Below are 54,613 nucleotides of genomic sequence, written 5' to 3'. Positions count from 1 at the left end.
GGGATTCATGGTCTGCGCCCACACCCCGTACATCATGTCGTAGTCGAAGCTGCGGATGCGATTGATGTATTGCGACGCGTCGACTATCCGGAGCCGGGCGTCGATGCCGATTTTCTTCAGACTCGTCACATAGGGCATCACGGTGCGTTCCTGCGACTGGCTGCTCAAGAGAATTTCGAAGCCCAGGGGTTGCCCGGTCTTGGCATTGACCATCCGGTTGCCCTTCAGCTCCCAGCCGGCCTCCTTCAGCAGGCTGATGGCCGTGCGCAGGTTATCCCGCACCTTGTTCGGGTCGCCGCCGACGGGATTGGTGTACGGAGTGGTGAACACCCTCGCCGGAACCTTATCCTTCAATCCGTTGAGGATCTCCAGCTCTTTTCCCTGCGGCAGGCCGGAGGACGCAAGCTCGGTGCCCCAGAAGAAGCTGTCGACCCGCTTCAGGCCGCCATAGGCAAGGTTCTTGTTGAGATCCTCGAAGTCGTAAGCATAGTTCAGCGCTTCGCGAACCCGCGCGTCCTTGAAGATGTCACGCCGCATGTTCGGCACGAAAGCCTGCATGACGCCGACGGCCTTGAAGGGATTGGTCAGCGCTTCCTTGGTTACCCGCCCGTCCTTCACCGCATCGAAATCATAACGCGTGACCCAGCGGCTTGAACTGTTTTCCTGGCGATAGTCGATCGTGCCTGCCCGGAACGCCTCGAATTCCACGTCGGCATCCGAAAAATAGGTATAGCTGATCGTCCGGAAGTTATGTTGGCCGAGATTGATCGGCAGGTTCTTACCCCAATAGTCGTCGCGCAGTTCGTAGCGGATGGTGGAGCCGGGCTGAACGGCGCCGATCTTGTAAGGACCGGACCCAATCGGCGGCTCCAGGGTGGTGCGGGAAATATCGCGCTGGTTGCCCTGCGCGTCCTTGCCTTCCCACCAGTGCTTCGGCAGGACCGGAAAATCGCCGACGATCGAGGGCAGTTCGCGGTTGTTCTTTTCGTCGAAGCGGAAGGTCACTTCGCGATCGCCGGTCTTTTCAGCAGCCGTGACGTGCCGATAGTAGCCGGAATAGAGGGCACTGTGCTCCTTCAGCTTCGCCAGGCTGAAGATCACGTCCTCCGGAGTGACCGGCTGGCCGTCCGCCCATTTCGCCTCCTGCCGCAACCGGAACGTCACCGAAGACACGTCGTCGGGATAGGACACGGCCTCTGCCAAAAGGCCGTAAGTACCGAAAACTTCGTCCTCCGACCGTTTCATGAGCGTGTCGTAGATCAGGCTGACACCCGAAGCCACGGCGCCCCGGTCGATCACCAGATTGAGATTGTCGAACGTGCCTTCGTCGCCGAGGCGCAGTTCGCCGGCCTTCGGCGCATTCAGATCGACATAGGGGAGTTGCTTGAAGTCTTCCGGCAGCTTGAGGTCACCGACAACGGCCATGCCATGCCGCCATTTCGGTTCCTGGGCTGTCGCCGCCGATGTCCCGAGAGACACCGCAGTGAGAGCGATCGCGAAAGCTACCTTCAGGCGGGCCAAGAGCATGCATTACCCCATGTAAGTTTCTTTGTTGCGGTGAAGCATAGGACAAAAGGCGGCGAAAAACAGGAGTGCCCTGCTCACATCCGTTTTATCCGGCGTTTATCTTTCGGAAATCGGCAGGGTTTCCACCATCTCCATTTCACCAAAATCCTGTTTCACGGTAGATTCGAGGCGATTAGGTGATTTGCGGCGGATGGGCATGAGATCGATTTCGGGTACAATTTTGCAGCTGGCGGTGACCGCTTTCCTTTGCGGCGCCTTCACAGGGCCGGTGGCGGCGCAGGAAGGCACGCCGGCGAAACAGCTTTTCGGTACAGTGAAGCTCCCCAGCAAGGCGGAGGCGGAACCGCTCGGTTTCTATGCGAAGGGCTGCATGTCCGGTGCCGTGGCGTTGCCGACCGACGGACCGACCTGGCAGGCGATGCGCCTCTCGCGCAACCGCCGCTGGGGCAATCCCGAAATGATCGCACTGCTCGAACGGTTCTCCGGCGATGCCGCAAGGCTCGGCTGGGGTTCCGGCATCCTGGTCGGCGACATTTCCCAGCCGCGCGGCGGCCCGATGATCACAGGCCATGCCTCGCACCAGATCGGCCTCGACGCCGATATCTGGTTCACGCCGAAGCCCGCCCAGCCTCTGAGTGCGCAGCAACGCGAAAGCCTGCCGTTCACCTCCATGCTCGACAAGAGCAAATTCCTGACCGTCGATCCCAGCCGCTGGACCAGCACCCACGCCAAGGTCGTCATGCAGGCGGCGAGCTATCCGCAGGTGGAGCGGGTCTTCGTAAACCCGGCCATCAAGAAGAAGCTTTGCGAGACCTGGACGGGTGATCGAAGCCTGCTTGGCAAGGTGCGGCCGATCTACGGCCATGACGAACATTTCCATATCCGCATCCACTGCCCCGCCGGCGCTGCGAGCTGTCAGAGCCAGGCGCCGGTCGCCAAGGGCGACGGCTGTGACAATTCCCTTGCCTGGTGGTTCAGCAAGGAGCCGTGGGCGCCGCCGCCCAAGCCGGACCCGAACAAGAAGCCGGTCAAGCCTCGCCAGGTCATGCTCTCTGACCTGCCGAAAGCCTGCGCAGCCGTGCTTGCCGCCCCCTCGCGCCCCGAAGACGACGCGACCTTCGGCGGCAGCGCCGTGGCTTACACGGCTCAGCCTGCCGCGTCGGCACCGGCAAAGACTATCGAGGCGATCGTCAACGATCCGCCGCCGGCTTCCGATGACATGCCGATCCCGACGCCACGTCCGCTGCAATAGTTCCGGATAAGGCCGGCAATCGAAACCGCCGGTCTTGCCGCCACCTTTCCAAGAACGAAAGGGCACGCTAGAACGCGTCACAAATCGATTGAATATCGTTCTGGCGAGGATACCCAATCATGTCGGCCAAGCCCTGCATCGCGCTGATCGCGCACGACCAGAAGAAGGACGACATGGCGGATTTTGCCCGCCATCACCAGGTGGCGCTTTCGCGATTCCGCATCGTCGCCACCGGCACGACTGGCGGCCGGGTTCAGGATGCCTGCCCCGGCCTCGAAGTGACGCGGCTGAAGAGCGGCCCGCTCGGCGGCGACCAACAGATCGGCGCGATGATCGCTACCGGTGAGGTCGACATGCTTATCTTCTTCATCGATCCCTTGAGCGCGCTTCCCCACGATGTCGACGTCAAGGCGCTGACCCGGCTTGCAACGGTCTATGACATACCGATGGCGCTCAACCGCGCTACAGCCGAGAAACTCATCGACTTTCAGAAGGACTAAGCTTCCCGATGGCCGATACCATGAAGACCGACAAGCTGCCCTTTCCGATCCTGATCGGCGATATCGGCGGCACCAACGCCCGCTTCTCCATCCTTCTCGACGCCTACGCGGAACCGAAGCCGTTCCCAAACGTGCGCACCGCCGACTATGCGACGATCGACGACGCTATCCAGAAGATCGTGCTCGACACGAGTTCGGTGCAGCCGCGATCGGCGATCCTTGCCATCGCCGGGCCGATCGATGGCGACGAGATCGATCTGACCAATTGCGACTGGGTGGTGCGGCCGAAAGGCATGATCGCCGATCTCGGCTTCGAGGACGTGCTGGTCGTCAACGATTTCGAAGCCCAGGCGCTTGCCGTCGCGGCCATGCCCGACGAATACCGCGAGACGCTTGGGCCCAACAACGAGCCGCATATGGCGTCGCGCGTGGTGCTCGGTCCTGGCACCGGGCTTGGCGTCGCCGGCCTCGTCTATGCCCGGCACATGTGGTTTCCGGTTCCCGGCGAAGGCGGACACGTGGATGTCGGCCCGCGCTCGGAACGGGATTTCGAGATCTTTCCGCACCTCAAGCGCATCGAGGGCCGCGTTTCTGCGGAAGAAATCCTGAGCGGACGCGGCGTCGTCAACATCTACCAGGCCGTCTGCGCGGCCGACGGTCTGCAGCCAGCGTTTTCCGATCCGGCGGATATCACGGCCCACGGCCTGAACCGTTCGAATTCCCAGGCCGTCGAAACGCTTTCGCTATTTGCCACCTATCTCGGCCGGGTCGCCGGCGACATGGCGCTGATATTCATGGCGCGCGGCGGCGTCTATCTCGCCGGCGGCATCTCGCAAAAGATCGTTCCGGCGCTGAAAGGCCCGGAATTTCGCGCCGCCTTCGAGGACAAGGCGCCGCATACGGAGCTGATGGGCACGATCCCCACTTTCGTGGTGACCCATCCGCAGGCGGCGCTCGCCGGGCTCGCAAGCTTTGCCCGCACGCCTTCCGCCTACGGCCTTTCGATGGATGGCCGCCGCTGGCAACGCTAGTGGGGACCGATATCCTCGTCGCGGGCAACGCCCGTTTTCCTGGAGACGGCATGCAAGAGATGCTTGCGCGGTGCGGAAGCGGCCTTTACGCTCGCCGCCACAAGCTGTAACCCGCTCAAAAAGATCGACCGACGAAGCAAGGACTGCACCGAGCATGACCGCAAATGACATGAAACTCGTGGTGGTTGGTGCTGCGGGCCGGATGGGCCAGGCCATGATCCGGGTCATCCATGAAACAGCAGGCGTGACGCTGCACGCGGCCGTTCAGCGCGAAGGTTCGCCGTTCGTCGGCAAGGACGCCGGCGAGCTTGCGGGTGTCGGGACTCTTGGCGTTCCGGTAACCTCCGATCCGCTGAAGGCTTTTCTCGATGCCGACGGTGTGCTCGATTTCACCACGCCCGCGGCCAGCGTCGCGTTCTCGGTCCTTGCCGCGCAGGCGCGCATCGTCCACGTGGTCGGTACGACCGGCTGCTCGGTCGATGACGAGGAAAAGTTCAAAGCGGCCGGCCGTCACGCGCGCGTCGTCAAGTCCGGAAATATGAGCCTCGGCGTCAACCTGCTCGGCGTGCTCGTCGCGCAGGCGGCAAAGGCTTTGCCCGCTGCCGGTTGGGATATCGAGATCCTCGAAATGCATCACAAGCACAAGGTCGATGCGCCATCCGGCACGGCGCTGCTGCTCGGTGAAGCCGCAGCGCAGGGCCGCGGCATCGATCTCGCAAGCCAGTCCGTTCGTGTGCGCGACGGCCATACGGGCGCCCGACCGGCCGGCACGATCGGGTTTGCGACGCTGCGCGGCGGCTCGGTCGTTGGCGACCATTCCGTCGTGCTTGCCGGCGAAGGCGAACTGGTGACGCTCTCGCACAGCGCCCGCGACCGCTCGATCTTCGCCCGCGGCGCAGTTGCCGCGGCGCTCTGGGCGCGCGACAAGAAGCCCGGCCACTATTCCATGCTCGACGTGCTCGGGCTTTCCTGAAAATCTCCCCGGAGGAAATCATCTCATGAGCGGAACTCTCGTCCTCGTTCGCCACGGCCAGAGCGACTGGAATCTCAAGAACCTCTTCACCGGCTGGCGCGACCCGGATCTGACGCCGCTCGGCATTCAGGAAGCCGAGGCTGGCGGCGAAGCGCTTGCCGCAACCGGCATAAAATTCGACATCGCCTTCACCTCGGTGTTGAAGCGCGCCCAGGACACGTTGAAGATCGTTCTCGACAAGGTGGGCCAGCCGGATCTCGAGACGATCCGCGACCAGGCCCTCAACGAGCGCGACTACGGCGATCTATCAGGCCTCAACAAGGATGATGCGCGCGCCAAATGGGGCGAGGAACAGGTGCATATCTGGCGCCGCTCCTATGACGTTCCGCCGCCTGGCGGCGAGAGCCTGCGCGATACCGGCGCCCGCGTCTGGCCCTATTACATGACGGAAATCCTGCCGCGCGTGCTGCGTGGCGAAAAGGTCCTCGTCGCCGCGCACGGCAATTCGCTTCGCTCGCTGGTGATGGTTCTCGACCGCCTGAGCAAGGAGGAAATCCTGAAGCTCAATCTCGCGACCGGCGTGCCGATGGTCTACACGCTGAAGGCGGACTCGACCGTGGCGTCGAAGGACGTTCTCGGCGACATGTCCGGCGCGCATTGAGCGCCGGACACAATCAGGTCCGCTTTTGGGATTTCAGCGAAGCCAGCATTTCCCGGCGGAGGATCGCATTCATGCGGGCCTGATACCCTTTGCCCTGCGACTTGAGCCAGTCCACCACATCGGCATCCACCCGGGCCGTGATCTGCTGTTTCAGGGGGCGATAGAATCGTCCCCTCCCCGCATTCTGCAGTTGTTCGTCGGTCCAGCCTGGAACGTCACGATAATCTATCTGCTCATCCGGAAGCTCCGACAGAGCCGCCAGCTCGGCTTTCTGCTTGTCGGTCAGAGGCGGCAGACTATTCTTGTCGACCTCGTACCGAACCATATCAGCGCTCTTCTTCATAACGTCGTCTTTCGGATCGGCTTTTCGGGCGGAAATGATCCGGATCACTTCGTAAGCTTGCCCGTCGTCCTCTTCGTCCTCGTAGATCGTGTGAGCAACGAGCAAAATTGCGAGACCGTCAACAGAACCCAACGCCTGCAACGCTGCTCACCACCTTCGATACGATCCTGCTCGATCAGGACGAAAGGGTCGGCGAAAACACGCGCAGCGATCTCGAAGCTGACGCCGTGTTTCTTGATATTCGCCGCCGCCTTTGCGCGATCCTATTCGAAACGCATCAGGTTCATTGCAAAAATATAATTATGATTTTGCAATTACGCAAGCGAAGCCCGCGAACTCAATTCTCGATCGTGAACTGCACCATGTCGGCCGGAAAGCGGCTAACGGCGTATTGCACCGGCACGCCGTCCGGATCTGTGTTCAGCGCGCGGGCAACGAGGATGATGGCTCCCGGCGATAGCTGCAGGTCGGCGAGATCCGCTCCGTCCGCGTGGGTTGCGGTCACCTCCGTCGAAACACGCAGATAGTCCGAAAGGCCGAGCATCCGGAATGCCACGGTGATCGAGCCGCTTTTGCTGTAGGCTTCCTCGATGCCGTCGAAACGGTCGGCCGGAAACCAGGTGGTCGAGCGGGAGACCGGGCGGTGATCCGCTTTCCGCAGCGTTTCCAGGCGGATCACCGTGGCGCCTTCAGGAATGCGCAGCCGCGCCGACAGGTCGGCAGACGCCGGTTCCTGCGCCGAATGAAGCAGCAGGCCTTCCTTTTCCCGCGCCTGATCGCCGATGCCCTCGCTGAACCGGGTCCGCCGCGTGATCGGGAAGTTCAGCCGTTCCTTGCGCTCGATCAGCGTGCCGCGCCCCTGGACCGAACGGACGATACCCTCCTGAGCGAGGGCGGCAAGCGCGCTCCTCACCGTATGTCGGTTGACGCCGAACTGTGCGGCGAGGGTGAATTCCGGCGGCACCTTGCCGGTCGCGTCATAATCGCCATTGGCGATCGAGGCGCGAATGCGGTCGGCGATCTGTCGCCATAGTGCCACGCCGTTTTGACGGTGAACGTTTGTCTGCCCCGTATCCATGTCACACGCTTGTTATATCCAGAAGTTAGTAGTACATATAACTTGTATGGTTGTCTATATCAATAGACATTTAGGAGCTTGGCAAATGGACCTGGCGAAACAAATCGAGCCGAATGCAGAAATCGCCGCGCGACGCCGCGCCGCTGGGCTGCTTGCGCGCGCGACGACGAACGACCTGCGTGCCGCCTGGGAGAAGCTTCCGACCAAACCGGAGGTCAGGCCGGTGCGTGGGCCCGAGACCGGACTGGTGATGGTGCGCGGCCGCATCGGCGGCGGTGGCGCACCCTTCAATCTCGGGGAGGCGACGGTGACGCGTGCGACGGTGCTCCTGGCATCCGGTACCGCCGGGCATGCGCAGGCGCTCGGCACCGCGAAGGACAATGTCCGGCTCGCAGCCGTCTTCGACGCACTCTGGCAGGAGGCGGGCACGCGCGATTTCGTGGAGGCCGCGTTGCTCGACCGGATCGAGCAGCGCATCGCAGCGGAAGATAAACAGAAGGCGGAGGAGACGGCCGCAACCCGCGTCGATTTCTTCACCATGGTACGGGGGGACGACTGATGAACATCAAGACGCAAGCGCTTTCCGGCGGGTTCAGAGAGCCGGTCTTCGAATCCCAGGACGTGTTCCGCATGCTCATGGACAGCATGGCCCGTCCCGGAACCATCCGTACCGTCGGACCGGATGTCGGCCAGCCGGAACCGCTTGGAGGAGCGGCCGGGGCGATCGCCGTGACCCTCTGCGACCATGAAACGCCCGTATGGCTGAGTGCGGGCCTTTTCAAATCGGCCGTCGGCGAATGGATCGGCTTCCACACCGGCGCGCCGATCACCCGCGAAAAGGCCGAGGCCCGCTTAGCTTTCGTGGAGGCCGGCGCAACGCTCGCGTCGTTCGGCCTGTTCTCGGCCGGTACTCAGGAATATCCCGACCGCTCGACGACGTTGGTGATCGAGGTCGCGGCACTTGGCGAAGGCCTGCCGCTGACGCTGACCGGTCCTGGCATTCCGCACGCGAGCGCCGTCATGGTGAAGGGCCTGCCGGAAGTCTTTCCGCGGCTCTGGGCCGACAACCGGGCGCTCTTCCCGCGCGGCGTCGATGTCATCCTGACGGCCGGCAAAAACCTGTTGTGCCTGCCGCGGACCGTACGCATCGCCACCCAATGAACAGTCGACCGACTTTTTAACCTTGGGGCCGAACGACCAAACCCTTCCCGCATCTTTAATGGGATGCCGGTAATGGCCAGGAGAATGAACCATGTATGTTGCCGTCAAGGGTGGCGAGGCCGCCATCAACAACGCTCACCGGCTGCTGGCCGACCGGCGTCGGGGTGATCGCTCGCTTCCTTCCGTCACCATCGAGCAGATCGTCGAGCAGCTTGGCCTCGCCGTCGACCGCGTGATGGCCGAGGCCTCGCTCTATGACCGGGCGCTCGCAGCACTCGCCGTCCGCCAGGCGCGCGGCGATATGATCGAGGCGATCTTCCTGCTGCGCGCCTATCGCACCACGCTGCCGCGCTTCGGCTCCTCCGTCCCGGTCGATACGGCGGGCATGAAGGTCGAGCGGCGCGTTTCAGCGACCTACAAGGACCTGCCGGGCGGCCAGCTTCTCGGGCCGACCTTCGACTATACCCACCGCCTGCTCGACCCTTCGCTGCTGACCGACCCACCGGTCGACGAACCGGAGCGCCGCAGCACGCCGGAAGAACACATCATGCGGGTTTCCGACATTCTTGCCCATGAGGGTCTGATCGAGGCGGATGGCGAATTTTCCGAAGACCATCAGGCCGGCGACCTTACCCGCGAGCCGTTGGAATTTCCGATGAGCCGGGATCTGCGCCTGCAGGCGCTCGCCCGCGGCGACGAGGGTTTCCTGCTGGCGCTCGGCTACTCCACCCAGCGCGGTTACGGCGGCAACCATCCCTTTGTCGGCGAAATCCGTATCGGGGAGGTGGAAGTCGAGATCGAAGTTGCAGAACTCGGCTTTGCCGTCTCGCTCGGCCGTATCCGCGTCACCGAATGCCAGATGGTCAACCAGTTCAAGGGTTCCTCCAAGGCGCCGCCGCAGTTCACCCGCGGTTACGGCCTGGTCTTCGGCCAGAGCGAGCGCAAGGCGATGTCGATGTCGCTGGTCGACCGGGCGCTGCGTGCCGAGGAACTCGGCGAGGACATTACCGCGCCGGCGCAGGACGAGGAATTCGTGATCTCGCATTCGGACAACGTGCAGGCGACCGGTTTCGTCGAGCACCTGAAGCTGCCGCATTACGTCGATTTCCAGGCGGAACTCGCATTGGTACGCAAGATGCGTCTGGACATCGAGGCTGCCCGCAAGGGTGACAGGGGCGAGCTTCAGGAGGCAGCAGAATGATTGCCGCCGAGGCGTCCTACGCCAAGGGACGCAGTTCAGTCACCGCCGCCCCCTCCGCCATCGCAGGCGCCGCCTGCGCTGGCGCTGCTGCAGCCATCAGCGGTGCCGCCGACATAACCGGCATCCCCGGTGCTGCCGCCAGCCGCGGCGCGTCTGCGTGGTTTGATGACATAGAAGGGCAAAATGATCCCGAAGGCGATGAAAGCCGCAAATACGGCAACGCCGAGCAATCCGTTCGAAGTGATGGCGTCCATGACAGCCTTTCCTTCTAGTTGGTTCATGCAGTCACAGGATACTCCAAGATGACGGACCTCGCCACTTACAACTTCGCCTATCTCGACGAGCAGACGAAGCGGATGATCCGCCGCGCGATCTTGAAAGCGATCGCCATCCCCGGTTACCAGGTACCCTTCGCGTCGCGCGAAATGCCGATGCCCTATGGCTGGGGAACCGGTGGCGTGCAGGTGACAGCTGCGATCATCGGCCCGCAGGACGTGCTGAAGGTGATCGACCAGGGCGCCGACGATACGACCAATGCGGTCTCGATCCGCGCCTTCTTCCAGAAGGTCGCCAATGTCGCCGTCACGACCCATACGAAGGACGCGACAATCATCCAGACCCGCCACCGGATTCCGGAACACAAGCTCGCCGAGGACCAGATCCTCGTCTACCAGGTGCCGATCCCGGAACCGTTGCGTTTCCTCGAGCCGCGCGAGACCGAGACCCGCAAGATGCATGCGCTGGAAGAATACGGCCTCATGCATGTGAAGCTTTACGAGGACATCGCCCGTAACGGCCGCATCTCGAAGACCTATGCCTATCCGGTCAAGGTCGCGGGCCGCTACGTGATGGACCCGTCGCCGACACCAAAGTTCGACAACCCGAAAATGCACCGGTCGGAAGCGCTGCAACTTTTCGGTGCGGGCCGCGAGAAGCGCATCTACGCAGTGCCGCCCCATACGGACGTCGTCAGCCTCGACTTCGAGGATTACCCCTTCGAGATCCAGACCTTCGACAAGCCCTGCGCGCTCTGCGGCGCCGAGAACGTCTATCTCGACGAGGTGGTGCTCGACGACAAGGGCAGCCGCATGTTCGTCTGTTCGGATACCGACAATTGCGAGGACCGCCGCGAACACGGCCATGTCGGCGCCATGCTGGCGCCTGCCAAGGAGGCGGCTGAGTGATGGTGGTTGCGGCTTACCCCCCTCTGTCCTGCCGGACATCTCCCCCTTCTCACCTTCCGTCATCCCCGGGCTTGACCCGGGGATCCACACTCTTTTGCCTCAGCGGCTTTCCAAATTTCGACGCATGGAGAGCGATGGCCTGGATCCTCGGGTCAAGCCCGAGGATGACGGCGAAGGCGGTGGTGTCCGGAAGGACGGAGAGCAATAGACCCCACGCACTGACCTCCAAGGACTACGCTCAATGACCGACACCCCTCTCCTCAAAGTCAGCGGCGTCTCAAAGTTCTACGGCAGCCGGATCGGCTGCAAGGACGTGTCCTTCGAGCTGTGGCCGGGCGAAGTGCTCGCCATCGTCGGCGAATCCGGTTCCGGCAAGACGACGCTGCTCAACTGCCTGTCGACCCGGCTGATGCCGACCACCGGCAGTGTCGAATACCGGATGCGCGACGGCAATTTCCGCGATCTCTACCATATGAGCGAGGCCGAGCGCCGCTTCCTGATGCGCACCGACTGGGGCTTCGTGCACCAGAACCCGGCCGATGGCCTGCGCATGACGGTTTCCGCCGGCGCCAATGTCGGCGAGCGGCTGATGGCGGTCGGTGACCGGCATTACGGCAAGATCCGCGAGACGGCGAGCGACTGGCTGACCCGCGTCGAGATCGGCACCGACCGCATCGACGACCAGCCCCGCGCCTTTTCCGGCGGCATGCGCCAGCGACTACAAATTGCCCGCAATCTGGTCACCGGCCCGCGCCTGGTGTTCATGGACGAGCCGACCGGCGGCCTCGACGTCTCGGTGCAGGCTCGCCTGCTCGATCTGGTGCGCGGCCTCGTCAACGATCTTGGCCTGTCGGCGATCGTCGTCACCCACGACCTCGCGGTCGCCCGCCTCCTGTCGCACCGGATGATGGTAATGAAGGACGGCCACGTGATCGAGCACGGGCTGACCGACCGCGTGCTCGACGACCCCCGCGAGCCCTATACGCAATTGCTCGTCTCATCGATCCTGCAGGTCTGAGGAGAATACCGATGGCCACCCCTCTCGTCGTTTCCGAAGTCTTCAAGAGCTTCACCATGCATCTGCGCGACGGCATCAAGCTGCCGGTCGTCAACGATGTGAGTTTTTCCGTCGCAAGCGGCGAATGCGTCGTGCTCGGCGGCCCGTCTGGCATCGGCAAGAGCTCGATCCTCAAGATGCTCTACGGCAATTACGCGGTCGATGCCGGGCAGATCCTCGTCGACCACAAGGACCGGCTCGTTGACATCGCACGCGCCGATCCGCGCACCGTGCTCGACGTGCGCCGGCATACGCTCGGTTACGTCAGCCAGTTCCTGCGCACCGTGCCGCGTGTCTCCGCGCTCGACGTGGTCGCCGAACCACTGGTCGCCCGCGGCATTGCCGCTGCGGAAGCCCGCGACAAGGCGGCCGAGCTTCTGGCCCAGCTCAACCTGCCGCAGGAGCTCTGGGCCCTGCCGCCCGCCACGTTTTCGGGGGGCGAACAGCAGCGCGTCAACATCGCCCGCGGCTTCATCACCAGCCATCGCATCCTGCTCCTCGACGAGCCGACCGCGTCGCTCGACGCGACCAACCGGCGCGTCGTGGTGGACATGATCGCTGACAAGAAGCGGGAAGGCGTCGCCCTTCTCGGCATCTTCCATGACGAGGAAGTGCGCGAGGCCGTGGCTGATCGCGTTCTCGACGTTTCCCAGTTTTCTCCCCGAAAGGCAGTCGCAGCATGAGCGTCAAGGTAGGCCTCGAGCCCGCAATCCACGAGACGGCGAACGTCAGCAATTCCACGCTCGGCCCGTATACGGAAGTTTCCGAGCGCTGCCGCATCAGCGAGGCCGAGATCGGCGCTTATTCCTACATCATGCAGGATGGTTCGATCTGGTGTGCGACGATCGGCAAGTTCGTCAACATGGCGGCCTCGGTACGCATCAACGCCACCAACCACCCGACCTGGCGGGCGACGCTGCACCACTTCACCTATCGCGCCGCCAGCTACTGGGACGATGCCGAGGACGAAAAGAGCTTTTTCGAATGGCGGCGCGAGCATCGTGTCACGATCGGCCATGACGTCTGGATCGGCCATGGCGCCACCGTGCTGCCGGGCGTCACCGTCGGCAACGGTGCGGTGATCGGCGCCGGCGCGGTCGTCTCCAAGGACGTTGCGCCCTATACGATCGTCGGTGGCGTGCCGGCAAAGCTCATCCGCGAGCGTTTTACGAAAGCGGTCGGCGAAGCGATGGACCGGCTTGCCTGGTGGGATTGGGACCACCTGAAACTGAGGGCTGCTCTCGATGATTTCCGGGTACTTTCGGCCGAAGAATTCGTGTCGCGTCACAGCAGGTAACGGAAGCGCGGCAGGCGTTTTCGGAATATAATAAAACCGACATAAATCCGACATTCAGACTTCATCAACCATCGCTATCGAGCTCTCAGAAAAAAAGCTGAATTGGCGAGAGAGCATGAAGTTCGAATTGAGGGACATCACCCGCCGTTTCGGCGATCGTATCGCGGTGAGCGCCGTGAACGTCGAGATTCCCCAGGGCCAGATGGTCGGCATCATCGGCCGTTCCGGCGCCGGCAAGTCGACCCTGCTGCGCATGATCAACCGCCTGCAGGAGCCGAGTTCCGGCTCCATCTATTTCAACGGCGCCGAAGTCTCCTCCCTCAAGGGCAAGGCGTTGCGCAACTGGCAGCGCGACTGCGCCATGATCTTCCAGCAGTTCAACTTGGTGCCGCGCCTCGACGTGATGACCAACGTGCTGCTCGGCCGCCTCAATCACCGCTCGACGACGATGAGCCTCTTGAAGATCTTCAGCCGCGACGAGCGCGTCATGGCGATGGCGGCCCTCGAACGGCTCGGCATCGAACAGACGGCGCTGCAGGCGGCCGGGACGCTCTCCGGCGGCCAGCAGCAGCGCGTCGCGATCGCCCGTGCCCTGGTGCAGGCACCTAAAATGATGCTCGCCGATGAGCCGATCGCCTCGCTCGATCCGTTGAACGCCAAGATCGTCATGGATGCGCTGCGCGACATCAACGAGCGCGAAGGCATTACGGTGATCACCAATCTGCATACGCTCGATACGGCCCGCAGCTATTGCGAGCGGATCATCGGCATGGCGGGCGGCCGCGTCGTTTTCGACGGCCCGCCGCAGGAACTCAATGCCAACGCCGTGCGCGAGATCTACGGCTCCGACAAGGATGGAGCTGGGATCGACGAGACCATGACGTCGACCAGCCTTGCTTCCACCCGCCGTGGCGGGGCTGCGGTCGCGATCGACACATCCGGCATGGCGACGGAAGCCGCCGCCATGCGCTGAGCCATTTCCGGCAGCCGCGACGCGGCCGGAAGACTGACGCCCTTTCCGGGTTGACCACCCCAATCACCAAAGGAGACTTCCATGTCTGCATTCCGCAAGATCCTGATGGCGACGATCGCCATTGCTGCCGTCGCCGGCCAGGCCCACGCCCAGAGCGCACCGGTTCTGCGCATCGGTCTCGACGGCGGCGAAAACGAAGCCGACCAGGTCCGCCGCACCGAATGCGTCAAGCCGGGCCTGATCGCCGCGACCGGCGCTTCGGACGTCAAGCTGTTCCCGTCGCCGAACTATAACGGCGTCATCCAGGGCCTGCTCGGCGGCACGATCGACCTCGCCGTCATGGGTGCTGCTTCCTACGCAGCGATCTACATCAAGGACCCGAACGCCGTTACCCCGGTCCTCACCACCAAGCAGGCCGACGGTTCTACCGGCTACTACTCGATCATGGTCGCCCGCAAGGATTCGGGCATCAAGACGCTCGCCGATGCCAAGGGCAAGAAGATCGGCTTCGCCGATCCGGACTCGACCTCCGGCTACCTCGTCCCGAACGTCGCCCTGCCGAAGGATGTCGGCATGCCGGTCAAGCAGTACTTCTCCGAAACCGGCTTCGGCGGCGGCCATGAGAACCTCGTTCTCGGCGTTCTCGACAAGAAGTTCGACGTCGGCACCACCTTCGGTTCGGCCGTTGGTGACTGGGCACAGGGCTACTCGTCCGGCAACCTGCACATCATGGTCTCCAAGGGCCTGCTCGACATGGACGACATCGTCCAGGTCTGGAAGTCGCCGCTCATCCCGAACGGCCCGCTGATGGTTTCCAACAAGCTTTCCGACGACATGAAGAAGAAGGTGACCGCCTTCTTTGCCGAGCTGCCGAAGAAGGACAAGGCCTGCTTCGAGAGCTTCACGGGCGGCGGCTACGTCGATTGGGCACCGGTCGATCAGAAGTTCTACCAGACCATCATCGACGCTCGTAAGGCTGTCATCGGCGGCTGATCCAACGTCTGATCAATATCCTGCGGCGGCATCATGACGATGCCGCCGCTCGTTCAACAAGGATGCCCAGAATGGCGCATATGGCCGAACCCGCTCAGTTCAGCGGGCTGCAGGAAAGCTCCCGCACCATCCTCGACCATTACCAGAGCCAGGTGCGGACGCGGCGGATCTATACCGTCGTTTCCATCGTCGTTTTCCTGATCGTGCTCGGTGCGTCGCTGGACTTCGCCAACGAAGCGAATTCCGGCAAGTTCTTCGAACGCCTTCCCTATTTCTTCGACTTCCTGAAAAGCTTCGTGCCGAACAGCCCGCTGGAAATCTTCCGCGCCATGTTCGATCTGCCGTCTCCCTATTCGGACGGATCGATCAAGTTCGATTACACGAGTGATCGCGTCTGGATCACCGACAGTTTCTACATTCCGAACTTCTTCTACCAATTGGCGATCACCATCAACATCGCCATCGTTTCGACCATCCTCGGCGCCACGGGCGCCTTCCTTCTGTGCTTCTTCGCCTCCACCAATCTCGTCGGCGCCGGTCTCACGCGCTGGGTGGTGCGGCGCGTCATGGAAATCCTGCGCGCCTTTCCGGAAATCGTCGTCGCCGGCCTGCTGGCCGCAATCCTGTCGATCGGTCCGATCGCGGCGATCATTGCCGTGTCGGTCCACACCATCGGGGCGCTCGGAAAGCTGTTCTTCGAAGTGGTCGAGAATGCCGACATGAAGCCGGACGAGGGCCTGCAGGCCGCAGGCGCCAGCTGGCTGGAGCGCGTCCGCTTCGCGATCCTGCCGCAGGTCCTGCCGAATTTCGTCTCCTACACGCTGCTACGCACCGAGATCAACGTGCGCGCCTCGACCATTATCGGCGCTGTCGGCGGCGGCGGCATCGGGGAGGTGTTCAGCCTGTCGATCGGCCGCGACCACGCCGCAAAGACCTATGCGATCATCATCCTTCTCCTGGTCACCGTCATCTGCGTCGACCAGTTCTCGGCCTGGCTGCGCCGCCGGCTGATCGGCAAGCAATCGTTCGAATTCGGCCGGGGAGCTGCCTGATGTCCAATCTCGCCGTCAATGCCGCCGATCGCGAACGCCTGCTCGCCGCCTATCCGGAAGTCTTTCACCGCAGCTTCATGCAGCGCTGGGGCCTGGTGATCGCGGCCGTCGCGGTCACCGTCTACCTCGCGTTCTGCTTCTCCTTCTTCAAGGTCATCCCGACCTTCGTCAACGGCAACTGGGATCGCGCGGCGATCTACCTCCAGGACTGGTATTCTTGGCGCGCGCAGCCCCGCCTGCGCTTCCAGAACGGTCAGGTCATGCCGCAATGGACGAGCCGCCGGCAATATCCCGAGGGCGCGGCGATCGACTGGTTGAGGCCGACCTCGAACGGCGGCTACACGGTGCTCTTCGGCGGTGAAAACCGGCTCGAAGTGACCCCGAGCCAGGTCGATGTCTATATCGACGGCAAGCTCTACCCCGTGGCGATCAAAGGGGACCGGGCGGTCCTGCCGGCCGGTGCGCCGGCGCGGATGGTGCAGGACGACAACAAGGTCAATATCCGGTTCGGCTTTGCCGGTCAGGCGGAAATCCGCAACAGCCAGGTCTATGTGCAGCGGCGTTTCCTCGGCTGGGCGAATTTCTTCTTCGACACGCAATCGCCCTTCTGGGGCCGCAGCGTCACCAGCGTCGCCGGGCTGATGCTCTTCGGCGAGCGGCTCGACCCGGCCCAGTCTAATGCCTCGCTGGCGCTCGACAACTTTCTCAACAACGGCAGCTGGCAGCATGGCGATATTCTCTCCAAGCTGATGCAGACGCTGGTCATGGCCTTCGTCGGCACGCTGTTTGCCACCTTCATCGCCTTCCCGCTCGCCTTCGTCGCTGCCCGCAACATCACCACGAGCCGGCCGGTCAACTGGGGCATGAAACGCTTTTTCGACTTCCTGCGCTCGATCGACATGCTGATCTGGGCCCTGTTCTTCACCCGCGCCTTCGGTCCCGGACCGCTGCCGGGGATCGCCGCGATCTTCTTCACGGATACCGGCGCGCTCGGCAAGGTCTATTCGGAGGCGCTGGAGAATGTCGACGACAAGCAGCGCGAGGGCGTCAAGTCGGTGGGTGCGGCCCCGGTCATCGTGCAGCGTTACGGCGTCGTGCCGCAGGTCCTGCCGATCTTCATCTCGCAATCGCTGTATTTCTGGGAGTCCAACACCCGTTCGGCAACCGCGATCGGTGCTGTCGGCGCGGGCGGTATCGGCCTCAAGCTGCTCGAATCCATGAAGACTAACGCGGATTGGGACAAGGTCGCCTACATGGTCCTCCTGATCCTTCTGGTGGTCTTCGTCTTCGACAATCTCTCCAACGCGCTGCGTTCGCGCGTGATGGGCAAAAAGGGCCACTGACAGGCCGGATTATCATCATTCTGTCATGGAAATCTTTTAGCCGAGGGTCCTGTTTCGCGGGCCGGCGGACGGTTAAAGTCGGCCGGCCTTCTCCTGATTCCGGAATCCCGTTTTGCGCTACGCTCTCTATTTTTCGCCCGCTGAAAACCATCCGCTGACGAAGGCTGCAGCCCGTTGGCTCGGCCGTGACGCGTTTACGGCCGAGACGTTTCCAACGCCCGATGTCGAGGGCCTGCCGCGCGACACCGTCCACGAGCTGACCGCCGATCCGCGCCGCTACGCCTTTCACGCCACGCTCAAGGCGCCGTTCGAACTGCATCCGGACCGGACGGAAGCCGAGCTGATCAGGGCCGCCGAACGCTTTGCCGCAGAGACGCCGGTCTTCGACATCCCGAACGTCATCGTCGGCCAGCTCGGGCGGTTCTTCGCGCTGGTGCCCGATACGATTTACCCCGAGCTCCAGCATTACGCCGGACGCGTCGTCGAAGAGTTCGAACATTTTCGCGCACCGCTGTCGGAGGCCGATATCGCGCGGCGTAAACCTGATATGCTAAGCTCGGCCCAGCGCGCCAATCTCGACCGCTGGGGTTATCCCTATGTCATGGACGAGTTCCGCTTCCACATGACATTGACCGGGCAGGTTCCGCCCGAGCATGCGCCCATCATGCGCCGCGAGCTCGACCGCCGCTTTGCCGATTTCGCCAACACCCCGCTGACCGTCGATGGGCTCGCCATCTTCGTGGAGCCCGAGCGCGGCGCACCCTTCATCGCCCATCGCTGGCTTCCCCTGGCGTCCGCCTTCGAAAACAGAAAGACTGCATCATGACCGCCGAACTCGTGCTTACCAATGCCCGCATCGTGCTCGAGGACAGCGTGATCTCCGGTTCCGTCCAGATCCGGAACGGCAAGATCACCGATATCTCGGAAGGCACGGTCCATACCGGCGAGGATTTCGAAGGCGACTATCTGATTCCCGGCCTGGTCGAGCTTCACACCGACCATCTGGAACAGCATTATTCGCCGCGTCCGGGCGTGCGTTGGAACACCACGGCGGCGATCCAGGCCCATGACGCGCAGATTGCCACGTCCGGCATCACCACCGTCTTCGACTGCCTGCGCATGGGTGCCGACGAGGACGGCGGCTTTGCCCATGGCGAAATGCGCGCCATGGCGGATGCGATTGCCGCGGCCGGCGCCTATGGTCGCCTGCGCTCCGAACACTTTTTGCACCTGCGCTGCGAGGTCTCCGCCGACAATTGCATGGAGCATTTCGTCGATTTCGAGAACGATCCGCATGTCCGGCTCGTCTCGCTGATGGATCATGCGCCGGGCCAGCGGCAGTTCCAGACGATGGATCAGTACACGCTGTATTATCAGAAAAAGCGCGGTCTCAGCGACGAGGCTTTCGCGGCCTTCGTGGCTAAACGCCAGGGAGAGTCGGAACGCAACTCGACGCCGCACCGTGCAGCGATCTCGAAGGTCTGCGCCGAGCGTGGCATTACGGTCGCAAGCCATGACGACGCGACGCTCTCCCATGTGGACGAGGCGATCGACAACGGTGTGCGGCTGGCGGAGTTCCCGACCAGCTTCGATGCCGCCAAGGCCTCGCACGGAGCAGGCATGAGCGTGCTGATGGGTGCTCCGAACATCGTTCGCGGCAAGTCGCATTCCGGCAATATCGCCGCCCGCGATCTCGCTGAACGCGGCGTGCTCGATGTGCTCTCTTCCGATTACGTACCGCTCAGCCTGCTGCATGCGCCGTTCGTGCTTGCCGCAGAGGTGGAGAGCATCTCGCTTCCGAAAGCGCTCGCCATGGTCACCTCGACACCTGCCCGCACCGTCAGCCTCGACGACCGGGGCCGGATCGCAACGGGTCTGCGCGCCGATATCGTCCGCGTCCACCATGAAGAGGGGGTTCCCGTCTCGCGCGCCGTCTGGCGGGAAGGCCGGCGGGTCGCCTGATGGACGCCAAGCCGACAGCAACGGAACAGCCGCGAAGCGGCTGCATGGTCGCGGTGGTCGGCCCGAGCGGGGCCGGCAAGGACACGCTGATGGCCTATGCCGCCCGATATTTCGAGGGGCGCGATGACGTCGTCTTCGCACGGCGGATTATCACCCGCGATGCCGCGGCCGGCGGCGAGGACCACGAAGGTGTTTCCGAAGCGGAATTCGCGGCGCTGGAAAAGGAGGGCCGCTTTGCGGTCTCCTGGGGTGCCCATGGCCTGCGATACGGCATACCTGTCGAGACGAAAGAGGCCGTGGCAAAAGGCCGGCTGGTCATCGCCAATGGCTCACGTTCAGCACTTGCCCGGTTCAAGGATGCTTATCCGTCGCTGGTGGTCATCAACGTCACCGCCAGCCTGGACGTGCTCGCGGCCCGGCTCGAAGCACGCGGACGGGAAACGCGCGAGGAAATACTTCGGCGTCTCGAACGCAGCTCGCTTGCCGTGGCCGGCGATTACCATGTGTTGACGATCGACAATAGCGGATCGCTCGAAGATGCCGGCAAGGCCCTGGTCGAGGCCCTCAACGGTTGCTTTACGAGCCACCAGATTAGGTAACGAAAAACGTTCGATCGTTCTTTAAAGTCTCTGAGTCGGCTCTATGTGCTTTTCCTTATATTAGGAAGGGAAAAATCATGAGTCGGAGCAAGCCGCGCGAGGGGCAACGTCCCGATGGGGCAATGGCCGTCGATCTGGAAGCGCGCGTCGTTGTTCTCGAAATCGTCTCCATGACGGCATTGGCGCTTGCCATGGACACGTCCGAAAACGCGGATGTCGAACACGCCCGCGGAATCAGCAATCTCGTTCTCGAAGCCGTGCACCAGCGTTGTCACGAGATGAATATGCCCGAAGACGCGCGGCTCACCGCCTGCACCTATGCCGACGAGTTGCTTTCGACCGCACTTCTGTCTCTCTATCCGCAGGAACACTGAGCCTCACGCTCAATGCGCCTCGTCCCAATTGCTGGCGGCGCGAGCATCCACCTTCAGCGGCACCCGCATCGAGATCGCCGGCATGGCCGCATGTTCCATGGTCGAGATGATCACCGGCAAGGTCTGGTCGATCGCCTCGTCCTCGACCTCGAAGATCAGTTCGTCATGCACCTGAAGCAGCATGCGGGCTCTTCCGTTCAGTCCGGCCGCTTCGAGCGCCGGCTCCATCTTCGCCATGGCGCGGCGGATGATATCGGCGGCAGAACCCTGGATCGGCGCATTGATCGAGGCACGTTCGTTGAAGGCGCGCAGCGAGGGGTTGGAGGACTTGATATCCGGATAATGCGCCCGGCGGCCGAAGATCGTCTCGACGTAACCGTTCTCGCGGGCGAAGGTCTTGGTGCTTTCCATGTAATCGCGGATGCCCGGGAAGCGCTCGAAATATTTCTTGATGTAGTCGCCCGCTTCGGAGCGTTCGATCGACAGCTGGTTGGCCAGCCCGAAAGCCGAGATGCCGTAGATGATGCCGAAGTTAATCGCCTTGGCGCGGCGGCGCACTTCGCTCGGCATACCTTCGACCGGTACGCCGAACATTTCGGAGGCCGTCATCGCGTGGATGTCGATCCCGTCGGCAAAGGCCTGGCGGAGCTGCGGAATGTCGGCGACATGGGCGAGCACGCGCAGTTCGATCTGGCTGTAGTCGGCGGACAGAAGCTTGTGGCCGGGCGTCGAAATGAAGGCGGTGCGGATCTTGCGGCCTTCCGCCGTGCGCACCGGAATGTTCTGCAGGTTCGGCTCGGAGGAGGACAGGCGGCCGGTCGTCGTTGAGGCGAGCGCATAGGAGGTGTGCACCCGCTTGGTCTCGGGATGGACGTAACCCGGCAGCGCATCCGTGTAGGTGGATTTCAGCTTGGTGAGCTGGCGCCAGTCGACGATCTTGCGCGGCAGGGGATGGCCTTCGGCAGCCAAATCTTCCAGCACGCTGGCCGAGGTCGACCATTGGCCGGTCTTGGTCTTGGCGCCGCCCGGCAGGCCCATCTTGCCGAACAGGATGTCGCCGAGCTGTTTCGGCGAACCGATGGTGAACTTTTCCCCCGCCAGCTCGTAGATCTCGTCTTCGAAGGCGGCGGCCCGCTGGGCAAGCTCTCCCGAAAGCCTGGACAGGATCTGCCGGTCGATGGTGATGCCGCGCTCTTCCATGCGAGCCAGCACGGAGACCAGCGGCCGCTCCAGCCGCTCATAGATGCGCGTCAGCCCGGCAGCCGCCAGTTGCGGCTTCAGCACCATCCACAGGCGAAGCGTCACGTCGGCGTCCTCCGCCGCATAGGCGGTCGCCTTGTCGATATCGACGAAGTCGAACGTCACGCCGGCTTTGCCGCTGCCGGCGACTTCCTTGAAGGTGATCGGCTTGTGGTTCAGCCAGCGTTCCGACAGCGCGTCCATGCCGTGGCTCGCCTTGCCGGCCTCCAGCACATAGGACATCAGCATCGTATCGTCGTAACCCTCGACGGTGATGCCGTGGCGCCTCATCAGCAGGTAATCGAACTTCATATTCTGCGCCACTTTCAGGACCGATGGGTCCTCCAGCAGCTGTTTCAGCCGCGCCAGCGCCTCGCGGGTCGGGATCTGGTTTTCCGCCATCCCGCCGCCGAGCAGGTCGCCGACGCCGGTCTTGTGGATGAGCGGCACATAGGCCGCACGGACTTCGAGACCGGATGGGTTGGCCGTGTTGTCGGCAAGCGCCAGCGAAAAGCCGACCAGTTCCGCCTGCATCGGATCGAGCGAGGTGGTTTCCGTATCGAAGGCGACGAGACCGGTCTCCTGGGCCGCCCTGATCCAGTCGTCCAGAACCGTGAGATCGCGGATGGTCAGGTAGCAGCTCGGATCGAGCTTGGCATTGGCAAAGGCTTCGATGCGGGCCTTGGCAAATTCCGAAGGCGTGGCCTCGCCCGTGCCCTTGGCGACCGGGGCCTTGGCCGGATTGGCGGGCGCTTCTGCCGCTGCCTCGCCGGTGTCGACCGCTGCCGCACCGCCGGCATCAAGGTCCGGGCCGCGGGCGGCCTGACCCCATTCGACAATCACGACGGCAGGTTCGATGGCATCGGCATCGCAATTGCAGGCTGCCGCAACGCGGCGCGTCAGCGTGCCGAATTCCATGGTCTTCAGGAAACCGACCAGTTTCGGGCCGTCCTGCGGCTCCAGCACCAGCGCGTCGAGATCGAGGTCCAGGGGCACGTCGAGCCGCAGCGACACCAGCCGGCGCGAAAGGCGGGCCAGATCGGCATTGGCGACGATGTTCTCGCGGCGCTTCACCTGCTTGATCTCGCCGGCGCGGGCAAGCAGCGTGTCGAGATCGCCGAATTCCTCGAGAAGCTGGGCTGCCGTCTTCGGGCCGATGCCCGGAATGCCCGGCACATTGTCGACCGAATCGCCGACCATTGCCTGCAGGTCGATCATCTTTTCCGGCGGCACACCCCATTTCTCGATGACGTCGGGAATGCCGATCTGCTTGTCCTTCATGCTGTCGTACATATGGACGTTCGGCGTCACGAGCTGCATCAGGTCCTTGTCGGAAGAGACGATCGTGACGTCGGCGCCGGTCGCTTCCGCCTGGCGGGCGTAGGTCGCGATGATGTCGTCGGCCTCGAAACCTTCCGTCTCGATGCAGGGCAGGTTGAAGGCGCGGGTCGCCTGGCGGATCAGACCGAATTGCGGGACCAGCTCTTCCGGCGGCGCCGAGCGGTTCGCCTTGTAGGCATCGTAGAGTTCCTTGCGGAAGGTTTTGGCCGAATAGTCGAAGATGACGGCGAAATGGCTAGGCGTCACGCCGACCGACGTATCGCGCGCGTCGGTCAAGAGCTTCCACAGCATGTTGCAGAAACCGGAGACGGCGCCGACCGGCAGGCCGTCGGATTTGCGGGTGAGCGGCGGCAACGCGTGGAAGGCACGGAAAATGAAGCCGGAACCGTCGATAAGGAAAAGATGATCGCCTTTTTTCATGGCGCAAGGAATAGCGTGGGGCATTTGATCCGTCCACGAAAACTTCGCCGCCGCGAAGCCTCCCGCCCTCACCGGAACGTTACCGATTTGTAATATGCCTTTATCTTGAAAAGCCCGGTCCGGCCCCACATTTCATGGTTACCGGCGATTGATCACGCCGCAGTCTGGCAGCCGGCCTGTCCCCCGCCGAACCAGACCGGACAAAGGCCTATCCCCCTCTCCGGGCCTTTGTCCTTCCATCAGAACCGCCACGGCTGTCCCCTCCCTGCCGTGGCGGTTTTTTATTGCCCTTTCGCAGGAAAGACTTGTCATTTCCCCCGTCTTCGCACAGGCTTGGAGAAAGCATGGCGTGCGATATATCTGGCAGATACCGCTCGCAAACGGGCTCGTTCAGGGAGGGATGAAGACCAAGCCATGGGATTCGACCGCTCGCATTCGGCGACATACCTGGCGGGCCAACTCGCCAAAGGCTTTGCGCGCTCCTTGCAGAAGCGAGCCATGGTGCTTGGCTTTTCTCCCGGCCAGTTTCCCGTCCTGCTCGAACTCTGGCAGGAAGACGGCCTCACGCAGAAGCAACTCCTCGACAAGCTGGAGGTCGAGCAGGCGACGCTCGCCAACACGCTTGCCCGCATGGAGCGGGACGGCCTCATCCAGCGCACCCCCCATCCGAACGATCGTCGGGCACAGATCATCACGCTGACCTCGCTCGGCCGCGAGCTGGAAGTCCAGGCCGTCGAAGCGGCATCCGAAGCGGATGCAGCACTTTTTTCAGGCTTTCGCCGCTTCGAGCGCGAGCTGATGATCGAATACATGCGGATGATCGTCGAGAACGCCCGCAAGATCTAAAGCCAACGGCCTCCACTTCTTTGCCATTGTCTCCTCCGTGCCGGACTTGCTAACAAGGTCGGGCATTCGAAACGACGGGCCGCTTTTGCCTCCTGGCCTCGAGGTCCCGCATTTCAAAGACAGGATTTCCCATGACCGATCTTTCCTCCGTCCTCGACCGCGCCGACCAGAACCTTGCCGCAAGCCTCGATCGCCTGTTCGGCCTCGTCCGCATCAAGTCGATCTCCACCGACCCAGCCTTCAAGCCCGATTGCCGCAAGGCAGCGGAGTGGCTGGTGGCCGAACTGAAGGATCTCGGCTTCGACGCGTCGGTTCGCGATACGACCGGCCATCCGATGGTCGTCGGCCATCATCCAGGCGCCAGCACTGACGCGCCGCACGTGCTGTTCTACGGCCACTACGACGTCCAGCCGATCGATCCGATCGAGCTCTGGGAGGACGATCCCTTCGATCCCAAGGTCAAGGAACTCGCTGCCGGTCGCAAGGTGCTGACGGGCCGCGGCGTCGCCGACGACAAGGGACAGCTGATGACCTTCGTCGAAGCCTGCAGGGCCTACAAGGATGTCCATGGCTCGCTCCCGGTGCGCGTCACAATCCTCTTCGAAGGCGAGGAAGAATCCGGCTCTCCGTCGCTCACGCCCTTCCTCGACGCCAATGCCGCCGAACTTAAGGCCGATTACGCGCTCGTCTGCGATACCGGCATGTGGGACGCGGATACGCCGGCGATCACCGCGTCGCTGCGCGGCCTGGTCGGAGAGGAAATCATCGTCACCGCCGCCAACCGCGACCTTCATTCCGGCATGTACGGCGGCGCTGCGGCAAACCCGATCCAGATCTTGTCGAAAATCCTGGCCGGGCTGCATGACGATACCGGCCGCGTGACGCTCGAAGGCTTTTATGATGGCGTCGAGGAGACGCCGTCCAACATCAAGGCTGCCTGGGAAAGCCTGGTCAGCGGTCGCGACGATTTCCTTGGGGAAGTGGGCTTGTCGGAATTGGCCGGCGAAAAGGGCCGTTCGCTGCTCGAACTGCTCTGGGCGCGGCCGACCTGCGAATTCAACGGCATCAGCGGCGGTTACGAAGGCCAGGGCTTCAAGACCGTCATCGCCTCGAAGGCCTCGGCCAAAGTGTCCTGCCGTCTGGTTGGAGGCCAGGATCCGGAGAAGATCCGCGAGAGTTTTCGCGCCTATGTGCGCTCGAAGATCCCTGCCGATTGCTCGGTCGAGTTCCTGAAACATGGCGGTTCGCCGGCGATCCAGCTTGGTTATGATTCACCGGTGCTCACCAAGGCGAAGACGGCGCTTTCCGAGGAGTGGCCGAAGCCGGCTCTGGTTGTCGGCGTCGGAGGCTCGATCCCGATCGTCGGCGATTTCCAGAAGACGCTGGGCATGGAATCGCTGCTCGTCGGGTTCGGCCTCAGCGACGACCGCATCCACTCGCCGAACGAGAAATACGACCTGCGCTCCTTCCACAAGGGTATCCGCTCGTGGGCGCGCATCATCGCGGCCCTGGCGGACTGACCTTGGAAGGCCTGAAACGGAGAAGGGCCTGACGCGTCCCCGCGTCAGGCCCTTAAAAACAAAAAGGCCGGGCAAGCCCGACCTTTCCACTCCCATTCACTTGGTGCCAGTACATCCGTGGTCACTCGAAATGGGACAAGCATTTCCGACGCGGCCGCTCTTCGATCTTTTCAGATCACTGCGGCTCTAGCGGTCATCGTCCCCCGGTTAAGTAAACATCCCGTTAACGCGGATATGAAAACTGCCTCAGGACGGCACGGTCGCCCGTATTTGCCGTAACACGCATGCTCGCTGAAGCTTTTGGAGCCCCGACCATGCGGTGCGTCGAAAACGCTATTGACCGTTAAATGGGAGCTGCGGTTTCCGTTTACAAGGGGTTAATTAGAATCGCTCTAAACGGAGGGACCTTCGTTCCAAAAAGCAGAAAGGCCGGACGAGCCGGCCTTTCGCAAGTTCGACACTGAAGTCTTCAGCAGATCATGCGCCCTGGAGGCGGTCTGCGGAAACCTTGCCAGAACGCTTGTCGCTGACGAGTTCGTAAGAGATCTTCTGACCGTCCTTGAGCTGGCCGAGGCCAGCGCGCTCAACGGCGGAGATGTGAACGAAAACGTCCTGCGAACCGTCGTCAGGCTGAATGAAGCCGTAGCCCTTGGTTGCGTTGAACCACTTTACAGTACCGGTAGCCATAACGATGCCTTTCCCTTGCAAATATGACCGACTATTCCACGCTAAGGCGCTTGGAACGTTGAAGTTTCGTATTTGAAGAGAGATCGTCGCAAACGCCGCGAGGCGCATAGTGCTGGCTATCAAACAAATATCGATGGCGAACCAGATAATGGCTTCGCTCAAAAAGGTCAAGATCGGGAAAATTAAGGCTGGCCCGGAGAGGCAAAATTACCAGCAATTTCAATGGGCATAAAACAGAAAACCCGGCGCGGGAGGAGGTGCGCCGGGTTTCCGAAACTGACCAACAACTGGGAGGAGGAGGTGTTGTCGGTCCCATCGGGGGCGCTGGGAGGAGGAGTGCGCCCGTCGATGAGTTGAACATAAAGGAACCAAGCTTAAAAAACAGTCACAATATCGCAGTGCAGCATTGCAATGTCCGCATGGCTTCTTTGTCCTCTTGCGGGCGGCATCGTCCTGCGCCAGTTTGAGGGCATGAGCCTCGAATCCGTCCGCGCCTTCTTCGCCGCCAACGCCTCCGATATCCACGTGATCATTACCGCGGAAAGCTCGGCGACCGTGCCGCTTGCCGCTGCCGCCCACGGGGTGGCGCCCGAGCAGATTGCCAAGACGATCTGCGTACGCGCCGGCGACATTGCCCTGCTTGTGGTGATGTCAGGAACCCGCCGCCTGGATAACCGTAAATTCCGGGACTACTTCGGCGCCAAGCCGCGCATGCTCGGCGGTGACGAGGTGGCTGATATCACCGGCCATCCCATCGGCGGCGTGTGTCCGTTCGGGCTGTCCTCGCCGATGCCGATCTATTGCGATGTGTCGCTTCGGAAATTCGAGGCCGTCGTGCCTGCGGCCGGCGCCATCAATGCCGCCGTCCGCATCAGCCCCGACCGCATGGCGGACCTGACCGCAGCGACCTGGGTCGATGTCGGCCAGGATCCGGTCTAGACAGTCGTGCCGCCTTCCTACAGGCGGCCGCTCAGATAACGGTCGTACCAGGCATGTTTGCTTTCCGCCGAAGCGGTCGCAACCACGTAACCAATAGCAAAGCCGATTGCGCCGATCAGGGTGAACAGCGTCGTGGTGGCCGCGGGATGCTCGCGGATGGTGCCGGCCACCGAGCTCGCTTCATTCTGTACGTAATGCGCAGCGCTCCCGGCGCGCTCGGCGACCTTGTCATAGGCAGCGCCGGTCTTTTCGGCGAGCATCTCGCGCAGACTGGCGATCTCGGAACGAAGCGTCGCAATCTCGGTCCGGACGTTTTCGCTGGGTTCGTGGTCGAAAGAGGGCGTATCCGACTTCGCGGGCGTATTCAGGTTTCTGATGGGCTCTGCCATTACCGGCCTCCTTGAGTTGATCGAGAGATCGGTCAACTGCCGAAGGACTGATAGGTTCCTCGTTTAAAGCAGGAACCTATCGGCTTTTCGCCAGCGCCTCGGCCAGCGCCGCGAGCTTCTGCTTGTCGTCCGAGCCTTTTTGAAGGGAATTCACCAGGATCAGTGCGAGCGCCTCGGCATCGGGGCTCGCCTTATCGATCTGGTGTTCGGCGCAAGCCTGGTCAAAGACCTGCTGCAGCAAGCTGAGCTGGTCGGGGTTGACAGGATTTCTAACCATCTGTGTAGGCATATAACCCTCCCGATCATACGGTGCCCGACCGGCGGACCATCCCCCTCGCCCTGCCCTACAACGGCGGCTGGAGAAACTTACCAGCGGCCTTCTATTGCGACAGACTTGCGCCGGCCTTGTCGGCGCCCGAGGAACAAAAAGGTCTACAAGCCACAGGAGAGAGGATTTTGAGCCTTGGCTAATAAATTGACAATAACAATAATAAACGGGTGTAATATAAGGGTGGACCCGTACGGGTTACTACCTATACGGGTCCTTCGAGTGTCCAGAGACGAGGCATGAAGGTTCAACGACGGCTCATGCCATGCCCGCCGGATCGCCAGTCGGCATCAGAGCGGGATCGAGCGTCGGGTCCTGCGGGTTCTTGCTGTCGCCAGGATCCTGTGCAGGCGTCAATGGCGGCTTTTCCTGGGTGCGATCTGGAATTCCGCCTGCCGGTGTCGGCCCGCGCGGCTGAGGGCTCGGAGTCGGGATAGGATCTCGATTGGGCATGATAGCCTCCTTTTCCTGTCAGGGACCCAACGACTGTGGCCCGCCTCGGTTCCGAGGGAAGCGGGTATTCCGCCGAACCTTCATTCACTCCTAGCGATATCCGCGGCGGTCGCGGGAGGCGGAAGACATGCCGAGCATGTAACCTATCGCCAGGCCGAGCAGGCCGACGACGGCGATTGCCGAGCCGGTCGCGGCCGGATGGTCGACGGCGTGGGCAGCGACCATGCCTGCCTCGTCCTTGACACGGTGAACGGCAGATTTGGTGCGGGCGGTAACGCCTGTCTCTTCGGCGACATCACCGGTAAAGCCGGCGGCAAGAGGTTTTTTGGCCATTGGAGGTCTCCTTTTCGGAAACAACACCCAAGCGGAACGCAAAGTTCCGTCTCCGGCTCCTTATCTGAAGGGGCAGGCTATCGGAAGGAAACGAACCCGCACCGACGGGAAGCCGATGCGGGCAAAGCGATTATTCGGTGACTTTTGCCTGTCCTTCGGACCGCTTCAGCACGACGGCTTCCTCGCGCGGGTCCATTTTTGGAGCCGCGATGCTTGCCGTGGTGACTTCCTTGTCCACCTCGGCGGAAGCCGTGACATTGTGGCCGGCGCATTCCGCAAGAGCTGCGGTGGACGACAGGCCGAGCACGGCGGCGATGATGAGAACTATCTTCATGCCATTCTCCTTTCGCTGTGGTTGCAGTCGTCAAGGTAACCCGCAACATGATGAACCCGAAATCACGAATTCGCGTTTCGAGTTGCCATCATGCTGCCTGTTCGTCGCCTGCCGCGATCACATCAGCTTTGAAAGGGTTTCGCGGTTGACGAAAATATCCGTCTTCCCAGCCTCGTAGGCGGGATGGCTGAACTCCAGCATCCCCTTTTCGGGTATTTTCAGCGCCTGCTTGACAGTGACCAGCCCAACCGGAACACGCTGGTCGCCGTTGCGGACGACTGCCTCGACGATTTTGTGCATATCCTCCCCTCCTCCAAGGTGGAATCCGTCGTAACGCGGATCTTGCCTCCTTGTTCCATCAGGAATCGGATTTTTTTAAGGTCGAATACGGTCTCGGGCAGCTTTTGTGACATAGGCCAGCGCCCGGCCTTGCAGGACGTTGCGGCATTTCAATGAAGGTCCAACGGCAGTTGGATGCCTTTGGGAATATTCGGGCGTCGCTGGTTGGCGATCTGGATCTTCTGAAATGTTTCTTGCCGACGCTGCGCTTCAGCCTCGCGCAGAGCCTTCGATGCCGCTACTGCGGCCATGGCACGTTCGATCACCTGTTCGGTTCTGCTCATCAGCACCCTCCAAATGTTCTCTATTTGTTCTCATAAATGGAGATGGAAGTCAACCGGTTCAAGACGTATCGGCCGATAAACCATTCCTTTACGCCTCCTTAAATCGCCGCATTTAGAGTCCAGCCAAGGTTTGGGCGATCAGACATTCAGTAACAGCCTGTTTTGACAGGCGCGTAACGGGGGTATGCCGGCTCACCATGGCAGCCAGAGGCAGATCAGACAAACGCGTTGAACCATCCTTCGAAGGTTCGCGGCCGAGCGACGATTTCCGCCTCGACGCGGACGAACGGGTCGTGGGCAACGGCCGGTCCGGCAGACGCCCATCGAGAGCCGAAAGCGAAGACCGCGACGAACGGCCGGAACGCGCCCGCCCCTCCCGCAACAGGAAGGCTCCACCCCGCCGCCCGGGCGGCGGGTTCTTCGCGCCGTTGCGCAGGCTCGTGTACTGGTGTTTCGTCCTCGGCATCTGGGCCGGCATCGCCGTTGGCGGGCTGGTGCTCTATTACGGCGCAAAAATGCCGGCCGCCAGCACCTGGTCGATCCCTGGCCGGCCGCCGAACATGAAGATTACCGCGGTCGATGGCTCGGTCGTCGCCAATCGCGGCTCGACCGGCGGCGAGGCTCTGGCGCTGGAAGAAATGTCGCCCTACCTGCCGCAGGCGGTGATCGCCATCGAGGACCGGCGTTTCTATTCGCATTTCGGCGTCGATCCGTTCGGCCTGGCGCGCGCCTTCGTCAACAACCTGACGGGTCAGCCGATCCAGGGCGGCTCGACGATCACCCAGCAGCTCGCCAAGAACCTGTTCCTGTCGCCGGACCGCACGTTCGAGCGCAAGATCCAGGAAGTTCTGCTGTCCTTCTGGCTGGAGCACACGTTCACCAAGGACCAGATTCTGGCCATGTACCTGAACCGGGTGTTCTTCGGTTCGAATGCCTATGGCGTTGAGGCCGCCTCGCGGCGCTATTTCAACAAGTCCGCCCGAGACGTGAACCTCGGCGAGGCGGCGACGCTTGCCGGCCTTCTCAAGGCTCCGTCCCGCCTGTCGCCGGCGCGCGATCCGAAGGCGGCGGAAGCCCGCGCCCAGGTCGTGCTCGGCACGATGCGCGAGGAAGGTTATGTGACCGACAGCGACCTCAAGACCGCGATGTCGCAGCCGCCGACCAAGGCGAAGAGCTACTGGACCGGCGCCCAGCATTATGCCGCCGACATGGTCGTCGACGAGGTGAAGAGCCTGATCGGCGAACCGAAGGTCGACGTGACCGTCGAAACGACGCTCGACATGCGGCTTGAAGCCGCCGCCGAAAAGTCGCTGAACGACGTGCTCAAGAAGGAAGGCGGCAAGCTCAACGCCTCGCAGGCCGCCCTCGTCTCGGTCGACGCAACCGGCGCGATCCGGGCGCTGGTCGGCGGCCGCGATTATGCGACGAGCCAGTTCAACCGCGCCGTCAAGGCGAAGCGACAGCCGGGTTCGGCCTTCAAGCCCTTCGTTTATGCCGCAGCACTCGAAGCCGGCGCCCGGCCGGACTCGATGGTCAACGACGCACCGGTCAAGATCGGCAACTGGTCGCCGGAGAATTTCGACGAAAAATACCGCGGCCCCGTAACGCTCGCCTCGGCCTTCGCGCAGTCGCTGAATACGGTCGCCGCACAGCTCGTCATGCAGGTCGGGCCCGACAAGGTGGTAAGCCTCGCCCACCGACTGGGCATCGATTCCGATATCCAGGCGAATGCCTCGATCGCGCTCGGGACCTCGGAGGTGTCGCTGGTCGAGCTCACCTCGGCCTATGCCTCGTTCATGAACGGCGGCTACAAGGCGACGCCGCATATCGTCAAGCGCATCACCGATCCGGACGGCAAGGTGCTCTACGAGGCCGATTACGCCAACCCGCCGCGCGTGCTCAGCGAACCCATAGCCGCGACGATGAACGGCATGATGAACCGCGTCATCAACGAGGGCACCGGCAAGGCCGCGAAGGTCGATGGCTGGCAGGCGGCCGGCAAGTCGGGCACCACCCAGTCGTTCCGCGATGCGCTGTTCGTCGGTTATACCAGCATCATGACAACCGGCATCTGGTTCGGCAACGACGACGGCGCCTTCATGAAAAAGGTGACCGGCGGCGGACTTCCGGCAAAGGCCTGGAAGGAATACATGACGGCGGCGATGAAGGGTTATACGCCGACGCCGCTGTTCGGCACCGGCCGCGGCCTCGACCTGCCGCCGCCTGCCGCGCCCCAGCCGGACTCGCCGTCGACGACGATCGGCGATATCATTTCCGGCATCCTGCCCGGTGGCCGCCGAACCCAGGACGAACTCCCGGCCGACTACCCGCCGGCGCCGCGCCCCCCCGCCCAGGATTCCGCCTCGATCGAACGGGAACCCGCCCGCGTGCGGCCCGTCTATGGCGACAACCAGGGATACGACAACAGGGACAACAGACAGACTTACGACAACAGGCCAGTCTATGGCGACCGCGGCCGCCGTGGCGATGTAATACCGCCGGGCGACGTCCCGGTCCGTGATTATCGCCAGTATCGCGGCCCTTACGATTCGCCCGCTCCGGTCCCGCCGGGGGCCATCGGCAGCGGCCCCGTTCCGCCCGGCGATGTCGGCGTTGCGGGCTCCAGAGACCAGCCCAGGCAGACCACGCTTTTCGACCTGATCATGGGGCAGTGAAGCGTATTCACAGTATTGCTCGGCAAACTGTTCTTTTTGCTCGGATCCGGGCGATTTCTCGCCTTGCAGTCCTAAAAACCCGTCCTTATATACGCCGCATGACCGCAGCCGATGCTGCGTACCATCCCAGTCGAGGAACTGTCAGTGGAATGCCTTTGAGGGGTTCCGATGGTTCGCTTAAAGGAGAGAGAAGAAAATGGCAAAAGTAATTGGCATCGACCTCGGAACCACCAACTCCTGCGTCGCCATCATGGACGGCAAAGATGCGAAGGTGATCGAGAACGCCGAAGGCGCGCGTACCACGCCCTCCATGGTCGCATTTTCCGATGACGGCGAACGCCTCGTCGGCCAGCCGGCCAAGCGCCAGGCAGTCACCAACCCCACCAATACTCTCTTCGCCGTGAAGCGCCTGATCGGCCGCCGCTACGAAGATCCGACGGTTGAAAAAGACAAGGGCCTCGTCCCCTTCGATATCGTCAAGGGCGACAATGGCGATGCATGGGTCAAGGCCCAGGGCAAGAACTATTCCCCCGCACAGGTTTCCGCGATGATCCTTCAGAAGATGAAGGAAACCGCTGAATCCTACCTCGGTGAAAAGGTCGAAAAGGCCGTCATCACTGTTCCGGCCTACTTCAACGACGCGCAGCGCCAGGCAACCAAGGATGCCGGCCGCATTGCAGGTCTCGAAGTGCTGCGCATCATCAACGAGCCGACGGCAGCCGCTCTCGCCTATGGCCTCGACAAGAAGGACGGCAAGACGATCGCCGTCTACGACCTTGGCGGCGGTACGTTCGACATCTCGGTCCTCGAAATCGGCGATGGTGTCTTCGAAGTGAAGTCCACCAACGGCGACACCTTCCTCGGCGGTGAAGACTTCGACATGCGTCTCGTCGAATATCTTGCCAACGAGTTCAAGAAGGACCAGGGCATCGACCTGAAGAACGACAAGCTCGCTCTGCAGCGCCTCAAGGAAGCTGCCGAAAAGGCCAAGATCGAACTCTCGTCCTCGCAGCAGACCGAGATCAACCTGCCGTTCATCACCGCCGACGCTTCGGGTCCGAAGCACCTGACGCTGAAGCTGACCCGCGCCAAGTTCGAAAGCCTGGTCGACGATCTCGTCCAGCGCACGATCGCACCGTGCAAGGCAGCCCTCAAGGATGCCGGCGTCACCGCGGCCGAAATCGACGAAGTGGTTCTCGTCGGCGGCATGAGCCGCATGCCGAAGGTCCAGGAAGTCGTCAAGCAGCTGTTCGGCAAGGAGCCGCACAAGGGCGTCAACCCGGATGAAGTCGTCGCTCTCGGCGCCGCCATCCAGGCCGGCGTTCTGCAGGGCGACGTCAAGGACGTCCTGCTCCTCGACGTGACCCCGCTGTCGCTCGGCATCGAAACGCTCGGTGGCGTCTTCACCCGCCTGATCGACCGCAACACGACGATCCCGACCAAGAAGAGCCAGACTTTCTCGACCGCCGAAGACAACCAGCAGGCCGTGACGATCCGCGTATCGCAGGGCGAGCGCGAAATGGCTGCGGACAACAAGCTGCTCGGCCAGTTCGACCTCGTCGGCCTGCCGCCGTCGCCGCGCGGCATGCCGCAGATCGAAGTCACCTTCGACATCGACGCCAACGGCATCGTGCAGGTTTCGGCCAAGGACAAGGGCACCGGCAAGGAACAGCAGATCCGCATCCAGGCTTCCGGCGGCCTCTCCGACGCCGAGATCGAGAAGATGGTCAAGGACGCCGAGGTCAATGCCGAAGCCGACAAGAAGCGTCGTGCCGGCGTCGAAGCCAAGAACCAGGCCGAAAGCCTTGTCCACTCGACGGAAAAGTCGGTGAAGGAATATGGCGACAAGGTTTCCGAGACCGACCGCAAGGCGATCGAGGATGCGATCGCTTCGCTGAAGACCGCCATCGAAGCCTCCGAACCGGATGCCGATGACATCCAGGCGAAGACGCAGACCCTGATGGAAGTGTCGATGAAGCTTGGTCAGGCCATCTACGAGGCCCAGCAGGCCGAAGGCGGCGAAGGCTCCGAGGGCGGCAAGGACGATATCGTCGATGCCGACTACGAGGAAGTCAAGGACGACAAGAAGTCCGCCTGATCCGCCGGTTGCCTGATGGCCAGACCTCGACCATAGTTGACTAGAGTATCCGGCTGCCTTCGTGCAGCCGGAATCCTTTCCGGAGCCGGTTACCTCCATGGCAAAAGCAGACTTTTACGAAACGCTGGGTGTCGGCAAGACCGCCGACGAGAAGGAGCTGAAAAGCGCCTTCCGTAAGCTCGCGATGAAATATCATCCCGACAAGAATCCGGGCGACGCAGAAGCCGAAAAGAAGTTCAAGGAGATCGGCGAGGCCTACGAGACCTTGAAGGATCCCCAGAAGCGTGCGGCCTACGACCGCTTCGGCCATGCCGCCTTCGAACATGGCGGAATGGGCGGCGGTGGCGGCGGCTTCTCAGGCGCGGGCGCCGGTGGCTTCTCCGATATCTTCGAAGACATCTTTGGCGAAATGATGGGCGGCGGGCGTGCCCGGCGTTCGTCCGGCGGACGCGAACGCGGCGCCGATCTTCGCTACAATATGGAAATCACGCTGGAAGAAGCGTTTGCCGGCAAGACGGCGCAGATCCGGGTTCCGACCTCGATCACCTGCGACGTCTGTTCCGGTTCGGGTGCCAAGCCCGGCACGCAGCCGAAGACCTGCGGCACCTGCCAAGGTTCGGGCCGCGTGCGCGCATCCCAGGGTTTCTTCTCGGTCGAGCGCACCTGCCCGACCTGTCACGGCCGCGGCCAGACGATCACCGATCCCTGCTCCAAGTGCCACGGCCAGGGCCGCGTCACCGAAGAGCGGTCGCTGTCGGTCAACATCCCGGCCGGCATCGAGGACGGCACCCGCATCCGCCTGCAGGGCGAAGGCGAGGCCGGCACGCGCGGCGGGCCTGCGGGAGACCTCTACATCTTCCTGTCGGTGAAGCCGCACCAGTTCTTCCAGCGCGACGGCGCCGACCTCTATTGCGCCGTGCCGATTTCCATGACGACGGCCGCCCTCGGCGGCACGTTCGACGTGGCGACGCTTGACGGAACCAAGTCCCGCGTGACGGTGCCGGAAGGCACGCAGCCGGGCAAGCAGTTCCGCCTGAAGGGCAAGGGCATGCCGGTATTGCGATCCAGCCAGACGGGCGATCTCTACATCCAGATCCAAATCGAGACGCCGCAGAAGCTCACCAAGCGGCAGCGCGAACTGCTGCAGGAATTCGAGGAACTGTCCTCGAAGGAGAACAATCCGGAATCGACGGGCTTCTTCGCCCGGATGAAGGAATTCTTCGACAGCTGAATTCTGGAGCCCAAACTTTAAAGCCGTCCGCAACAGATCGTTGCGGGCGGCTTTTTCATTGGCGCCTTGTAACCGACAAGCGCTTCAGGCTTCTGGCGGTTTTCGCGGACGGACCCGGCCCGGGTTGACGACCTAATCATGCTCAGCGAGAACGCGGCCAACCGTGGAGGGGTGGACCTCGAACAGGCGGGCCGACCTCGGATGCGCTCATTGACATTGGTCGGCCTTCGCCATTTGTCTTCGTATTGCGCTCAGCCGAGTTCTTGGGCGAGCCCGATGAGAAGCTCTTCGGGCCCGCGGATGTAGCAGAGCCGATACGCGTCTTCATACCGGACGACTTCGCCCACGAGCTGCGCGCCGCGTGTACGGAGCCTTTCAAGCGTCTCGTCGATGTCGTCAACGGTGAACATGACGCGGAGGTAACCCAGAGCGTTGACCGGGGCGTTCCGGTGATCTGCGACAACAGGCGGCGTGAGGAAGCGGGAGAGCTCTAACCGGCTGTGGCCGTCGGGTGTGCGCATCATGGCAATCTCGACATGCTGATCGCCCAGTCCGGTGATACGTCCGGCCCATTCTCCTTCGATCGTAGCCCGCCCTTCGAGCTCGAGGCCGAGTTCGCGAAAGAAATCAATCGCCCGTCCGAGGTCTTCAACGACGATCCCTACGTTGTCCATCCGCTTGAGCGCCATGTTTCCAATCTCCAAGTGTCGCTTCATTCGACAAGGCGTCGCCTCGTCCAACAAAGGACGTCCGAGGCACCCCAATACCGACAGCCATCCACACGCAATTTGCTGCTGTCCACATCGGAAGTTTGAACTCGCTCCCCTATTTCAAACGGTCCCTCAGAACGTATCGCGGCCGCCGCTGCGCGGATCGGTCACCATATGCGGCTCATAGATGCCGGCCCGTGCCCTTCGCCTCCAGGGGCGGGCGATCTCTCCCGGATTGTGGTCGATATCGACGATCGCAAGCGAGGGCGTCGCATCGGCCCGGCATTGGGCCACCCATTCGCCGCTCGGGGCGGCGATCCCCGAAGGCGGCATGAAGCCGGGATAGGCGAGCACTGAGAAACTCACCCAGTATCTGTTGCTCGCCGCATGTCCCAGCGCCTCGGCCGCGAAGGCGGGCGTTGCGCCGGTGGTCGAGAACAGGACGCAATCGACGTCGACCTGCTCGTATTCCCTGAAGATCTCGGGAAAGTGCGCCTCCATGCCGAGCGAGCAGCCAAAGCGGACGCCATCGACCTCGAAGATCACCGGGCTCGAACCCGGCGTGTACATGAACGAGATCTTGGTGTTCGACAGCAGTCGCTCGTCGTAGCGCGTCACCAGCTCTCCCCGGTCGGAGATGACATAGAGGCTGTTATGCGGCCGATGCGGCTCAGTGAGCCGGTGCACCGAGCCGATCACTGCAAAGAGCCCGAGCTCGCCGGCCAGTGCCCTAGTGGCATCCAGTTCTTCGCGCAGGACGGTCCATTCGAACCGGCTCCAGTCGGACGGCCCGACCGGATCGCGGCCGGTCGAGGACATGATGCGCTTGTTGGGAGAGCAGGTCGCACCTTCGGGAAAGTGGATCACCCTCACGCTCGCCTCTCGCGCCTCGCGCATCAGGCGCCGTATCTCCTCGCCGCTTGCACGAAACTCGGCTGCGCTGCGGGGATCGACATGGGGATTGGTCTGCGCCACCGCCAGCCGCACCGATCTGGCCTGCGGCCCCGGATCGCCCGGGGCACTTTCGCGGATGTGGCTGAGGGCTGCGGTATAGGATTCGCCCGTCTTTGCGGCACGGGCACGGACACGGCGTTTGAAATTTCCGATCTGGGTCATCTTGAGCCTTTCACGTCCCGGACGGAGTTCCCCAGCAACCACATCCGAAACGGTCGGACCAAGATAGCGACCCGAGACTGAAGTCCCTTTGCCTCCGTTTCAGGACCATGCTGGGGAAGGTCCGGGGAGGTTCGGCGTAGGTCACGCAGGGGCCAAGATGCCGAGCCGGCCTTGATTCGTCAACTCGGCTTGGGCCGTCTATTTCAGGCCAGCGACTGGGTCGACGCGCTAGCGAGGATCATCGCGAAGAGGAGGAGGCAGGTGGCGGCGAGGCGGCGCACGACGATCGGTTTCACTTCGAAACGCTCGGTCCGCCGCATCAGGCTGCCGAAGGCGATCCAGCCATTGGCGGCCAGCAGCACCAGCCCGGCAAACAGCGCAAGCCAGGGCACAAGTTCGGTGAAGCCGCCGTGCGGCATGATGACGAGCGCGACAATCAGGGCCTTGGGGTTCAGCACGGTGGTAACGAAAACCTGCCGGACGGAAACTTCCATCGCGTCCTTCGCCTGCCTTTCGGACATCCAAAGACGATAACCGAGATAAAGCACCCAGACGCCCGCCGCGAGTTTCGTCCAGACCAGCGCCTGCGGATAGGCATCGAAGAAAGGCGCCGCAAGCGTCGCTGCCGGCACGATCACCAGCAGGTAGCCGCCGAGTTCCCCGCCGATCAGCGGCAGGGCCTTCAGCCAACCCCCCACATATCCACCAAGTGCCATCAGCGTATTGGTCGGCCCCGGCGTGCATAGAAGCAAGAGGATGGCGAGGGTGAATTCCGGAAAGGTCATGCAACTGCCTGTCGAAGTGACCGGGATGGTCCGGCCCCTTCCTCTCTATCAGCATTTTCGGCATGCCGATTGACGGCCGTCAAACCGGCTTATCTTGTTGGCGAAGGCATGCGGGCCACGAACCACCCGAAATATTTCTGGATTGCCGGCGAGACGACAAATACGATCGACAGCACCATGATCGGCGCGATCAGGATCGTTCGGTGCCACACCGCCCAGCCTTCGGTGAGCGGCGCAAGGATGTAGAGAAGCACCGTGATCAAGGGATAGACGGCAAGGATCATGACGAGCGCGAGACGCGCCTTCGAAGGATTGATGCGGGCGGGCGTGGGCTGCAATTGCGCCTCCTGGGCTTGATTTCTGCTATCGGGATTGAGGGTTAAAGTTGTTGTGGTCATTATATCCTTTATAGAAACGGTTCGTTTCCATGAAAGATACATAACGAAACGTTCCGTTTCGTTCAAGTGAGACTCTTGCATGTCGATTGAAATTTTTCTTGGGAGGTCCGCGTGACGACGAAAAGGGCTGCGGAAACCCGCCGCACGTCGATCGGCGCGCAACGTAATCCCGCCAGTCAGGACGCCATTCTCCAGGCCGCGGAGGAAATCCTCGTCGAGGGCGGGCTGGGATCATTTTCGATCGAGGCCGTGGCCAGGCGCGCCCATGCGGGCAAGCCGACGATTTATCGGTGGTGGCCCACTCGCGCGATCCTGCTTCTGGATGTCTACCATCGCCAGAAATTCGTCGATATCGCACCGGATACCGGCGCGATCGAGACGGATATTTTCCAGCTCCTGAACGACTTGCTCGAGTTCTGGAACACCGGCCATGGGGGCGCGGTTTTCCGTTCCGTCATTGCCGAGGCCCAGACCGATCCGGCGGCCAGCAAGGCGCTCGCGGCCTACATGGCCGAGCGTTACCAGCAGGGGGGCGAGATATTCCGCCGGGCAAAGGCCCGAGGCGAAGTGGTCGATTGGGTTGTCCCGGAGCTCGCCATGGAGATCATAACGAGCTTTGTGTGGAAACGGCTGCTCACCGACCGGCTGGATATTGCGCCGGAACAGCTCCGCCTCGTGGTTCGGCACCTCGTCCAGGGCCTGAAGGTCCCGTAGGCCTCCGGCCATCCGCCCGGCCACACCCAATCGACCAAGGGATATGTCGCGCTCAAACAGCGCATGCCCCGCGCTGCCCGAGGGGTGGCCGGACTGTCAATAATGCGGCGGCCTGGTGATAGAAGGCGCTTCCAGCGAGGATTCCTCCAGCGACAGGAACCGCTCGGTCAGCCGGTCGAGCTTGGCGCGCGTCTGTTCCATCACCTTCCATTGCTCGGCGAGCTGGTCGGACAATTCCTCGATCACCTTTGTCTGGTAGGCAGCAAGCTCCTCGAGCTTGACCAGTCTTTCCTCGTCACTCACCGCCGGTTTCCTCTGCTGCTTTCTCTGCCTTCCAGGCCCGCACCTTATCCGGCATGCCGTCATGGGGACCGAGCGGCCGCTCCGGCACGTCCTCCCACCAGTCGCTGCGCGTCTCGCGCCATTCGAGGTGTTTGGGATAATAGAGGCGGTTCTCCTGCTTGTTCGCCTCGCCGACCACGAGCAGGCGAACCTCCGCGTCCGTGTTGTTGATGAACGTATGCGCCAGCCCGGTTCCCGCGGGAAACCCGACGGAATCGCCGGGCTTCAGCCGGTGGAGTTCGCCGTCCAGCCAAACGTCCGGCGTGCCCTCGATCACATGGACAAACTCCTCTTCGTCGCTCTCGGCGTGTGGAAAGGAGGTGCGGCGGCCAGGCGGCAGGCGCTCGTGATGGATGCCGAGCCGCGTCAGCCCGAAATGCCGGCCGAACGCAGCGCCGATCGACATCAGCTCGTCGTCGCCGCGATAGGTACGCGTATCGGGCCTTTCGATTTCGCTCCAGTGGGTAATGCAGGAAGGGCGGTTTGGGTCGGTCATCTGCTGCTCCTTGGAAAGCGGAGCAACATTAGCCGACCGGAACCGACCGGTCCATGTTTCGGGTCGAAGATCAGGCGCGCAGGCGCGGACGCTCGGTGCGGGTCTCGCGCGCAGCCCTTGTCTTGAAGCGACCGAGCAGCGACGCCAGCTGGCCGCTGATGCCGACAAGGCTTCGGGTCGAGGCGTTGGTCTCTTCCATCAGCGCGGCGTTCTGCTGAGTGATCTGGTCCATGCTGCGGATTGCGGAATTGATCTCCTCGATACCGGAAGCCTGTTCCTGGGCCGAGCGGGCGATCGAACTGATATGGTCGTCGATCGATTTCACGCGATCGCCGATGCCGACCAGCGCCTGTCCCGTCTTGTTGACGAGTTCGACACCGCGGTGGACGTCCGTCGAAGACTGGTCGATCAGTTCCTTGATCTCCTTGGCGGCTGCGGCTGACCGCTGCGCCAGCTCGCGGACCTCCTGCGCGACGACGGCAAAACCCTTGCCCTGTTCGCCCGCGCGGGCGGCTTCCACGCCTGCATTGAGCGCCAGAAGATTGGTCTGGAAGGCGATCTCGTCGATTGCCCCGATGATCTGGGTCATCTTCTGCGAGGACTGCTCGATATCGCCCATCGCCGCAATCGCTTCTTCGACCACCTTGCCGGAGCGGACCGTCTCCGAGGCGGATTCACGCGCAATCACCTGCACTTCGCGGGTCCGTTGCGCGGCCTGGCCGGAAATCGTGGTAATCTCTTCCAATGCCGCCGCTGTCTGTTCGAGCGCCGAAGCCTGCTGCTCCGTGCGCCGGGCCATGTTTTCGGCAGCCGACGAAATACCGCCGGCTTCGGCGCGTACCTGTTCTACCGAGGTGCTGATCTCGCGCATGGCCGCGTCGAGTTCAGAAATCGACGAGTTGTAGTTCTGCTGCAGCTTGGCGAAATTCGGCGCAAGTTCCTGCCAGAGTTCGGATGTCAGGTCGCCACCGGCAAGGCTCGTCAGCGCCGCTTCGAGCGCCGCAAGGGCTGCGTCCTGCTCGACTTTGGCCTTTTCCTGCCCGGCTTCGGCCCGCTTGCGCTCGTCGCTCAGAGCCTGAAGATAGACCGAGATGGCATAGTCCATGTCCAGCAGGGCAGCCTTGACGACGGAGGCAAGATGTTCGGAAAGCACCTTCGCCTTCTTCTCCTGGAAGAACCCGGTCATCTCCCGGCTTACGACGGCACGGATGATACCGTCGAGAATCAGCGCATAACCGCCGATATACCAGCGCGGCTCGAGACCGAGGCGGGCATGGGTGCGGCCGATGGCGGAAACCGCCTCGACATACGCGGCATCGTATTTGCCGGAGGCGATACCATCCCAATGCGAGGCCTGGCGGCTCTTGGCCTGGGCGATATGGCCATCGCTGGAGAAAAACTTGGCCGTCTGCGGATTGGCTTTGACCTTGCTATAGAAGGCATCCAGCGCGCCGCCGATTGCATCCTTGATGGTCGGCCTAATGTCGGACAGAGACCGGCGCTGCTCATGGCCAAGGCCGATGAATTCAAGGCGCTCGGCGAGATCGGCTTGGTGGTTCTGGTCTTTCATGGGGGTCTCCGGAGTTAAAAAAATCAACACGGCCGGATGCGAAATGCGATGCGTGTATGGTCATTTCTAGGAGGGAAGTTTTAACGTTCTGTTAGCCATAGCCCCTAGGTTTTGAGTAATTATAAATTAGTGCCGCATTGAGAAAACATGTCTTATGGAAAGGTCTCGCAAGATATTTGCAGGCGGGGCTGCGGTCTGCACCTACCGAAACTTGCAACTGCTTGAGACGGACAAGCGCCAGCGAGCGGTCGGCTCGCCGCCTGGTCCCGAGGCAAGGCAGGCTAAGAGGCATTCGCCTTCCCAAGCAAGCGCTTGCCATCCAGGCTTCGAGCCCTTAGCTCCTGTTTCACGAAACCTTAAGATTCCCGATGGCGCAGAAGACCTCCCTTTCCCGGCTGAAGCTCACCGATTTCCGCAACTATGCGGAAGCGGCGCTGCCGCTCGACGGGCGCCATGTGGTGCTGACCGGCGAGAACGGCGCGGGCAAGACCAATCTCTTGGAAGCCGTCTCCTTCCTGTCACCAGGCCGCGGCCTGCGCCGCGCCGTGCTGTCCGATGTCACCCGCGTCGGGGCTGCGGGCGGGTTCACGATCTTTGCGGATGTCGACGGCATGGACGGCGAGGTCTCGATCGGCACCGGCATCGAGCCGGGCGAAGGCGAAAGCGTGACCCGCAAGCTCAGGATCAACGGCACGCCGGCCAAATCGACCGAGGAGCTTACCGACCACCTGAGCGTGCTATGGCTGACGCCGGCGATGGACGGGCTGTTCACCGGCGGATCCTCCGACCGGCGCCGTTTCCTCGATCGGCTCGTCCTGTCGCTCGATCCCGCCCATGGCCGCCGGGCGAGCGATTTCGAGCGCGCCATGAGGAGCCGCAACCGGCTGCTTTCGGAAGGCCGCTTCGACCCCTCCTGGCTGTCGGCCATCGAGGCGCAGATGGCAGGCCTCGGTATCGCCATGGCCGCTGCCCGGCAGGAAATGCTCGGTCTGCTGCGGAGGCTGTCGGCGAATTCCGGCGAGACGCCGTTCCCCACGCCGGTCCTGACGCTCGAAGGCTTCATGGACGGTGCGATGGATCGCCCGGCCGCCGATCTCGAGGAAGATTATCTCGACATGCTGCGCAATGGCCGCGGCCGCGATGCCGCAGCGGGCCGCACACTGGACGGGCCGCACCGTTCCGACCTTCTGGTTCGCCATCGCGAAAAAGACATGGAGGCCGAGCGCTGCTCGACCGGCGAACAGAAGGCCCTGCTGATCGGCCTTGTGCTCGCCCATGCAAGGCTCACCGCCGACATGACCGGCTACGCGCCGATCCTGCTGCTCGACGAGATCGCCGCCCATCTCGACGAAGGCCGGCGGGCCGCCCTGTTCGACCTCGTTCACGGTCTCGGAGGCCAGTCCTTCATGACCGGCACCGACCGGGGAATGTTTTCCGCGCTTGCCGACCGGGCGCAGTTCTTTACCGTCGCACATGGTGGCATTGGCGATTGAAATCCATCTTACGCGGCTTGGCTGCCGGTGATATGGTCGCGGCATGGAAAGCCTGACCCCGGAAAAACTGAGCCAAGACGAGATCGAGCGGTATCGCCGTCATATCCTGCTGCCGGAAATCGGCGGCTCGGGGCAGCAGAAGATGAAAAATGCCCGCGTGCTGGTCATCGGCGCCGGCGGGCTCGGCGCGCCGATCCTCGAATACCTGGCGGCCGCCGGCATCGGCACGATCGGGATCATCGACGACGACCTGGTTTCCCTTTCCAACCTGCAGCGGCAGGTCATCCACGATACCGGCACGATCGGCGAGTTGAAGACGAGGAGCGCCCGCGAGGCGATCGCCCGTCTCAACCCGCATGTCCGCGTGGTCGATTTCGAGGAGCGCTTTTCGGCCGAATGGGCAGCGCGAAAGCTTGCCCTGTTCGACCTGCTGATCGACGGTTCCGACAATTTCGATACGCGCTATGCGGCCGCCGATGCCGCGGAACTCACGCGGATACCGCTGGTGACCGGCGCGGTCGGCCGCTTCGACGGGTCGGTGACGGTGATGAAACCCTATGAGGCAGGGCCTGACGGCGCCCTCAATCCCGGCTACCGCGATCTCTTTCCGGAAAAACCGCCGGCGGGATTGATCCCCTCCTGCGCCGAGACCGGCGTCGTGGGTGCATTGACGGGGGTGATCGGCACGCTGATGGCGATGGAGGCGATCAAGCTCGTGACTGGCATCGGCGAACCGCTGGTCGGGCGGTTGATGCTCTACGATTCGCTGTCGGCCCGTTTCGATACGATCAAATACAAGCGCCGCACGGCCAAGGCTGCCGCCGAGTGAGCGAGCCGGCGGCGATCGAGATTACCCGGATCGGCGAGGGTTTCGGGCGCTGGGACGAACTCCTGGCCCTCATCCTTTCGTCCTTCGCCTATATGGACGACGTCATCGATCCGCCCTCTTCCGCACATCGGCTGACCCTCGCTTCGCTTGCCCAGAAGGCTCGCGAGGAGATCGCATTTGCGGCGATCGAAGGCGGCAGGCTCATCGGCTGCATCTTCTGCAAGCCGGAGCAGGGCTTCCTTTATATCGGCAAGCTCGCCATCGCCCCGACCAGCCAGGGCAAGGGCATCGGCCGCAGGCTGCTTTCGCTTGCGGAGGAGATTGCTCGGGAAAAGGGCTTGCCGGCGCTGCGGCTCGAAACCCGCATCGAACTCACCGGCAATCACGCGACCTTCGCAAGATGGGGCTTCGCCAAGACGGCGGAAAACGCGCATCCGGGATTCACCCGCACCACCTCGATCGAGATGCAAAAACGTCTCGACTGATCAGTTGCGGCCGGGCAGCACCCGATTCGGCGGGCGATGGCCATCGAAGAAGGTACGGATATTGATGATCACCTTATCGCCCATGTCGATCCGGCCTTCGATCGTGGCCGAGCCCATGTGCGGCAACAGCACGACGCGGCCCTGATGGGCGAGCTTGACGAGTTTCGGGTTCACCGCCGGCTCGTTCTGGTAGACGTCCAGTCCGGCGCCGGCGATCTTGTTGTCACGCAGAAGCTGGATCATCGCGGCCTCGTCGATGATGTCGCCGCGGGCCGTGTTGACGATGATCGAGCCCGGCTGCATCAGCGCCAGGCGCCGCGCCGACAGAAGATGGAAGGTCGCCGGCGTCGAGGGACAATTGACCGAGACGATATCGACGCGGGCAAGCATCTGGTCGAGGCTATCCCAGTAGGTCGCCTCGAGCTCCTCTTCGGTGGCCGGACTGACGCGCTTGCGGTTGTGATAATGGATCGACAGGCCGAAGGCCTTGGCGCGGCGGGCAACGGCGGTGCCGATGCGGCCCATGCCGACAATGCCGATGCGCTTGCCCCAGATCCGCCGGCCGAGCATCCAGGTCGGGCTCCAGCCGCTCCACTCGCCCGGCTTGTCGGTCAGGATGCGTGAACCTTCCGCCAGCCGCCGGTTGACGGCAAGGATCAGCGCCACGGTCATGTCGGCCGTGTCCTCGGTCAGCACGTTCGGCGTGTTGGTGACGGTGATACCCTTTCGGGCTGCGGCATCGACGTCGATATGGTCGAAGCCGTTGGAGAAGCTGGCGATCAACTTGAGTTGCGGCCCGGCTTCCTCGATCAGCGCCTCGTCGATACGGTCGGTCACGGTCGGCACCAGCACATCGGCCGACTTCATCGCGGCGGCCAACTCGTCGCGCGAACGGGGCGTGTCGTCGATATTGAGTTCGGCCTCGAACAGCTCGCGCATGCGGGTTTCCACCGCATCCGGCAGCTTACGGGTGATATAGACCTTGGGTTTCTTCTTCGCCGTCATGAAACTCTCTGCCTGAGACCTTGAGGCACGAAACCGGGACACGCTCAGGTTTCGTGCTTCAAGCTTTTGTTCGACGCCTGTCGTTATCCCGAAACCGGTACCCGCTTTCGGGTGACCTGCTTTAGGAGGTCCTTAACCAAGTCGCGCGATATTCAGTTCATCCAGGGCGTTTTCTACCAGACCCGTCAGCGAAGACAAACAAAACCTCGCGAGGTTCCCGAAAGCCCGAGATCGCTCAGCCGGAACCAAACACATGCGTCGCGCCATTCTTTCCTCCTTCATCGCTCTTTCCTTCGGGCTTGTCGCCTCCCTGTCCGCACCCGCCCCGAGCTATGCTCAGGGCGCCGCCAAGGGTCCGAGCGGCCTGCCGCTGCCGCGTTTCGTCAGCCTCAAGTCGAGGAAGGTCAATATCCGCATCGGCCCGAGCACCGACTATGCGGTGTCCTGGATGTATATGAAGTCCGGCACGCCGATGGAAATCATCCAGGAATACGAAAACTGGCGGCGGGTTCGCGACGCCGAGGGCACCGAGGGCTGGGTCAACCAGGCCCTGCTCTCGGGTGACCGGACGGCAGTGGCCGCCCCGTGGATGCGCGGCAAGGGCAAGGATATCTACGTCAACATGCGCCGCGACCCGCAGGCGACGGCCGCCATCCTGGCCAAGCTGGAGCCGGGCGTCGTGCTGCAGATCAAGGAATGCAACGGCGACTGGTGCCGCGCCGAAACCAATGGCGCCGAGGGCTGGATCGCCCAGGCCGAAATCTGGGGCGCCTATCCCGGCGAGGCCTTCAAATAAGCTCTTCCCTGCGAGGCCTCAAAGGAGGCCCTGCTTCTTCGCAGCTTCGGTGAGCGACGCCATCGGGCGCGGGCCGATCTGCTGAATGCAGATCGCAGCCGCCAGGCAGCCGAGCTTGCCGCAATCCTCGAGAGAGCGGTCATTCGTGTAGCCGAACAGGAAACCGGCGGCGAACAGATCGCCGGCACCGGTCGTATCGACCAGCTCCTTGATCGGATAGGCCGCGACCTTCACCCGTTCGTCGCCCCGCACGATGATCGCGCCTTCTTCGCTGAGCGTCACAGCCGCCAGCTTGCAATCTTCAGAAATCCTCTTCAGCGCCAGTTCGAAATCCTCGGTCTCGTAAAGCGATAGCGCTTCCTGTTTGTTGGCGAAGACGATGTCGACCGTGCCGGAGCGCATCAGGTCGAGGAATTCGGCGCGGTAACGGCCAACGCAGAAGGGGTCGGACAGCGTCATCGACACTTCGCGGCCATGCTCATGGGCGATGCGTGCCGATTCGCGGATCGCTTCCTTGGCGCGCGGCGGATCCCAGAGGTAACCTTCGAAATAGGTGACCTTGGCCTCGGCAACGACGTCCTCTTCGACATGCTCCGGGCCGAGATCGACGCAGGCGCCGAGATAGGTGTTCATCGAACGCTCGCCATCCGGCGTCACGAAGATCATCGAACGGGCGGTCGGCGGATGGACGCCTTCCGGCCTAGTCTGGTAGTGGACACCCTGTGCGCGGATGTCGTGCTGGAAGATGTTGCCGAGCTGGTCTTCCGCGACCTTGCCGAAATAGGCGGCCTTGCCGCCGAAACCGGCAATGCCGGCCGCCGTGTTGCCGGCCGAACCGCCGGATGCTTCGACCGCCGGGCCCATTTTCGAATAGAGAAGTTCGGCACGCTCGGCATCGATCAGATTCATCGCACCCTTGGTGATCGCATTGTCGGTGAGGAAATTGTCGTCGCAGCGGGCGAGAATATCTACGATGGCATTGCCGATGGTGAGCACGTCGAACTTGGGCATCCGGTCTTGATCCTCTTGGGAAACAGCTTGTCGCGAAAACCGGTATTCGGGTTTTCAGCTGATTGGAAGGAAAAATAACCGCTATGCCGGCAATCCGGGCCGTTTTACTCCGTCACTCTGTTGTCACGATCACAGGTTATAGACTTGGACATCCGGTTGTGTTGCCGACCACGGATGAACTGGCGGCCGACCACCGGATGTCCTGGACGAGACCAGGAGGGAAAGCGGGGAATTGCCCCGCTTTTTTGTTGCGCGCCTGCCGCCACGCCTCCCCTTCAAACAACCTCCCTGCATTAAACGCATTTGTCGCGGGCGGCGACATGCGTTAGACGCATGAAAACATCTCCACAGAAAGCCTCCCCCTTGTCCTCCGTCTTCCTGAATGTCGTGCCCCTCTTCATCCTGATCCTGATCGGCTGGATGGCAGCGAAGACCGGGATATTGAAGGAAGAGACCGGCGACGCGCTCGGCGAATTCGTGTTCAAGATCGCCGTGCCGATGCTGATCTTCCGGACACTGGCGGATGCGCATTTCGAAGGCGCCTCGCCGTTCCGGCTGTGGACCGCCTATTTCCTCGGGGTCGCCATGACCTGGGGGATCGGCCACATCCTCACCACCCGCGTCTTCGGCCGGGACGCGAAGATCGGCGTGATCGCCGGCATGTCCGGCTCGTTTGCCAACAACGTCTTCATCGGCCTGCCGCTGGTGGCGCATGTGGTCGGCAAGGATGGACTGGTGGCGATCTCCATCCTGCTTGCGATCCACCTGCCGCTGATGATGGTCGCTGGCACGATCCTGATGGAGGGCGCGGCCGCCAAGGTCGACGGCGGCGAAAAGCGCGGCATCGCAGCGGTCCTCAGGCAGGTGGGTTCCAACCTTGCCCGCAATCCCCTGGTGATCGCGCTGATCGTCGGCGTCGCCTTCAACTTTCTCGGCCTGCATCTCCCGTCGGCGATCGCCATCGTCGTCGACCAGATTTCCGCCGCGGCGAGCCCGGTCGCCCTGATATCGATCGGCATGGCGCTGACCAGATATCCGATCCGGGGTGATATCGGCCTTTCGGGGGCCGCAGCGGCGCTGAAGCTTCTGGTGCTGCCGGCGCTCGTCTTCCTGATGAGCACTCTGTTTGCCCTGCCGAAGGACTGGACCGCGGCGCTGGTGCTGACCGCCTCGGTGCCGACCGGCATCAATGCCTGGCTCATCGCCCAGCGCTTCCGCTCCGGCCACAGCCTTGCAGCCTCGGTGATCAGCATGACCACCGCATTCGGCGTCTTCACCGTCGGCTTCTGGGCATGGCTGCTAGGCTGAGCTCACCGCAGCTCGATCACGAACGCCCAAAACGGAAATGCCCGACAGACGCCGGGCATTTCATTTGGAAGTTCCTGGAACTGGCGATCAGTTGGTGGCGGGCGCCGGAGCGGCTGCATTCGGGTCCGGAAGCGGAACCGGCGAATCAGCCAGCGTGCGCAGGTAAGCAATCAGGTTGGCGCGCTCGGCATCGGCCTTGAGACCGGCAAAGCCCATCGCCGTACCCTTCACGAAAGCCTTGGGGGCGGTCAGGAAGTGGTTGAGGTTGTCGAAGGTCCAGTGCTCGGCACCGCCCTTGGAGAACTCCTTCATGCCGGCCGAATAGGAGAAGCCTTCATGTCCGGCGACCGGGCGGTCGACGATGCCCCAGAGGTCCGGGCCGACCTTGTTCGGTCCGCCCTTCTCTCCGGAATGACAGCTCTGACACTTCTTGAATGCTGCTTCGCCAGCCTTGGCGTCGGCCTTCACCAGCAGCTGCGCGATCGGAACGGCGGCGGCGGCGGGGGCGGCGGCTTCACCGGCAGCGGGCTCTTCGGCGGCAACGATGGCAAAACCTGCCTTCTCGGGTACCTCCGAGTGGAAAATGCCTTCCGAGGCAATGGACACCGACATCATGACGAAAACAGTAGCAAGCAGGGCGCCTGCCGCCATGTTGACATAGGGGTTCATCGGCAAATGCTCCTTCGCAACCGCCTCATGAGGAAGCGGACCATCTTGAAATCGCGCGGAACCTATGTCTTTTGCATGGTTGTTGCAACACGATTATCGTCCCGCGCGTGAGACTTTTTGACACTGTTTACGCGGGAATAGAAGGGTCTTTCCATGAAGAATTCGGCTTTTGACCGGACGCTGGTGTTGATCCCGGCGCGAATGGCCTCGACACGCCTGCCCGGGAAACCTCTGGCTGATATTGCGGGCCTGCCGATGATCGTGCAGGTAGCAAAACGAGCCGAGGAAGCACAGGTCGGGCGAATCATCGTCGCCGTCGACCACCAGGACGTCTACGACGCCGTGGCCGCCGGAGGCTTCGACGTGGTGATGACCCGGCAGGACCATCAATCCGGCTCGGACCGCATTTTCGAAGCCGTGCAGAAGGCCGATCCGGACGCAAAAATGGATTTTGTCATCAACGTTCAGGGCGACCTGCCGACGATCGAGCCGGAAGCGGTGCGTGCTTCGCTCAAGCCGCTCGACAATCCCTCGACGGATATCGCGACACTGACCGTCGAGATCACCGACGAACATGAGAAGACCAATCCGAATGTCGTGAAGATCGTCGGTTCGCCGCTGTCTTCTACGCGGCTGAAGGCACTTTATTTTACCCGTGCCACCGCGCCCTACGGCAACGGCCCGCTCTATCATCATATCGGTCTCTATGCCTATCGCCGCGCGGCGCTCGAAAAGTTCGTGTCGCTCGGGCCGTCCGTGCTCGAAAGGCGCGAATCGCTCGAACAGCTCCGGGCGCTCGAAGCCGGCATGCGCATCGATGCCGAGATCGTTGACTCGGTTCCCTTAGGCGTCGATACTCCCGCCGACCTTGAAAAGGCCCGCGCGATCCTGTCTGGCCGCCTGGCCTCCTCGTAACGGATAACCCCATGAACGCACTCACCAATCGCATCGCCTTCCAGGGCGATTTCGGCGCCAATTCCGACATGGCCTGCCGCGACATGTTCCCGACCATGGAACCGCTGCCCTGCCCAACATTCGAGGACGCGTTCCAGGCGCTCGAAAACGGCGATGCGGACCTGGCGATGATCCCGATCGAGAACACCATCGCCGGCCGCGTCGCCGACATCCATCATCTCCTGCCGGAATCGCGGCTGCATATCATCGGCGAATATTTCATGCCCATCCGCTTCCAGCTGATGGTGCTGCCCGGGGTGAGCCACGAGGAAATCCGCACCGTCCACAGCCATATCCATGCGCTCGGCCAGTGCCGAAAGATCATCCGCTCGAACGGCTGGAAGGCGGTCGTCGCCGGCGACACAGCCGGTTCCGCCAAGATGGTGGCCGAAAAGGGCGACCGGACGATGGCCGCACTCGCGCCGCGGCTTGCGGCCGATCTCTATGGCCTTGAAATCCTGACGGAAAATGTCGAGGATCGGGACGACAATGTCACCCGCTTCGTGGTGCTCTCCCGCGACGAAAAATGGGTGCAGCGGAACGATCCGGACGACGTGATCGTCACGACCTTCGTCTTCAACGTCCGCAACATTCCGGCCGCACTCTACAAGGCGATGGGCGGCTTTGCGACCAACGGCATCAACATGACCAAGCTCGAAAGCTACCAGCTGGGCGGCAAGTTCGTGGCGACGCAGTTCTACGCGGATATCGAGGGCCATCCGGACGACGCGCCAGTGCGGCGAGCGCTGGAGGAGCTGCGGTTCTTCTCGGAGAAGGTCAGGGTTCTGGGCACGTACAAGGGCCACCCGATGCGCGGGGCGCTGCAGAAGAATTGACTTGAGGGGGAGACGCCCGGCAGGGCAGAGGGGGTGTGACACCCGCCGCTGCCGACCGCCTTTCGCGCTTACGCGGCGTTCATCGCATAGACCCGCAGCCGGTGCCCGTCCGGATCGGTGACGACGAACGTATAGCCGAAATCCATCTCCACCGGCGTCTGCAGCACGCGCAGGCCGCGGCTCGTCCAGTCGGCATAGACCTCGTCCACGCTGGCAGCCTTATCAAGCTTGAAGCAGATCTCCGAGGCGCCGGTGCCGGCCGTTACCGAGGGCTCGGCGGTGTGGCGCGACCAGAGGCCGAACTTCATGCCGGTGTTCAGCACGAAGAGCGCAAAGGTCGGGGATCTTTCCACGGGTTCGGTACCGAACAGGGACTGGTAGAAATCGGCGCTGGCGAGCGGATTGTCGACGAAGAGGATGGTGAAATCGGGGTGGACCATGTCAGTTCTCCTTTGGTTGGGACTAACTGGAGATTATCGCACCCTACTGACAAATAATGGCAGCAGTCTTCACGGCCGGGCGGGAATTCCTTCCTTCTCCCGCCATTCCTTGAGAAGCACCTGCCTGCGGCGTGGATAACGCTTTTCCGTCGAGACCGCGGATGCAATACGGTCCGTGCGGAAATGCCGGAAATCCTGCCGGAGTTCGCACCAGGCGATCATGACCCGGACGCTGTCGAAGAAGCCCAGCGCGAACGGCCAGACTTTTCGATGGGTCAGCGCCCCTTTTTCGTCTTCATAGGCGAGGTCGAGGATATATTCGGCGCGGATCGCCCGCCGGATCAGGGCGAGATCGGCTCCGCTCTCGTTTCGCCGCGGCGTGCCGACAAGCAGCGTCGAATTGTCGAGGTCCTCTTTCAGGTCCGGCGGCAGGACGGCGGCGATCTTGGCGAGCGCATCGATGGCGCCGGCGGCGAGCCGCGGATCGGCGGTCTTCGCCACCCAGCGGGAGCCGAGCACCAGCGCTTCGATCTCTTCTTGCGAAAACATCATCGGCGGCAGCATGAAGCCGGGTCGCAGGACGTAACCGAGACCCGCCTCGCCTTCGATGAAGGCACCTTGCGCCTGGAGGCTGGCGATATCGCGGTAGAGCGTGCGCAGGCTGACGCCGGTCTCGGCGGCAAGTCTCGCGCCGCTGACGGGCTGGCGGTAGCGCCGGAGCGCCTGAAGAAGCGCCAGCAGGCGCTCCGACCGCGCGACGGTCATGGTTTTACCGGCTCCATTCGATCCAGTCGCGGAGCAGGCGATGGGCGATCGCCCCTTTGACCGGCGCGAAAAGCGGAGCGTCCGGCCCGGCATCCAGCATGGCGGCGGCCTCGGCGCGCTCGAACCAGCGGACATCGGCCATTTCCTGCGGGTCGATCCTGATCTCGGTGGACTTCGCCTCCGCGTAACAGCCGATCATCAGCGAATGCGGCATCGGCCAGGGCTGCGAGGCGTGGTAACGCACCCGGCCCGTCTCGATGCCGGATTCCTCGAAAGTCTCGCGGCGCACCGCATCCTCGATCGTCTCGCCCGGCTCCACGAAACCGGCAAGGCAGGAATACATGCCCTCCTGGAAATGGTGGCTGCGGCCGAGCAGGCAGCGGTCGCGCTCGGTGTCGATGGTGAGCATGATCACCACCGGATCGGTGCGCGGGAAGCTCATGTGCTGGCACTGGGTGCAGACGCGCTTGTAACCGCCGATCCTGGTTTCGGTCGGCGATCCGCATTTGCCGCAGAACTTGTTGGACGCGTTCCAATTCAGAAGCGCAACCGCCTGGGCGATCTCGCCCTGCAGCTCGCCTTCGATCAGCTGGTCGCGGAAAAGCGCGCGGGCCTCGGTCGGCTTGTAGTGGCCTGCCAGCTCTTCTGCGGCGATCAGCACCGGCACCGCAATGCGCGGCTCGCCGGTCTCGTGGTAACCGAGCAGCACGGCGTTGTCGAAATCCGGCTTCAGTTCGGCAAGCTCGTAGGGAGAAAACAGCGGGTCGAGAATCTGGCTGTCGTGCTTGAGGATAACCCGGCTGCCGGTGAAGGCGAGGATATGGGCGCCTTCGACGGCGAGCGCCTTCTCGACGCAATCGTCTTCTCGGTATTCGGCACGGCGATCCAGCTTGTTGCCGGAAAACGCCGTCAGCGTGCTCGGTTCGGGATGGGGTGCGTCGGTGTCGAATAGGGTCGCGGTCATGAAAGCGCTTCAACCAGTTTGTTGAGGAAATCTTGTTTCTGTGATTCGCCGTATGGCGCCGCCTGGCCGAAACCCCAGACCGGGCCGGGCCAGTTCGGATCGCCTTCGAACCTTGCAATGACATGGACATGCAGCTGGCGGACGATATTGCCGAGCGCGCCGACATTGATCTTGGTGGCGCCGGTCACCGTCTTCAGGGCCGCAGCCACCTTGTTGACCTCGGCGGAGAGCATGGCCTGTTCTTCCGGCGAAAGGTCGAAGATCTCGGTCATGTCGGCGCGTTGCGGCACCATGACCAGCCAGGGCCAGCGGCTGTCGTTCTGGATGCGGAGCTGGCAGAGGCCGAGCACCCTCACAAGATCGGAATCGCGGGCAATCCTGCCATCCAGTTCGAATTCGCTCAAACTTTCCTCCCTTGTTTTTCTGTTCGATAGCAGTTTTTTACAGGGTTGGCTTGCATTTGGAAGCGTTATTGACGATATGGACGGTGGGAGGTTGGTGGTGGACGAGCCACTCGCCAACCGGGTCAGGTCCGGAAGGAAGCAGCCCTAACGAGCCAGGCACGGGTCGCCGTGCCAGCCTCCCACCCTTTTACGTGTACTACCATCTTGGTCAGCTTCCGGCCCGGTCAAGACCGTGCTCAGGATTGGCCCGCGCAGGCTGGCAGGACTGAATGAGCGATACCGGGCCTACATCTCCAAGCACTTCCGCCGCCAATCCCGCCACAGGCAGCGGATACCGGGTGCTCGCCCGCAAATACCGGCCCAAGGATTTCTCGGACCTGATGGTCGGCCAGGAGCCGATGGTCCGCACGCTCACCAACGCGTTCGAGACCGGCCGCATCGCCCAGGCCTATATGCTGACCGGCGTTCGCGGGGTGGGCAAGACAACCACCGCCCGCATCCTCGCC

The 54,613-nt window shown here is 62.5% G+C and carries 63 protein-coding genes and 1 other RNA gene (2 of these 64 running past the window's edge); 37 read left to right on the top strand and 27 right to left on the bottom strand.

Annotation, left to right across the window (positions count from 1 at the left end):
- Positions 1-1,527, bottom strand: the 5' portion of a protein-coding gene (locus J2857_RS11620) for an extracellular solute-binding protein (RefSeq protein WP_210010348.1). 312 nt of this gene lie to the left of the window's left edge; only the first 1,527 of its 1,839 coding nucleotides appear in the window; its start codon is at positions 1,525-1,527; its stop codon lies beyond the left edge, outside the window.
- A gap of 196 nt (positions 1,528-1,723) precedes the next feature.
- On the opposite strand from J2857_RS11620, the gene mepA reads away from it, so the two are divergent.
- The 5 genes from mepA to J2857_RS11595 all read left to right on the top strand — a co-directional run bounded on the left by mepA (position 1,724) and on the right by J2857_RS11595 (position 5,944).
- A complete protein-coding gene (mepA, locus tag J2857_RS11615; RefSeq protein WP_210010347.1) occupies positions 1,724-2,779 on the top strand; it encodes a penicillin-insensitive murein endopeptidase in 1,056 nt (351 codons plus the stop codon).
- A 119-nt stretch (positions 2,780-2,898) separates the two neighbouring features.
- Positions 2,899-3,279, top strand: a complete 381-nt coding sequence (locus J2857_RS11610; RefSeq protein ID WP_210010346.1) for a methylglyoxal synthase — start codon at positions 2,899-2,901, stop codon at positions 3,277-3,279.
- 8 nt (positions 3,280-3,287) lie between these two features.
- Positions 3,288-4,310, top strand: a complete 1,023-nt coding sequence (locus tag J2857_RS11605; protein ID WP_210010345.1) for a glucokinase — start codon at positions 3,288-3,290, stop codon at positions 4,308-4,310.
- Between the two features lie 154 nt (positions 4,311-4,464).
- A complete protein-coding gene (gene dapB / locus J2857_RS11600) occupies positions 4,465-5,283 on the top strand; it encodes a 4-hydroxy-tetrahydrodipicolinate reductase (RefSeq protein ID WP_210010344.1) in 819 nt (272 codons plus the stop codon).
- A gap of 25 nt (positions 5,284-5,308) precedes the next feature.
- Positions 5,309-5,944, top strand: a complete 636-nt coding sequence (locus J2857_RS11595) for a 2,3-bisphosphoglycerate-dependent phosphoglycerate mutase (protein WP_210010343.1) — start codon at positions 5,309-5,311, stop codon at positions 5,942-5,944.
- Between the two features lie 13 nt (positions 5,945-5,957).
- Here the strand turns inward: J2857_RS11595 and J2857_RS11590 are convergent, their stop codons facing one another.
- From J2857_RS11590 to phnF, 3 genes are all read right to left on the bottom strand, one after another.
- Positions 5,958-6,419 carry a BrnA antitoxin family protein gene (locus J2857_RS11590; RefSeq protein ID WP_432420163.1) on the bottom strand — a complete coding sequence of 154 codons (462 nt, stop codon included), beginning with the start codon at positions 6,417-6,419 and terminating at the stop codon, positions 5,958-5,960.
- Positions 6,332-6,526, bottom strand: coding sequence for a BrnT family toxin (locus J2857_RS31390; protein WP_432420162.1), 195 nt, complete (start codon positions 6,524-6,526; stop codon positions 6,332-6,334). The genes J2857_RS11590 and J2857_RS31390 overlap by 88 nt, the downstream gene beginning before the upstream one ends.
- A gap of 98 nt (positions 6,527-6,624) precedes the next feature.
- Positions 6,625-7,365 (bottom strand): phosphonate metabolism transcriptional regulator PhnF, encoded by a 741-nt coding sequence (gene phnF / locus J2857_RS11580; RefSeq protein WP_210010341.1) that lies wholly within the window; start codon positions 7,363-7,365, stop codon positions 6,625-6,627.
- 85 nt (positions 7,366-7,450) lie between these two features.
- Between phnF and phnG the strand changes: the two genes are divergently transcribed.
- The 16 genes from phnG (at position 7,451) to J2857_RS11500 (ending at position 20,561) form a co-directional block, all read left to right on the top strand.
- Positions 7,451-7,924, top strand: a complete 474-nt coding sequence (phnG, locus tag J2857_RS11575) for a phosphonate C-P lyase system protein PhnG (protein ID WP_210010340.1) — start codon at positions 7,451-7,453, stop codon at positions 7,922-7,924.
- Positions 7,924-8,526: a phosphonate C-P lyase system protein PhnH gene (gene phnH, locus J2857_RS11570; RefSeq protein ID WP_210010339.1), complete on the top strand. Its 603-nt coding sequence runs from the start codon at positions 7,924-7,926 to the stop codon at positions 8,524-8,526. The genes phnG and phnH overlap by 1 nt, the downstream gene beginning before the upstream one ends.
- 91 nt (positions 8,527-8,617) lie before the next feature.
- Positions 8,618-9,727, top strand: coding sequence for a carbon-phosphorus lyase complex subunit PhnI (locus J2857_RS11565; RefSeq protein ID WP_210010338.1), 1,110 nt, complete (start codon positions 8,618-8,620; stop codon positions 9,725-9,727).
- Positions 9,724-9,999 carry a hypothetical protein gene (locus J2857_RS11560; RefSeq protein WP_210010337.1) on the top strand — a complete coding sequence of 92 codons (276 nt, stop codon included), beginning with the start codon at positions 9,724-9,726 and terminating at the stop codon, positions 9,997-9,999. Before J2857_RS11565 ends, J2857_RS11560 begins: the two co-directional genes overlap by 4 nt.
- A 30-nt stretch (positions 10,000-10,029) precedes the next feature.
- Positions 10,030-10,911, top strand: a complete 882-nt coding sequence (locus J2857_RS11555) for an alpha-D-ribose 1-methylphosphonate 5-phosphate C-P-lyase PhnJ (protein WP_210010336.1) — start codon at positions 10,030-10,032, stop codon at positions 10,909-10,911.
- Positions 10,912-11,152: 241 nt separating this feature from the next.
- Complete coding sequence (gene phnK, locus J2857_RS11550) at positions 11,153-11,929, top strand: phosphonate C-P lyase system protein PhnK (RefSeq protein ID WP_007758030.1); 777 nt, start codon at positions 11,153-11,155, stop codon at positions 11,927-11,929.
- Between the two features lie 11 nt (positions 11,930-11,940).
- Positions 11,941-12,651 carry a phosphonate C-P lyase system protein PhnL gene (gene phnL, locus J2857_RS11545; RefSeq protein WP_210010335.1) on the top strand — a complete coding sequence of 237 codons (711 nt, stop codon included), beginning with the start codon at positions 11,941-11,943 and terminating at the stop codon, positions 12,649-12,651.
- Entirely contained in the window at positions 12,648-13,265 is a 618-nt protein-coding gene (locus tag J2857_RS11540; RefSeq protein WP_210010334.1) for a DapH/DapD/GlmU-related protein, read from the top strand. The genes phnL and J2857_RS11540 overlap by 4 nt, the downstream gene beginning before the upstream one ends.
- A 115-nt stretch (positions 13,266-13,380) precedes the next feature.
- Positions 13,381-14,238 carry a phosphonate ABC transporter ATP-binding protein gene (phnC, locus tag J2857_RS11535; protein ID WP_210010333.1) on the top strand — a complete coding sequence of 286 codons (858 nt, stop codon included), beginning with the start codon at positions 13,381-13,383 and terminating at the stop codon, positions 14,236-14,238.
- An 81-nt stretch (positions 14,239-14,319) separates the two neighbouring features.
- A complete protein-coding gene (phnD, locus tag J2857_RS11530; protein ID WP_210010332.1) occupies positions 14,320-15,231 on the top strand; it encodes a phosphonate ABC transporter substrate-binding protein in 912 nt (303 codons plus the stop codon).
- A gap of 80 nt (positions 15,232-15,311) precedes the next feature.
- Entirely contained in the window at positions 15,312-16,283 is a 972-nt protein-coding gene (phnE, locus tag J2857_RS11525) for a phosphonate ABC transporter, permease protein PhnE (RefSeq protein WP_432420161.1), read from the top strand.
- Positions 16,283-17,626 (top strand): phosphonate ABC transporter, permease protein PhnE, encoded by a 1,344-nt coding sequence (gene phnE, locus J2857_RS11520; RefSeq protein ID WP_210010330.1) that lies wholly within the window; start codon positions 16,283-16,285, stop codon positions 17,624-17,626. The genes phnE (J2857_RS11525) and phnE (J2857_RS11520) overlap by 1 nt, the downstream gene beginning before the upstream one ends.
- 112 nt (positions 17,627-17,738) lie before the next feature.
- Positions 17,739-18,452, top strand: a complete 714-nt coding sequence (locus J2857_RS11515) for a DUF1045 domain-containing protein (RefSeq protein WP_210010329.1) — start codon at positions 17,739-17,741, stop codon at positions 18,450-18,452.
- Positions 18,449-19,588 carry an alpha-D-ribose 1-methylphosphonate 5-triphosphate diphosphatase gene (locus J2857_RS11510; RefSeq protein WP_210010328.1) on the top strand — a complete coding sequence of 380 codons (1,140 nt, stop codon included), beginning with the start codon at positions 18,449-18,451 and terminating at the stop codon, positions 19,586-19,588. Before J2857_RS11515 ends, J2857_RS11510 begins: the two co-directional genes overlap by 4 nt.
- Positions 19,588-20,187 carry a phosphonate metabolism protein/1,5-bisphosphokinase (PRPP-forming) PhnN gene (phnN, locus tag J2857_RS11505; protein WP_210010327.1) on the top strand — a complete coding sequence of 200 codons (600 nt, stop codon included), beginning with the start codon at positions 19,588-19,590 and terminating at the stop codon, positions 20,185-20,187. Before J2857_RS11510 ends, phnN begins: the two co-directional genes overlap by 1 nt.
- Before the next feature lie 77 nt (positions 20,188-20,264).
- Positions 20,265-20,561, top strand: coding sequence for a hypothetical protein (locus J2857_RS11500; protein WP_210010326.1), 297 nt, complete (start codon positions 20,265-20,267; stop codon positions 20,559-20,561).
- Between the two features lie 9 nt (positions 20,562-20,570).
- On the opposite strand, the gene polA is transcribed toward J2857_RS11500, so the two are convergent.
- Positions 20,571-23,561: a DNA polymerase I gene (gene polA, locus J2857_RS11495; RefSeq protein WP_210011648.1), complete on the bottom strand. Its 2,991-nt coding sequence runs from the start codon at positions 23,559-23,561 to the stop codon at positions 20,571-20,573.
- Positions 23,562-23,975: 414 nt separating this feature from the next.
- Between polA and J2857_RS11490 the strand changes: the two genes are divergently transcribed.
- Together J2857_RS11490 and J2857_RS11485 are read left to right on the top strand one after the other, a co-directional pair.
- Positions 23,976-24,407, top strand: coding sequence for a MarR family winged helix-turn-helix transcriptional regulator (locus J2857_RS11490; RefSeq protein WP_046602923.1), 432 nt, complete (start codon positions 23,976-23,978; stop codon positions 24,405-24,407).
- A 131-nt stretch (positions 24,408-24,538) separates the two neighbouring features.
- Positions 24,539-25,927, top strand: a complete 1,389-nt coding sequence (locus J2857_RS11485; protein WP_210010325.1) for a M20/M25/M40 family metallo-hydrolase — start codon at positions 24,539-24,541, stop codon at positions 25,925-25,927.
- A gap of 477 nt (positions 25,928-26,404) precedes the next feature.
- Here J2857_RS11485 and J2857_RS11480 read toward each other — a convergent pair whose 3' ends face one another.
- Positions 26,405-26,614, bottom strand: a complete 210-nt coding sequence (locus J2857_RS11480) for a cold-shock protein (RefSeq protein WP_007754264.1) — start codon at positions 26,612-26,614, stop codon at positions 26,405-26,407.
- A 471-nt stretch (positions 26,615-27,085) separates the two neighbouring features.
- Here J2857_RS11480 and J2857_RS11475 point away from each other — a divergent pair, with 471 nt between their 5' ends.
- Positions 27,086-27,553: a YbaK/EbsC family protein gene (locus J2857_RS11475; protein ID WP_210011647.1), complete on the top strand. Its 468-nt coding sequence runs from the start codon at positions 27,086-27,088 to the stop codon at positions 27,551-27,553.
- Positions 27,554-27,570: 17 nt separating this feature from the next.
- Here the strand turns inward: J2857_RS11475 and J2857_RS11470 are convergent, their stop codons facing one another.
- The 7 genes from J2857_RS11470 to J2857_RS11440 all read right to left on the bottom strand — a co-directional run bounded on the left by J2857_RS11470 (position 27,571) and on the right by J2857_RS11440 (position 30,013).
- The gene (locus J2857_RS11470) at positions 27,571-27,942 is read right to left on the bottom strand and encodes a hypothetical protein (RefSeq protein ID WP_210010324.1); all 372 of its coding nucleotides are present in this window, start codon (positions 27,940-27,942) and stop codon (positions 27,571-27,573) included.
- Between the two features lie 76 nt (positions 27,943-28,018).
- Positions 28,019-28,231, bottom strand: coding sequence for a hypothetical protein (locus J2857_RS11465; protein ID WP_046638097.1), 213 nt, complete (start codon positions 28,229-28,231; stop codon positions 28,019-28,021).
- 297 nt (positions 28,232-28,528) lie between these two features.
- A complete protein-coding gene (locus J2857_RS11460; RefSeq protein WP_210010323.1) occupies positions 28,529-28,723 on the bottom strand; it encodes a hypothetical protein in 195 nt (64 codons plus the stop codon).
- Positions 28,724-28,813: 90 nt separating this feature from the next.
- A complete protein-coding gene (locus tag J2857_RS11455) occupies positions 28,814-29,056 on the bottom strand; it encodes a hypothetical protein (RefSeq protein WP_210010322.1) in 243 nt (80 codons plus the stop codon).
- Between the two features lie 130 nt (positions 29,057-29,186).
- Positions 29,187-29,390: a hypothetical protein gene (locus tag J2857_RS11450; RefSeq protein WP_210010321.1), complete on the bottom strand. Its 204-nt coding sequence runs from the start codon at positions 29,388-29,390 to the stop codon at positions 29,187-29,189.
- 117 nt (positions 29,391-29,507) lie between these two features.
- Positions 29,508-29,690 carry a hypothetical protein gene (locus J2857_RS11445; protein ID WP_210010320.1) on the bottom strand — a complete coding sequence of 61 codons (183 nt, stop codon included), beginning with the start codon at positions 29,688-29,690 and terminating at the stop codon, positions 29,508-29,510.
- 149 nt (positions 29,691-29,839) lie between these two features.
- Positions 29,840-30,013, bottom strand: coding sequence for a hypothetical protein (locus J2857_RS11440; protein ID WP_210010319.1), 174 nt, complete (start codon positions 30,011-30,013; stop codon positions 29,840-29,842).
- 197 nt (positions 30,014-30,210) lie between these two features.
- On the opposite strand from J2857_RS11440, the gene J2857_RS11435 reads away from it, so the two are divergent.
- The 3 genes from J2857_RS11435 to dnaJ all read left to right on the top strand — a co-directional run bounded on the left by J2857_RS11435 (position 30,211) and on the right by dnaJ (position 36,017).
- On the top strand, positions 30,211-32,688 hold the full coding sequence (locus J2857_RS11435; protein WP_210010318.1) for a transglycosylase domain-containing protein: 2,478 nt from the start codon (positions 30,211-30,213) through the stop codon (positions 32,686-32,688).
- A gap of 196 nt (positions 32,689-32,884) precedes the next feature.
- Positions 32,885-34,786 carry a molecular chaperone DnaK gene (dnaK, locus tag J2857_RS11430; protein ID WP_210010317.1) on the top strand — a complete coding sequence of 634 codons (1,902 nt, stop codon included), beginning with the start codon at positions 32,885-32,887 and terminating at the stop codon, positions 34,784-34,786.
- A 97-nt stretch (positions 34,787-34,883) separates the two neighbouring features.
- The gene (gene dnaJ, locus J2857_RS11425) at positions 34,884-36,017 is read left to right on the top strand and encodes a molecular chaperone DnaJ (RefSeq protein ID WP_210010316.1); all 1,134 of its coding nucleotides are present in this window, start codon (positions 34,884-34,886) and stop codon (positions 36,015-36,017) included.
- Between the two features lie 251 nt (positions 36,018-36,268).
- Here the strand turns inward: dnaJ and J2857_RS11420 are convergent, their stop codons facing one another.
- The 4 genes from J2857_RS11420 to J2857_RS11405 form a co-directional block, all read right to left on the bottom strand.
- Positions 36,269-36,706 (bottom strand): VOC family protein, encoded by a 438-nt coding sequence (locus J2857_RS11420; protein WP_210010315.1) that lies wholly within the window; start codon positions 36,704-36,706, stop codon positions 36,269-36,271.
- 153 nt (positions 36,707-36,859) lie between these two features.
- Positions 36,860-37,843 carry a carbon-nitrogen hydrolase family protein gene (locus J2857_RS11415; RefSeq protein WP_210010314.1) on the bottom strand — a complete coding sequence of 328 codons (984 nt, stop codon included), beginning with the start codon at positions 37,841-37,843 and terminating at the stop codon, positions 36,860-36,862.
- Between the two features lie 203 nt (positions 37,844-38,046).
- Entirely contained in the window at positions 38,047-38,628 is a 582-nt protein-coding gene (locus J2857_RS11410) for a LysE family translocator (protein WP_210010313.1), read from the bottom strand.
- Between the two features lie 89 nt (positions 38,629-38,717).
- Positions 38,718-38,966 (bottom strand): hypothetical protein, encoded by a 249-nt coding sequence (locus tag J2857_RS11405; RefSeq protein ID WP_210010312.1) that lies wholly within the window; start codon positions 38,964-38,966, stop codon positions 38,718-38,720.
- 171 nt (positions 38,967-39,137) lie between these two features.
- Between J2857_RS11405 and J2857_RS11400 the strand changes: the two genes are divergently transcribed.
- Entirely contained in the window at positions 39,138-39,740 is a 603-nt protein-coding gene (locus J2857_RS11400; RefSeq protein ID WP_210010311.1) for a TetR/AcrR family transcriptional regulator, read from the top strand.
- A gap of 96 nt (positions 39,741-39,836) precedes the next feature.
- Here J2857_RS11400 and J2857_RS11395 read toward each other — a convergent pair whose 3' ends face one another.
- The 3 genes from J2857_RS11395 to J2857_RS11385 form a co-directional block, all read right to left on the bottom strand.
- The gene (locus tag J2857_RS11395; RefSeq protein ID WP_037079978.1) at positions 39,837-40,043 is read right to left on the bottom strand and encodes a SlyX family protein; all 207 of its coding nucleotides are present in this window, start codon (positions 40,041-40,043) and stop codon (positions 39,837-39,839) included.
- Positions 40,036-40,578, bottom strand: a complete 543-nt coding sequence (locus J2857_RS11390) for a cupin domain-containing protein (protein WP_210010310.1) — start codon at positions 40,576-40,578, stop codon at positions 40,036-40,038. Before J2857_RS11390 ends, J2857_RS11395 begins: the two co-directional genes overlap by 8 nt.
- Positions 40,579-40,648: 70 nt before the next feature.
- Entirely contained in the window at positions 40,649-42,148 is a 1,500-nt protein-coding gene (locus J2857_RS11385) for a globin-coupled sensor protein (protein ID WP_210010309.1), read from the bottom strand.
- A 368-nt stretch (positions 42,149-42,516) separates the two neighbouring features.
- On the opposite strand from J2857_RS11385, the gene recF reads away from it, so the two are divergent.
- Genes recF through J2857_RS11370 form a run of 3 tightly spaced genes read left to right on the top strand, consistent with a single transcriptional unit; the run spans position 42,517 to position 44,955 of the window.
- Positions 42,517-43,641: a DNA replication/repair protein RecF gene (gene recF, locus J2857_RS11380; RefSeq protein WP_210010308.1), complete on the top strand. Its 1,125-nt coding sequence runs from the start codon at positions 42,517-42,519 to the stop codon at positions 43,639-43,641.
- A gap of 43 nt (positions 43,642-43,684) precedes the next feature.
- Positions 43,685-44,470, top strand: coding sequence for a molybdopterin-synthase adenylyltransferase MoeB (locus tag J2857_RS11375; RefSeq protein ID WP_210010307.1), 786 nt, complete (start codon positions 43,685-43,687; stop codon positions 44,468-44,470).
- Positions 44,471-44,484: 14 nt separating this feature from the next.
- Positions 44,485-44,955, top strand: a complete 471-nt coding sequence (locus tag J2857_RS11370; protein ID WP_210011646.1) for a GNAT family N-acetyltransferase — start codon at positions 44,485-44,487, stop codon at positions 44,953-44,955.
- On the opposite strand, the gene J2857_RS11365 is transcribed toward J2857_RS11370, so the two are convergent.
- Positions 44,956-45,960, bottom strand: a complete 1,005-nt coding sequence (locus J2857_RS11365) for a 2-hydroxyacid dehydrogenase (protein WP_210010306.1) — start codon at positions 45,958-45,960, stop codon at positions 44,956-44,958.
- 253 nt (positions 45,961-46,213) lie between these two features.
- Between J2857_RS11365 and J2857_RS11360 the strand changes: the two genes are divergently transcribed.
- Positions 46,214-46,756, top strand: coding sequence for an SH3 domain-containing protein (locus J2857_RS11360; RefSeq protein WP_037079998.1), 543 nt, complete (start codon positions 46,214-46,216; stop codon positions 46,754-46,756).
- A gap of 18 nt (positions 46,757-46,774) precedes the next feature.
- Here the strand turns inward: J2857_RS11360 and J2857_RS11355 are convergent, their stop codons facing one another.
- Positions 46,775-47,767, bottom strand: a complete 993-nt coding sequence (locus J2857_RS11355; RefSeq protein ID WP_210010305.1) for an adenosine kinase — start codon at positions 47,765-47,767, stop codon at positions 46,775-46,777.
- Between the two features lie 363 nt (positions 47,768-48,130).
- On the opposite strand from J2857_RS11355, the gene J2857_RS11350 reads away from it, so the two are divergent.
- Positions 48,131-49,075, top strand: a complete 945-nt coding sequence (locus tag J2857_RS11350; protein WP_210011645.1) for an AEC family transporter — start codon at positions 48,131-48,133, stop codon at positions 49,073-49,075.
- Positions 49,076-49,162: 87 nt separating this feature from the next.
- Here J2857_RS11350 and J2857_RS11345 read toward each other — a convergent pair whose 3' ends face one another.
- Positions 49,163-49,744 (bottom strand): c-type cytochrome, encoded by a 582-nt coding sequence (locus tag J2857_RS11345; RefSeq protein WP_210010304.1) that lies wholly within the window; start codon positions 49,742-49,744, stop codon positions 49,163-49,165.
- Positions 49,745-49,897: 153 nt separating this feature from the next.
- Here J2857_RS11345 and J2857_RS11340 point away from each other — a divergent pair, with 153 nt between their 5' ends.
- Both J2857_RS11340 and J2857_RS11335 read left to right on the top strand, forming a co-directional pair.
- Positions 49,898-50,659: a 3-deoxy-manno-octulosonate cytidylyltransferase gene (locus J2857_RS11340; RefSeq protein ID WP_210010303.1), complete on the top strand. Its 762-nt coding sequence runs from the start codon at positions 49,898-49,900 to the stop codon at positions 50,657-50,659.
- An 11-nt stretch (positions 50,660-50,670) separates the two neighbouring features.
- Positions 50,671-51,534: a prephenate dehydratase gene (locus J2857_RS11335; RefSeq protein ID WP_210010302.1), complete on the top strand. Its 864-nt coding sequence runs from the start codon at positions 50,671-50,673 to the stop codon at positions 51,532-51,534.
- A 68-nt stretch (positions 51,535-51,602) separates the two neighbouring features.
- Here J2857_RS11335 and J2857_RS11330 read toward each other — a convergent pair whose 3' ends face one another.
- From J2857_RS11330 to J2857_RS11315, 4 genes are all read right to left on the bottom strand, one after another.
- Complete coding sequence (locus J2857_RS11330; RefSeq protein WP_210010301.1) at positions 51,603-51,974, bottom strand: VOC family protein; 372 nt, start codon at positions 51,972-51,974, stop codon at positions 51,603-51,605.
- Positions 51,975-52,043: 69 nt separating this feature from the next.
- On the bottom strand, positions 52,044-52,739 hold the full coding sequence (locus tag J2857_RS11325) for a helix-turn-helix transcriptional regulator (RefSeq protein ID WP_210010300.1): 696 nt from the start codon (positions 52,737-52,739) through the stop codon (positions 52,044-52,046).
- Between the two features lie 4 nt (positions 52,740-52,743).
- Positions 52,744-53,703 (bottom strand): NAD(+) diphosphatase, encoded by a 960-nt coding sequence (gene nudC, locus J2857_RS11320; protein WP_210010299.1) that lies wholly within the window; start codon positions 53,701-53,703, stop codon positions 52,744-52,746.
- Complete coding sequence (locus tag J2857_RS11315) at positions 53,700-54,107, bottom strand: HIT domain-containing protein (protein WP_210010298.1); 408 nt, start codon at positions 54,105-54,107, stop codon at positions 53,700-53,702. The genes nudC and J2857_RS11315 overlap by 4 nt, the downstream gene beginning before the upstream one ends.
- Positions 54,108-54,193: 86 nt before the next feature.
- Here J2857_RS11315 and ffs point away from each other — a divergent pair.
- Together ffs and J2857_RS11305 are read left to right on the top strand one after the other, a co-directional pair.
- Positions 54,194-54,290, top strand: an RNA gene (gene ffs / locus J2857_RS11310) — signal recognition particle sRNA small type.
- Between the two features lie 86 nt (positions 54,291-54,376).
- Positions 54,377-54,613, top strand: the 5' end (the start) of a protein-coding gene (locus tag J2857_RS11305; RefSeq protein WP_210010297.1) for a DNA polymerase III subunit gamma/tau. Its footprint extends 1,650 nt past the window's final position; only the first 237 of its 1,887 coding nucleotides appear in the window; the start codon lies at positions 54,377-54,379; its stop codon lies off the right edge, out of view.

This window comes from Neorhizobium galegae (genome assembly GCF_017877055.1).
In the GTDB taxonomy this organism is placed as follows: domain Bacteria; phylum Pseudomonadota; class Alphaproteobacteria; order Rhizobiales; family Rhizobiaceae; genus Neorhizobium; species Neorhizobium galegae_D.
This window is presented reverse-complemented; position numbering and strand designations above follow the sequence as displayed.

Coding starts and splice junctions, on each gene's coding strand:
- mepA (WP_210010347.1), top strand. CDS start 1,724: ATGAGATCGATTTCGGGTACAATTTTGCAGCTGGCGGTGACCGCTTTC.
- J2857_RS11610 (WP_210010346.1), top strand. CDS start 2,899: ATGTCGGCCAAGCCCTGCATCGCGCTGATCGCGCACGACCAGAAGAAG.
- J2857_RS11605 (WP_210010345.1), top strand. CDS start 3,288: ATGGCCGATACCATGAAGACCGACAAGCTGCCCTTTCCGATCCTGATC.
- dapB (WP_210010344.1), top strand. CDS start 4,465: ATGACCGCAAATGACATGAAACTCGTGGTGGTTGGTGCTGCGGGCCGG.
- J2857_RS11595 (WP_210010343.1), top strand. CDS start 5,309: ATGAGCGGAACTCTCGTCCTCGTTCGCCACGGCCAGAGCGACTGGAAT.
- phnF (WP_210010341.1), bottom strand. CDS start 7,365: ATGGATACGGGGCAGACAAACGTTCACCGTCAAAACGGCGTGGCACTA.
- phnG (WP_210010340.1), top strand. CDS start 7,451: ATGGACCTGGCGAAACAAATCGAGCCGAATGCAGAAATCGCCGCGCGA.
- phnH (WP_210010339.1), top strand. CDS start 7,924: ATGAACATCAAGACGCAAGCGCTTTCCGGCGGGTTCAGAGAGCCGGTC.
- J2857_RS11565 (WP_210010338.1), top strand. CDS start 8,618: ATGTATGTTGCCGTCAAGGGTGGCGAGGCCGCCATCAACAACGCTCAC.
- J2857_RS11560 (WP_210010337.1), top strand. CDS start 9,724: ATGATTGCCGCCGAGGCGTCCTACGCCAAGGGACGCAGTTCAGTCACC.
- J2857_RS11555 (WP_210010336.1), top strand. CDS start 10,030: ATGACGGACCTCGCCACTTACAACTTCGCCTATCTCGACGAGCAGACG.
- phnK (WP_007758030.1), top strand. CDS start 11,153: ATGACCGACACCCCTCTCCTCAAAGTCAGCGGCGTCTCAAAGTTCTAC.
- phnL (WP_210010335.1), top strand. CDS start 11,941: ATGGCCACCCCTCTCGTCGTTTCCGAAGTCTTCAAGAGCTTCACCATG.
- J2857_RS11540 (WP_210010334.1), top strand. CDS start 12,648: ATGAGCGTCAAGGTAGGCCTCGAGCCCGCAATCCACGAGACGGCGAAC.
- phnC (WP_210010333.1), top strand. CDS start 13,381: ATGAAGTTCGAATTGAGGGACATCACCCGCCGTTTCGGCGATCGTATC.
- phnD (WP_210010332.1), top strand. CDS start 14,320: ATGTCTGCATTCCGCAAGATCCTGATGGCGACGATCGCCATTGCTGCC.
- phnE (WP_432420161.1), top strand. CDS start 15,312: ATGGCCGAACCCGCTCAGTTCAGCGGGCTGCAGGAAAGCTCCCGCACC.
- phnE (WP_210010330.1), top strand. CDS start 16,283: ATGTCCAATCTCGCCGTCAATGCCGCCGATCGCGAACGCCTGCTCGCC.
- J2857_RS11510 (WP_210010328.1), top strand. CDS start 18,449: ATGACCGCCGAACTCGTGCTTACCAATGCCCGCATCGTGCTCGAGGAC.
- phnN (WP_210010327.1), top strand. CDS start 19,588: ATGGACGCCAAGCCGACAGCAACGGAACAGCCGCGAAGCGGCTGCATG.
- J2857_RS11500 (WP_210010326.1), top strand. CDS start 20,265: ATGAGTCGGAGCAAGCCGCGCGAGGGGCAACGTCCCGATGGGGCAATG.
- polA (WP_210011648.1), bottom strand. CDS start 23,561: ATGAAAAAAGGCGATCATCTTTTCCTTATCGACGGTTCCGGCTTCATT.
- J2857_RS11490 (WP_046602923.1), top strand. CDS start 23,976: ATGGGATTCGACCGCTCGCATTCGGCGACATACCTGGCGGGCCAACTC.
- J2857_RS11485 (WP_210010325.1), top strand. CDS start 24,539: ATGACCGATCTTTCCTCCGTCCTCGACCGCGCCGACCAGAACCTTGCC.
- J2857_RS11480 (WP_007754264.1), bottom strand. CDS start 26,614: ATGGCTACCGGTACTGTAAAGTGGTTCAACGCAACCAAGGGCTACGGC.
- J2857_RS11475 (WP_210011647.1), top strand. CDS start 27,086: ATGAGCCTCGAATCCGTCCGCGCCTTCTTCGCCGCCAACGCCTCCGAT.
- J2857_RS11470 (WP_210010324.1), bottom strand. CDS start 27,942: ATGGCAGAGCCCATCAGAAACCTGAATACGCCCGCGAAGTCGGATACG.
- J2857_RS11465 (WP_046638097.1), bottom strand. CDS start 28,231: ATGCCTACACAGATGGTTAGAAATCCTGTCAACCCCGACCAGCTCAGC.
- J2857_RS11460 (WP_210010323.1), bottom strand. CDS start 28,723: ATGCCCAATCGAGATCCTATCCCGACTCCGAGCCCTCAGCCGCGCGGG.
- J2857_RS11455 (WP_210010322.1), bottom strand. CDS start 29,056: ATGGCCAAAAAACCTCTTGCCGCCGGCTTTACCGGTGATGTCGCCGAA.
- J2857_RS11450 (WP_210010321.1), bottom strand. CDS start 29,390: ATGAAGATAGTTCTCATCATCGCCGCCGTGCTCGGCCTGTCGTCCACC.
- J2857_RS11445 (WP_210010320.1), bottom strand. CDS start 29,690: ATGCACAAAATCGTCGAGGCAGTCGTCCGCAACGGCGACCAGCGTGTT.
- J2857_RS11440 (WP_210010319.1), bottom strand. CDS start 30,013: ATGAGCAGAACCGAACAGGTGATCGAACGTGCCATGGCCGCAGTAGCG.
- J2857_RS11435 (WP_210010318.1), top strand. CDS start 30,211: ATGGCAGCCAGAGGCAGATCAGACAAACGCGTTGAACCATCCTTCGAA.
- dnaK (WP_210010317.1), top strand. CDS start 32,885: ATGGCAAAAGTAATTGGCATCGACCTCGGAACCACCAACTCCTGCGTC.
- dnaJ (WP_210010316.1), top strand. CDS start 34,884: ATGGCAAAAGCAGACTTTTACGAAACGCTGGGTGTCGGCAAGACCGCC.
- J2857_RS11420 (WP_210010315.1), bottom strand. CDS start 36,706: ATGGCGCTCAAGCGGATGGACAACGTAGGGATCGTCGTTGAAGACCTC.
- J2857_RS11415 (WP_210010314.1), bottom strand. CDS start 37,843: ATGACCCAGATCGGAAATTTCAAACGCCGTGTCCGTGCCCGTGCCGCA.
- J2857_RS11410 (WP_210010313.1), bottom strand. CDS start 38,628: ATGACCTTTCCGGAATTCACCCTCGCCATCCTCTTGCTTCTATGCACG.
- J2857_RS11390 (WP_210010310.1), bottom strand. CDS start 40,578: ATGACCGACCCAAACCGCCCTTCCTGCATTACCCACTGGAGCGAAATC.
- J2857_RS11385 (WP_210010309.1), bottom strand. CDS start 42,148: ATGAAAGACCAGAACCACCAAGCCGATCTCGCCGAGCGCCTTGAATTC.
- recF (WP_210010308.1), top strand. CDS start 42,517: ATGGCGCAGAAGACCTCCCTTTCCCGGCTGAAGCTCACCGATTTCCGC.
- J2857_RS11375 (WP_210010307.1), top strand. CDS start 43,685: ATGGAAAGCCTGACCCCGGAAAAACTGAGCCAAGACGAGATCGAGCGG.
- J2857_RS11365 (WP_210010306.1), bottom strand. CDS start 45,960: ATGACGGCGAAGAAGAAACCCAAGGTCTATATCACCCGTAAGCTGCCG.
- J2857_RS11360 (WP_037079998.1), top strand. CDS start 46,214: ATGCGTCGCGCCATTCTTTCCTCCTTCATCGCTCTTTCCTTCGGGCTT.
- J2857_RS11355 (WP_210010305.1), bottom strand. CDS start 47,767: ATGCCCAAGTTCGACGTGCTCACCATCGGCAATGCCATCGTAGATATT.
- J2857_RS11345 (WP_210010304.1), bottom strand. CDS start 49,744: ATGAACCCCTATGTCAACATGGCGGCAGGCGCCCTGCTTGCTACTGTT.
- J2857_RS11340 (WP_210010303.1), top strand. CDS start 49,898: ATGAAGAATTCGGCTTTTGACCGGACGCTGGTGTTGATCCCGGCGCGA.
- J2857_RS11335 (WP_210010302.1), top strand. CDS start 50,671: ATGAACGCACTCACCAATCGCATCGCCTTCCAGGGCGATTTCGGCGCC.
- J2857_RS11330 (WP_210010301.1), bottom strand. CDS start 51,974: ATGGTCCACCCCGATTTCACCATCCTCTTCGTCGACAATCCGCTCGCC.
- J2857_RS11325 (WP_210010300.1), bottom strand. CDS start 52,739: ATGACCGTCGCGCGGTCGGAGCGCCTGCTGGCGCTTCTTCAGGCGCTC.
- nudC (WP_210010299.1), bottom strand. CDS start 53,703: ATGACCGCGACCCTATTCGACACCGACGCACCCCATCCCGAACCGAGC.